Annotated in this window: 52 protein-coding genes and 1 pseudogene (2 of these 53 cut by a window edge); 42 read left to right on the forward strand and 11 right to left on the reverse strand. The window is 39.6% G+C overall.

Going from position 1 to position 57,671, the window contains the following annotated elements; all coding sequences use genetic code 11:
• Nucleotides 1-1,277: the 3' portion of a glucose-6-phosphate isomerase gene (gene pgi, locus J690_RS16995; RefSeq protein WP_032037106.1), read on the forward strand. It extends 394 nt beyond the left edge of the window; the window shows 1,277 of its 1,671 coding nt (coding positions 395-1,671); the start codon falls outside the window, past its left edge; it ends in the stop codon at nt 1,275-1,277.
• Complete coding sequence (gene galE, locus J690_RS17000; RefSeq protein ID WP_032037108.1) at nt 1,270-2,286, forward strand: UDP-glucose 4-epimerase GalE; 1,017 nt, start codon at nt 1,270-1,272, stop codon at nt 2,284-2,286. Before pgi ends, galE begins: the two co-directional genes overlap by 8 nt.
• Before the next feature lie 101 nt (nt 2,287-2,387).
• Here galE and J690_RS17005 read toward each other — a convergent pair whose 3' ends face one another.
• Together J690_RS17005 and J690_RS17010 are read right to left on the reverse strand one after the other, a co-directional pair.
• Nucleotides 2,388-3,542, reverse strand: a complete 1,155-nt coding sequence (locus J690_RS17005; protein WP_032037110.1) for an acyltransferase family protein — start codon at nt 3,540-3,542, stop codon at nt 2,388-2,390.
• Nucleotides 3,543-3,851: 309 nt separating this feature from the next.
• Entirely contained in the window at nt 3,852-5,222 is a 1,371-nt protein-coding gene (locus tag J690_RS17010; RefSeq protein WP_032037112.1) for a phosphohexomutase domain-containing protein, read from the reverse strand.
• Nucleotides 5,223-5,596: 374 nt separating this feature from the next.
• Here J690_RS17010 and lldP point away from each other — a divergent pair, with 374 nt between their 5' ends.
• The 4 genes from lldP to dld all read left to right on the forward strand — a co-directional run bounded on the left by lldP (nt 5,597) and on the right by dld (nt 11,187).
• Nucleotides 5,597-7,264, forward strand: coding sequence for an L-lactate permease (gene lldP, locus J690_RS17015; RefSeq protein ID WP_171073740.1), 1,668 nt, complete (start codon nt 5,597-5,599; stop codon nt 7,262-7,264).
• Between the two features lie 19 nt (nt 7,265-7,283).
• Nucleotides 7,284-8,036 carry a transcriptional regulator LldR gene (lldR, locus tag J690_RS17020; RefSeq protein WP_032037114.1) on the forward strand — a complete coding sequence of 251 codons (753 nt, stop codon included), beginning with the start codon at nt 7,284-7,286 and terminating at the stop codon, nt 8,034-8,036.
• The gene (lldD, locus tag J690_RS17025; RefSeq protein ID WP_017725589.1) at nt 8,033-9,184 is read left to right on the forward strand and encodes an FMN-dependent L-lactate dehydrogenase LldD; all 1,152 of its coding nucleotides are present in this window, start codon (nt 8,033-8,035) and stop codon (nt 9,182-9,184) included. The genes lldR and lldD overlap by 4 nt, the downstream gene beginning before the upstream one ends.
• Before the next feature lie 296 nt (nt 9,185-9,480).
• Nucleotides 9,481-11,187, forward strand: coding sequence for a D-lactate dehydrogenase (gene dld / locus J690_RS17030; RefSeq protein ID WP_032037116.1), 1,707 nt, complete (start codon nt 9,481-9,483; stop codon nt 11,185-11,187).
• A 48-nt stretch (nt 11,188-11,235) separates the two neighbouring features.
• Here dld and J690_RS17035 read toward each other — a convergent pair whose 3' ends face one another.
• Nucleotides 11,236-12,450 (reverse strand): amino acid aminotransferase, encoded by a 1,215-nt coding sequence (locus J690_RS17035; RefSeq protein ID WP_013199242.1) that lies wholly within the window; start codon nt 12,448-12,450, stop codon nt 11,236-11,238.
• 515 nt (nt 12,451-12,965) lie between these two features.
• Here J690_RS17035 and J690_RS17040 point away from each other — a divergent pair.
• From J690_RS17040 to J690_RS17085, 12 genes are all read left to right on the forward strand, one after another.
• Nucleotides 12,966-13,676, forward strand: coding sequence for a GntR family transcriptional regulator (locus J690_RS17040; protein WP_001153627.1), 711 nt, complete (start codon nt 12,966-12,968; stop codon nt 13,674-13,676).
• Nucleotides 13,669-14,553, forward strand: a complete 885-nt coding sequence (gene prpB, locus J690_RS17045) for a methylisocitrate lyase (protein ID WP_005071840.1) — start codon at nt 13,669-13,671, stop codon at nt 14,551-14,553. Before J690_RS17040 ends, prpB begins: the two co-directional genes overlap by 8 nt.
• Nucleotides 14,554-14,812: 259 nt before the next feature.
• Nucleotides 14,813-15,970, forward strand: coding sequence for a bifunctional 2-methylcitrate synthase/citrate synthase (prpC, locus tag J690_RS17050; RefSeq protein ID WP_032037117.1), 1,158 nt, complete (start codon nt 14,813-14,815; stop codon nt 15,968-15,970).
• Entirely contained in the window at nt 15,970-18,576 is a 2,607-nt protein-coding gene (gene acnD / locus J690_RS17055) for a Fe/S-dependent 2-methylisocitrate dehydratase AcnD (RefSeq protein WP_032037119.1), read from the forward strand. Before prpC ends, acnD begins: the two co-directional genes overlap by 1 nt.
• Before the next feature lie 76 nt (nt 18,577-18,652).
• Nucleotides 18,653-18,871 (forward strand): hypothetical protein, encoded by a 219-nt coding sequence (locus J690_RS24615; RefSeq protein ID WP_032037121.1) that lies wholly within the window; start codon nt 18,653-18,655, stop codon nt 18,869-18,871.
• A 79-nt stretch (nt 18,872-18,950) separates the two neighbouring features.
• On the forward strand, nt 18,951-19,409 hold the full coding sequence (locus J690_RS17060) for a hypothetical protein (protein ID WP_032037123.1): 459 nt from the start codon (nt 18,951-18,953) through the stop codon (nt 19,407-19,409).
• A 258-nt stretch (nt 19,410-19,667) separates the two neighbouring features.
• Nucleotides 19,668-20,591 carry an MBL fold metallo-hydrolase gene (locus J690_RS17065; RefSeq protein ID WP_032037124.1) on the forward strand — a complete coding sequence of 308 codons (924 nt, stop codon included), beginning with the start codon at nt 19,668-19,670 and terminating at the stop codon, nt 20,589-20,591.
• Between the two features lie 4 nt (nt 20,592-20,595).
• Nucleotides 20,596-21,345, forward strand: coding sequence for a hypothetical protein (locus J690_RS17070; protein WP_032037125.1), 750 nt, complete (start codon nt 20,596-20,598; stop codon nt 21,343-21,345).
• 377 nt (nt 21,346-21,722) lie between these two features.
• The gene (locus tag J690_RS24475) at nt 21,723-21,857 is read left to right on the forward strand and encodes a zinc ribbon-containing protein (protein WP_001983336.1); all 135 of its coding nucleotides are present in this window, start codon (nt 21,723-21,725) and stop codon (nt 21,855-21,857) included.
• Between the two features lie 123 nt (nt 21,858-21,980).
• Nucleotides 21,981-22,556, forward strand: coding sequence for a DUF4126 domain-containing protein (locus J690_RS17075; protein WP_032037126.1), 576 nt, complete (start codon nt 21,981-21,983; stop codon nt 22,554-22,556).
• 266 nt (nt 22,557-22,822) lie between these two features.
• Nucleotides 22,823-23,323: an NUDIX hydrolase gene (locus J690_RS17080; RefSeq protein WP_032037128.1), complete on the forward strand. Its 501-nt coding sequence runs from the start codon at nt 22,823-22,825 to the stop codon at nt 23,321-23,323.
• A 332-nt stretch (nt 23,324-23,655) separates the two neighbouring features.
• The gene (locus J690_RS17085) at nt 23,656-24,075 is read left to right on the forward strand and encodes an NUDIX hydrolase (protein ID WP_032037129.1); all 420 of its coding nucleotides are present in this window, start codon (nt 23,656-23,658) and stop codon (nt 24,073-24,075) included.
• Nucleotides 24,076-24,179: 104 nt separating this feature from the next.
• Here the strand turns inward: J690_RS17085 and J690_RS24765 are convergent.
• Together J690_RS24765 and J690_RS17090 are read right to left on the reverse strand one after the other, a co-directional pair.
• Nucleotides 24,180-24,272 (reverse strand): annotated as a pseudogene (locus tag J690_RS24765) (hypothetical protein); the annotation flags it as partial.
• 728 nt (nt 24,273-25,000) lie between these two features.
• On the reverse strand, nt 25,001-25,693 hold the full coding sequence (locus J690_RS17090) for a tetratricopeptide repeat protein (RefSeq protein WP_032037132.1): 693 nt from the start codon (nt 25,691-25,693) through the stop codon (nt 25,001-25,003).
• 261 nt (nt 25,694-25,954) lie between these two features.
• On the opposite strand from J690_RS17090, the gene J690_RS17095 reads away from it, so the two are divergent.
• From J690_RS17095 to J690_RS0104570, 6 genes are all read left to right on the forward strand, one after another.
• The gene (locus J690_RS17095; RefSeq protein ID WP_032037133.1) at nt 25,955-28,753 is read left to right on the forward strand and encodes a type VI secretion system Vgr family protein; all 2,799 of its coding nucleotides are present in this window, start codon (nt 25,955-25,957) and stop codon (nt 28,751-28,753) included.
• The gene (locus J690_RS17100) at nt 28,750-30,153 is read left to right on the forward strand and encodes a hypothetical protein (RefSeq protein WP_032037134.1); all 1,404 of its coding nucleotides are present in this window, start codon (nt 28,750-28,752) and stop codon (nt 30,151-30,153) included. Before J690_RS17095 ends, J690_RS17100 begins: the two co-directional genes overlap by 4 nt.
• Nucleotides 30,154-30,671: 518 nt before the next feature.
• Entirely contained in the window at nt 30,672-31,160 is a 489-nt protein-coding gene (locus J690_RS17110) for a hypothetical protein (protein ID WP_032037139.1), read from the forward strand.
• Between the two features lie 79 nt (nt 31,161-31,239).
• Nucleotides 31,240-31,566: a hypothetical protein gene (locus J690_RS24395; protein WP_228133004.1), complete on the forward strand. Its 327-nt coding sequence runs from the start codon at nt 31,240-31,242 to the stop codon at nt 31,564-31,566.
• 55 nt (nt 31,567-31,621) lie between these two features.
• A complete protein-coding gene (locus J690_RS0104565; protein ID WP_081405216.1) occupies nt 31,622-31,936 on the forward strand; it encodes a hypothetical protein in 315 nt (104 codons plus the stop codon).
• 25 nt (nt 31,937-31,961) lie between these two features.
• Entirely contained in the window at nt 31,962-32,420 is a 459-nt protein-coding gene (locus J690_RS0104570) for a hypothetical protein (RefSeq protein WP_032037146.1), read from the forward strand.
• A gap of 86 nt (nt 32,421-32,506) precedes the next feature.
• Here J690_RS0104570 and J690_RS17120 read toward each other — a convergent pair whose 3' ends face one another.
• Nucleotides 32,507-33,208 (reverse strand): SDR family NAD(P)-dependent oxidoreductase, encoded by a 702-nt coding sequence (locus J690_RS17120; RefSeq protein WP_032037148.1) that lies wholly within the window; start codon nt 33,206-33,208, stop codon nt 32,507-32,509.
• 608 nt (nt 33,209-33,816) lie between these two features.
• Between J690_RS17120 and J690_RS17125 the strand changes: the two genes are divergently transcribed.
• From J690_RS17125 to J690_RS17145, 5 genes are all read left to right on the forward strand, one after another.
• Nucleotides 33,817-34,320, forward strand: a complete 504-nt coding sequence (locus tag J690_RS17125; RefSeq protein ID WP_032037150.1) for a DUF2867 domain-containing protein — start codon at nt 33,817-33,819, stop codon at nt 34,318-34,320.
• 80 nt (nt 34,321-34,400) lie between these two features.
• Entirely contained in the window at nt 34,401-35,102 is a 702-nt protein-coding gene (locus tag J690_RS17130) for a DUF1003 domain-containing protein (protein ID WP_032037153.1), read from the forward strand.
• Nucleotides 35,103-35,213: 111 nt separating this feature from the next.
• Nucleotides 35,214-35,879 (forward strand): RluA family pseudouridine synthase, encoded by a 666-nt coding sequence (locus J690_RS17135; protein WP_017402489.1) that lies wholly within the window; start codon nt 35,214-35,216, stop codon nt 35,877-35,879.
• 126 nt (nt 35,880-36,005) lie between these two features.
• Nucleotides 36,006-36,383, forward strand: a complete 378-nt coding sequence (locus J690_RS17140; protein WP_017399750.1) for a ribonuclease E inhibitor RraB — start codon at nt 36,006-36,008, stop codon at nt 36,381-36,383.
• Nucleotides 36,384-36,411: 28 nt separating this feature from the next.
• On the forward strand, nt 36,412-36,789 hold the full coding sequence (locus J690_RS17145) for a nuclear transport factor 2 family protein (protein WP_032037154.1): 378 nt from the start codon (nt 36,412-36,414) through the stop codon (nt 36,787-36,789).
• Between the two features lie 43 nt (nt 36,790-36,832).
• On the opposite strand, the gene J690_RS17150 is transcribed toward J690_RS17145, so the two are convergent.
• The gene (locus tag J690_RS17150; protein ID WP_032037156.1) at nt 36,833-38,923 is read right to left on the reverse strand and encodes a TonB-dependent receptor; all 2,091 of its coding nucleotides are present in this window, start codon (nt 38,921-38,923) and stop codon (nt 36,833-36,835) included.
• A 74-nt stretch (nt 38,924-38,997) separates the two neighbouring features.
• Here J690_RS17150 and J690_RS17155 point away from each other — a divergent pair, with 74 nt between their 5' ends.
• On the forward strand, nt 38,998-40,143 hold the full coding sequence (locus J690_RS17155; RefSeq protein WP_032037159.1) for an acetyltransferase domain-containing protein: 1,146 nt from the start codon (nt 38,998-39,000) through the stop codon (nt 40,141-40,143).
• 41 nt (nt 40,144-40,184) lie between these two features.
• On the opposite strand, the gene J690_RS17160 is transcribed toward J690_RS17155, so the two are convergent.
• Entirely contained in the window at nt 40,185-40,652 is a 468-nt protein-coding gene (locus tag J690_RS17160; RefSeq protein WP_005804788.1) for an Lrp/AsnC ligand binding domain-containing protein, read from the reverse strand.
• A gap of 136 nt (nt 40,653-40,788) precedes the next feature.
• On the opposite strand from J690_RS17160, the gene J690_RS17165 reads away from it, so the two are divergent.
• The 5 genes from J690_RS17165 to J690_RS17185 all read left to right on the forward strand — a co-directional run bounded on the left by J690_RS17165 (nt 40,789) and on the right by J690_RS17185 (nt 46,950).
• Nucleotides 40,789-42,054, forward strand: a complete 1,266-nt coding sequence (locus J690_RS17165; protein ID WP_032037161.1) for a D-amino acid dehydrogenase — start codon at nt 40,789-40,791, stop codon at nt 42,052-42,054.
• Nucleotides 42,055-42,074: 20 nt separating this feature from the next.
• Nucleotides 42,075-43,178: an alanine racemase gene (gene alr / locus J690_RS17170; RefSeq protein ID WP_032037162.1), complete on the forward strand. Its 1,104-nt coding sequence runs from the start codon at nt 42,075-42,077 to the stop codon at nt 43,176-43,178.
• 10 nt (nt 43,179-43,188) lie between these two features.
• Complete coding sequence (locus J690_RS17175) at nt 43,189-43,548, forward strand: RidA family protein (RefSeq protein ID WP_000071347.1); 360 nt, start codon at nt 43,189-43,191, stop codon at nt 43,546-43,548.
• Between the two features lie 161 nt (nt 43,549-43,709).
• Nucleotides 43,710-45,149, forward strand: coding sequence for an amino acid permease (locus tag J690_RS17180; protein WP_002118023.1), 1,440 nt, complete (start codon nt 43,710-43,712; stop codon nt 45,147-45,149).
• Nucleotides 45,150-45,519: 370 nt separating this feature from the next.
• On the forward strand, nt 45,520-46,950 hold the full coding sequence (locus tag J690_RS17185; protein WP_032037163.1) for an amino acid permease: 1,431 nt from the start codon (nt 45,520-45,522) through the stop codon (nt 46,948-46,950).
• A 62-nt stretch (nt 46,951-47,012) separates the two neighbouring features.
• On the opposite strand, the gene J690_RS17190 is transcribed toward J690_RS17185, so the two are convergent.
• Nucleotides 47,013-47,894, reverse strand: coding sequence for a LysR family transcriptional regulator (locus J690_RS17190; RefSeq protein WP_032037165.1), 882 nt, complete (start codon nt 47,892-47,894; stop codon nt 47,013-47,015).
• 165 nt (nt 47,895-48,059) lie between these two features.
• Here J690_RS17190 and J690_RS17195 point away from each other — a divergent pair, with 165 nt between their 5' ends.
• The 7 genes from J690_RS17195 to J690_RS17225 all read left to right on the forward strand — a co-directional run bounded on the left by J690_RS17195 (nt 48,060) and on the right by J690_RS17225 (nt 56,650).
• On the forward strand, nt 48,060-49,577 hold the full coding sequence (locus J690_RS17195) for a CoA-acylating methylmalonate-semialdehyde dehydrogenase (RefSeq protein WP_031947076.1): 1,518 nt from the start codon (nt 48,060-48,062) through the stop codon (nt 49,575-49,577).
• Between the two features lie 11 nt (nt 49,578-49,588).
• Complete coding sequence (mmsB, locus tag J690_RS17200) at nt 49,589-50,479, forward strand: 3-hydroxyisobutyrate dehydrogenase (RefSeq protein WP_032037166.1); 891 nt, start codon at nt 49,589-49,591, stop codon at nt 50,477-50,479.
• A 76-nt stretch (nt 50,480-50,555) separates the two neighbouring features.
• Nucleotides 50,556-52,205 (forward strand): AMP-binding protein, encoded by a 1,650-nt coding sequence (locus J690_RS17205; protein WP_032037168.1) that lies wholly within the window; start codon nt 50,556-50,558, stop codon nt 52,203-52,205.
• 11 nt (nt 52,206-52,216) lie between these two features.
• Nucleotides 52,217-53,344, forward strand: a complete 1,128-nt coding sequence (locus J690_RS17210) for an acyl-CoA dehydrogenase family protein (protein ID WP_032037170.1) — start codon at nt 52,217-52,219, stop codon at nt 53,342-53,344.
• 21 nt (nt 53,345-53,365) lie between these two features.
• Nucleotides 53,366-54,139, forward strand: a complete 774-nt coding sequence (locus J690_RS17215; protein WP_032037171.1) for an enoyl-CoA hydratase — start codon at nt 53,366-53,368, stop codon at nt 54,137-54,139.
• A 12-nt stretch (nt 54,140-54,151) separates the two neighbouring features.
• Nucleotides 54,152-55,177 carry an enoyl-CoA hydratase/isomerase family protein gene (locus J690_RS17220; RefSeq protein WP_032037173.1) on the forward strand — a complete coding sequence of 342 codons (1,026 nt, stop codon included), beginning with the start codon at nt 54,152-54,154 and terminating at the stop codon, nt 55,175-55,177.
• Nucleotides 55,178-55,297: 120 nt separating this feature from the next.
• Nucleotides 55,298-56,650 carry an MFS transporter gene (locus J690_RS17225; RefSeq protein ID WP_032037176.1) on the forward strand — a complete coding sequence of 451 codons (1,353 nt, stop codon included), beginning with the start codon at nt 55,298-55,300 and terminating at the stop codon, nt 56,648-56,650.
• Nucleotides 56,651-56,739: 89 nt separating this feature from the next.
• Here the strand turns inward: J690_RS17225 and abaI are convergent, their stop codons facing one another.
• Together abaI and J690_RS17235 are read right to left on the reverse strand one after the other, a co-directional pair.
• Nucleotides 56,740-57,306, reverse strand: a complete 567-nt coding sequence (gene abaI, locus J690_RS17230; RefSeq protein ID WP_005804777.1) for an acyl-homoserine-lactone synthase AbaI — start codon at nt 57,304-57,306, stop codon at nt 56,740-56,742.
• 63 nt (nt 57,307-57,369) lie between these two features.
• Nucleotides 57,370-57,671, reverse strand: partial view of a DUF4902 domain-containing protein gene (locus J690_RS17235; protein WP_050688058.1) — the 3' portion only. 115 nt of this gene lie beyond the right edge of the window; only the last 302 of its 417 coding nucleotides appear in the window; the start codon falls outside the window, past its right edge; the stop codon is at nt 57,370-57,372.

Raw genomic sequence — 57,671 nt, forward strand, 5'->3', positions numbered from 1 at the left:
AAAAGATTCATGCTGGTCAATATCGCGGTGCAACCGGTGAAGTGATTCAAGATGTTGTGAACATTGGTGTGGGTGGTTCTGATTTAGGGCCACAAATGGTCACGCATGCGTTGTCAGATTTTAAAGTGAAAACGGCTAAACCTTTAAATGTTCACTTTGTATCGACTATGGATGGTAGTCAGTTGTCGGAGTTACTCCACCAACTTCGTCCAGAAACAACACTATTTATTATTTCTTCAAAATCTTTTGGAACGATTGATACTTTATCAAATGCCCAAACCGTACGTCAGTGGCTTGAAAAAACTTTGGGAACACATGCCCGAGTTTTAAAAAGTCATTTTGTTGGAGTATCAACAAAAGCAGATAAAATGACTGAATGGGGGATTGCCCCAGAAAATCAATTACTGCTTTGGGACTGGGTAGGTGGCCGTTACTCATTGTGGTCATGCATTGGTTTACCTATTGCGTTGAGTATCGGGGTTGAAGGTTTTCAGCAACTCTTAGCTGGTGCTCATGCAATAGATGAACATTTTCAAAATACAAGTTATGAGCAAAATATTCCTGTTTTAATGGGATTATTAGGCGTTTGGAACAATAATTTTTTAAATATTCAAACACATGCCGTATTGCCTTATGATGGTCGATTAAAGTATTTCGCTGCTTATTTACAGCAGCTTGAAATGGAATCTAATGGTAAATCGGTACAACGTGACGGTCAAAAAGTCGAACTCGATACGTGCCCAATTGTATGGGGTGAAGTTGGACCAAATGCTCAACATGCCTTCTATCAGTTATTACATCAGGGAACTCAAGCAGTCAGCTGTGACTTTATTGCCCCAGTCCAACGCTATAACGCTGACCATTTTACCTATGTTGAAAATGCAGACGCTTTAGTCGAACAGCATCATCTTGCATTATCGAATTGTTTGGCTCAATCAAGATTATTGGCCTTTGGTAATGACGCTTTAGACTCAACTGAATTAGAAAAACTGCCGATTTACAAGCAATATGAAGGTAACCAACCGAGTTCGACCTTATTATTGAAAGAGTTAAATCCGTATAGTTTGGGAATGTTAATTGCTTTATATGAGCATAAAGTTTTTGTGCAGTCCGTAATTTGGAATATTAACCCGTTTGATCAATGGGGTGTCGAAAAAGGCAAACAGATTGCTGATCAGCTATTACCTATTTTAAATGGGGTTCAAAATGATCTTTCATCATTAGATGCCTCAACACGTGGATTAATTAAAATATTATTAGGAAAAGTAGATGGCTAAAATCCTAGTTGCTGGTGGAGCTGGTTATATTGGTTCACACACCTGTGTAGAGCTTTTAAATGCCGGTCATGAAGTTATTGTTTTTGATAATCTATCAAACAGCTCAGAAGAATCATTAACGAGAGTTCAGGATATCACACAAAAGAGTTTAGCTTTTGTGCAGGGCGATATTCGTAATGCACATGAACTTGATCGTGTATTTCAGGATCATTCAATTGATGCTGTGATTCACTTCGCAGGTTTAAAAGCAGTAGGTGAAAGTCAGGAAAAACCACTGATTTATTTTGATAATAATATTGCTGGTAGTATTCAACTGGTTAAGTCGATGGAAAAGGCAGGTGTCTATACGCTTGTGTTTAGTTCTTCTGCGACAGTATATGATGAGACCAATATATCTCCATTAAATGAAGATATGCCAACAGGTATGCCAAGTAATAACTATGGTTATACTAAACTGATAGTTGAGCAATTATTACAAAAGCTATCAGATTCAAATTCTAAATGGTCGATAGCTTTACTACGCTATTTTAACCCAGTTGGTGCACATAAGAGTGGCCGTATTGGTGAAGACCCACAAGGTATTCCAAATAATTTAATGCCATATGTGACTCAAGTTGCTGTGGGGCGCCGTGAGAAACTATCTATTTATGGTAATGATTACGATACAGTAGATGGTACAGGTGTGCGAGATTATATCCATGTTGTTGACTTGGCGAATGCACATTTATGTGCTTTAAATAACCGATTAGAAGCGACAGGTTGCCGTGCATGGAATATTGGTACAGGTAACGGTTCATCTGTTTTACAAGTTAAAAATACATTTGAACAAGTGAATGGTGTACCTGTTACTTTTGAGTTTGCTCCACGTAGAGCAGGGGATGTTGCGACTTCTTTTGCGGACAATACTCGCGCAGTTGCTGAATTAGGTTGGAAACCTCAATATGGTTTAGAGGATATGCTTAAAGATAGTTGGAATTGGCAAAAGCAGAACCCGAGAGGATTTAATTAAGAATATATTTATTTCGGTTAAGAAAAATTTATTCTTATAATTAGTATCTAATATGAAAGGGTAAATGAGATTGAAATATTAATTTACCCTTTTAAATATATTTATTTTTTTGTAAGATTTTTGCTGTAATTTATAAAAGGCAGTTCAATTCTTCTATAAAAAAATATTGAACATAAACATATAAAAGTCCAAGTGAAAAAACTTAAAATATAATATAAAATTGAATTATTAAATATTTTTAAAGAATAGCATGCTGTATTTAGTAAAAACCAAAATATACCATGTATTAAATAAATACTGTAGCTAGCGTCCCCAAGTAATCGGAACCCATAATTAGTTAATAATCCAAACCAATTTGCTCCTAAGACGATTGAAAAAAATAATAATGCATATAATATAGGTAATAAATACTTTATTTTCAAAATAAAAAAATGATCGGTATTTGAGCCTATCAAGAAACATGCCATTAGTAAAGCTAAAGATATAATATTTAGATTTGTTTTTTTAATTCTAATTTTATTTGATATACGAGCTTTTATAATTTTCTTAGATATAAATCCAATAGTAAAATACCAAGAAAAAAGGATAATTTGGATATAGCTTGGTTTTTTAAAATATATTAAAATATATGTTAGGATTAAAAAAATAATTAAATATATTATTGTATTTTTAATATTATCTTTTTTAAATAAAATAGATAGTAAGGGTAATGAAAAATAAAATAGCCATTCCCATTGTAGTGACCAAGTAACACCCGCATTAATTGAACTGGAGAAATGAAAATTATTAAAGTTAGGTCTAAAATTAAATAAACCTGCATCAAGCCAAAATAATAATTTAATAAAATCAGTAATCCCAAACAATATAATAGAGATAATAATGCAGATTAGAGATGATATATAGGCCATAGGGGCAATTCTAAAAAATCTTTTTATATAAAAGTCTTTCCAATTATTTTTCTTAAAGGGTATTTCTGCAAAAAGATAGCCAGAAATGATAAAAAATACGGCTACTCCAAAACCACCAATATAGTTCTCAAAAGATATAGTATGAGACCATTCACCATATTTAAAAAAATTTATAGATAGGTAACTATGATGGAATGCTACAAAACTTGCTAAGAAATAGCGAAAACCATCTAGGTTATTTTCTCTACTCAGCATTGATTCATTAATTTCAATTGAATTTTTAAAAAAAATATTTATTATAAAACCCATGGAAAGAATACAAAAAAATATCCATATAAATTCAAGCATTTTTTACTCATATATAAAATAGGTTTGATAATCTATTATACTACATTAAATAAATTTTTATTAAAAAACTTGCTGGACTGTGAGCTTTTATTTTTTAAGTGTATTTAATTAATTTGTATATTAAATTAATGTGAAGGTCTATTTTAAGGATTATAAGATTTAATTATTTTATTAATATAATTCGTTCTAATTATAAAATAAATTTATATTTATAAGCTTAAAAATAAATAAGATAGAAATAATGATTTATATATAATTATTCAAAAAGAGATGGAAAAATAATTTTCCATCTCTGGTGTGTAGAAATTATTAAGACTGAATTAATCCAGTCAACTCATCTACATAATGTTGCATTGGCTGAGCTTGGCGATCGGCACGGCTTTCAATGTTGAGACGTAGTAAAGGCTCAGTGTTTGAAGCACGCACATTAAAGCGCCATGCGCCAAAATCGAGGCTTACACCATCGGTACGATCAATTTGTGGATCTTGCTCGGCATAGAAGTCGAAAATCTTTTGAATCGTAGTTTGCGTATCGGCTACTTTAAAGTTGATTTCACCACTACAAGGGAACTTGGCAATCATATTTTCAACGAGTGTTGAGAGAGATTGTCCTGTTTCAGAGAGTAGAGCAATGGTGAGTAACCAGGGAATCATACCACTGTCACAGTAAGCAAAATCACGGAAATAGTGGTGAGCACTCATTTCACCGCCGTATACGGCATTGTGTTCACGCATAACATCTTTAATAAATGCATGCCCCGATTTTGACTGTACAGCAACACCTTTATATTCGTCGACGATATCAAATGTGTTCCACACTAAACGTGGGTCATGCACAATTTTTTCGCCTGACTGTTTGATTAAGAAAGCTTGAGCCAATAGACCAACAATATAGTAGCCCTCAATGAATTGTCCTTTTTCATCGAACAGGAAACAGCGGTCAAAGTCGCCGTCCCATGCAATACCCATATCTGCTTTATGCTCAAGAACAGCATTTCGGGTACTGTCACGGTTTTCAATTAAAATTGGGTTAGGGATCCCATTTGGGAAAGTACCATCTGCTTCATGATGAATTTTAATAAATTCAACCGGTACATTAAGCGCTTTAAATTTTTCTTCCATGGCATCAATCACATGACCAGCTGCACCATTACCTGCGTTTACCACCAATTTAAGGGGGCGGATTTTTGCAGGTTCGATATAGGTAATTAAGTGATCAACGAACTCGGGCAAGATGTTGTAGCTTTGAGTTGTGCCTTTTTGGTTAGCTTCTTCAAAATTATTGCTTTCTGCTAAAGCCTGAATTTCTTTTAAACCTGTATCTGCACTAATTGGACGAGCATTTTCTCGAACCAATTTCATACCGTTATAGTCCATTGGGTTATGACTAGCAGTAACTTCAATTCCACCTTGTACATCTAAATGAAAAGCTGCGAAGTAAACTTCTTCAGTACCCGTCATGCCTAAATCAAGCACATTCACACCCGCATCATTTAAACCACGGATGGTCGCTTGTTTTAAAGCCTCACTGCTTAGACGAATATCACAACCTACAACCACGGTCTTTGGTTTATAGATTTGTCCATATGCGCGGCCAATTTTATAGGCGATTTCTTCATTCAATTCGGTGCCGAGTTTACCTCGGATATCATAAGCTTTAAAACACGTTAAAGTAGTCATTATTCAATTCAATACAAGTGGTTTGAGTTGTGTGCACATTATACATAGATCATTAAATGGTTATGTTTATAGTTTTTATACTGAAATTTTTCACTTCATTTCTATAGACCTGATCTAAATTTATAAAAAAGCTTTTTTACGACTTTAGTCTAATAATTAAATTCAAAAGTTTGAAATGTCTTGATTTTACTTGTTACTATTGGTCTTACCAATTATGGTGATTATTTAATGATTGATCTTGCCAGCATCTGTGTTTATGATGCGGTCTGTGGTTTAAGGAACAACATTTGCACTTAATTTTTAATTGGTCATACCAATTGTGTTAAATGTTTAAGAATTTAAGGTACAAAAATTCGCCCCGGCATTTCAAGGAGATGACAATGCTCAATATGTGGCAACAACTTTATGACCCTTTAAATAATATTTGGCTGTCCAGTGCGGTTGCATTAATCCCGATTATTTTCTTCTTTTTAGCATTAGCAGTTTTTCGTTTAAAAGGCAGTATTGCGGGTACAGGTACAGTCATTATTGCATTATTGATTGCACTATTTTTCTATCAAATGCCGGGTCAAATGGCCTTTGCGTCAATCATTTACGGTTTCTTCTACGGTCTATGGCCAATTTCATGGATCATTATCGGGGCAGTTTTTCTATACAAAATTTCGGTAAAAACAGGCCAGTTTGAGATTATTCGCTCAAGCATTTTGTCGATTACCGAAGACCAACGTCTGCAAATGCTATTGGTTGGTTTTGCATTCGGTACTTTCCTTGAAGGGGCGGCGGGGTTTGGTGCTCCTGTAGCAATTACCGCTGCACTCCTTGTTGGTTTAGGCTTTAAGCCACTTTACGCTGCTGGTTTATGTTTAATTGTAAATACGGCGCCAGTGGCATTTGGTGCAATGGGTATTCCAATTATTGTGGCGGGGCAGGTTTCTGGTGTAGACACCATGGAAATTAGCCAAATGGTGGGTCGTCAGTTGCCGTTTTTAACGCTGATCGTGCTGTTCTGGATTATGGCGATTATGGATGGCTGGCGTGGTGTTAAAGAAACTTGGCCTGCAGTGTTAGTCGGTGGTGGCGCTTTTGCGATTGCTCAATATCTTACATCTAACTTCATTGGTCCAGAGTTACCAGACATTACCGCAGCAATTGCGTCATTAGTGAGCTTAACTTTACTGTTCCGTGTTTGGAAACCAAAACATATTTTCCGTTTTGAACCTGAAGCGGGTCAGAATTTGACTCAGCAACCTACCACGGTTCAACGTTATAGCATTGGCAAAATTGTGAAGGCATGGTCTCCATTTGCCATCTTAACCGTGATGGTCACCATCTGGAGCATTAAGCCATTTAAAGCATTATTTGCAAAAGATAGTGCTCTTGAACACTGGATTTTTAAACTTGAAGTACCGTATTTGCATAAATTGGTCGAAAAAATGCCGCCAATTGTGGCAGAGATAAAGCCATACGAAGCGATTTATAAGTTTGACTGGTTCTCTGCAACAGGTACTGCAATTTTTATTGCCGCAATCATCACTGCTATTTTCTTAAAAATGAAAGCAAGTGAGGCAGTTACAACCTTTGGTGAAACACTCAATGAGCTAAAAACACCGATTTATTCAATTGGTATGGTGTTGGCTTTTGCTTTTATTGCGAACTATTCAGGTTTATCTGCAACTTTAGCTTTGGCTCTATCGCATACGGGGCATGCGTTTACTTTCTTCTCACCATTTTTGGGCTGGCTTGGTGTATTCCTTACGGGTTCAGATACCTCTTCAAACGCTTTGTTCTCGGCTCTACAGGCGACCACAGCTCAGCAAATCGGTATTCCCGAAGTATTGTTGGTGGCTGCTAATACCAGCGGTGGTGTGACAGGTAAAATGATTTCTCCGCAGTCGATTGCGATTGCTTGTGCTGCGGTAGGCTTAGTTGGAAAAGAGTCTGACTTGTTCCGTTTCACGGTAAAACATAGCATCATATTCACTGTCTTTGTTGGCATCATTATTACGGTTCAGGCTTATCTTGTTCCGTGGATGATTCCATAACTCCAGTGAAGGAAACGCGATGAGAATCTCCGATCAAGTGGTCATGAAATTGCAGGCATTAATTGAAGAACGTCACATGAAAAAAGGTGACCGTTTGCCCGCCGAACGCCAGCTTGCAAATAGCTTAGGAGTTTCTCGTCCGTCTTTGCGTGAAGCAATTCAACAGCTCAATAGTCAAGGGGTGCTCAGTAGCCGCCGTGGCGATGGGACTTATATTCAGCAGTTACCTGAACAGTGGCCACAGCAACTCATTGTGAACCCAATTAGTAACCTGATTGAAGAAGATCCGCTGTACCGTTTTGATGTGCAAGAGGCGCGGTTACTACTTGAAGGTGGTACGGCATGGTATGCCGCATTGCGCTCAACGCCTGAAGATCGCGCCAAAATCCATCATTATTTTAATGAAATTAGTCGCCATCAAAATGCAGGTGACTCAGCACAGGCTGCGGTGGCCGATGCTGAATTCCACTTAGCGATTGCTGAAGCATCTCACAATGTGGTGCTGATTCAAATGATGCGTAGCTTGTTTGATTTGTTGCAATACAACGTTTTGTTAGGACGTAAAAAAGTTTATAACGATCCCGTAAATGGTGACTTGCTGAGCGAGCAGCATTTTCAGGTAATGGATGCTATTGATCGTAAAGATCCCGAGGCCGCACGCCAAGCTGTCTGCGGTCATATTGAATTTGTGATTAATCATGTGCGTTCTCTGGATGAAGATGAAGCTCGCCAGAAACGTGCAAACCGTTTAAATAGAGTTGATTCAAAATGATTATTTCTTCTGGTAATGATTATCGTGCTGCGGCACAACGTCGCTTACCCCCATTTTTATTTCACTATATTGATGGTGGAGCGTATGCGGAATATACCTTAAAGCGTAACGTACAAGATTTGTCAGAAATTGCATTGCGTCAGCGTGTGCTGAATGACATGTCCGCGTTGAGTTTAGAGACAAAACTGTTTAATGAAACGCTGTCGATGCCAGTTGCCTTGGCGCCTGTGGGTTTAACAGGTATGTATGCACGCCGTGGTGAAGTACAAGCCGCAATGGCAGCCGATAAAAAGGGTATTCCATTTACGCTTTCAACGGTTTCTGTTTGTCCGATTGAGGAAGTTGCACCTGCAATTAACCGTCCAATGTGGTTTCAGCTTTATGTATTACGTGACCGTGGTTTTATGCGTAATGCTTTGGAACGTGCAAAAGCGGCGGGTTGTTCAACACTGGTATTTACCGTAGATATGCCTGTACCAGGTGCACGTTATCGTGATGCTCATTCGGGTATGAGTGGGCCAAATGCTGCGATGCGTCGTTATATGCAGTCAGTGTTTCATCCGCATTGGTCATGGAATGTGGGTTTAATGGGTCGTCCGCACGACTTGGGAAATATCTCTAAATATTTAGGTAAGCCGACTGGGCTTGAAGACTATATTGGCTGGTTAGGCTCGAACTTTGACCCATCAATTTCATGGAAGGACCTTGAGTGGATTCGTGAGTTTTGGGATGGCCCAATGGTGATTAAAGGTATTTTAGATCCTGAAGATGCCAAAGATGCTGTGCGTTTTGGTGCAGATGGGATTGTAGTGTCGAATCACGGCGGTCGTCAGTTAGATGGCGTGATGTCGTCTGCTCGAGCATTACCTGCAATTGCTGATGCAGTGAAAGGTGATTTGGCGATTTTGGCTGACTCAGGCATTCGTAATGGTTTAGATGTGGTGCGTATGTTAGCGCTCGGTGCCGATACGGTTTTACTTGGCCGTGCGTTTGTGTATGCCTTGGCAGCAGCAGGTGGACAAGGGGTCTCGAACTTACTTGATTTGATCGATAAAGAAATGCGTGTTGCGATGACGCTGACAGGTGCTAAGTCGATTTCGGATATTAATGCGGATTGTTTAGTACAGGCGATGAAGCAAGGTTTTTAAGAAATAATTTTTAAGTGAAGCAGTAAGCACAGCCTCAAAATTTGATGATTTGCTAATGTTTTGCGTATAGGCATTTGTCACTTTTGAAAGGTCAAAAGTAACCAAAAACCTTTTGTTGAGCAAACCGCACTTCCTTGTACAGTTGCTCAACAGGCGGCATCCCTGCCGCCAACCACGATAGTAAATATAGGGCTGATTCCCATTAGAGAATGAGCTAATTAAATTATAAATTACAAACGGTAAGATCCCGTCGTGTTGGTCTAATTTGATAAATGGATGACCAAAAGGAAACCATCATGCAAACATTTTCTCCTCAAGCAGTGATCGAACGCTTACAAAATATTGTAGGGCGTTCTTATGTTTTGACCGATGACCAAAGTACGCGTCAATATCGTCAAGGTCGTCGTTTTGGTGAGGGGAAAGTACTTGCTGTGGTGGTGCCGGGTACCTTGCTAGAGCAATGGCAAGTGTTGCAGGCTGCAATTGATGCAGACTGTATTGTGATTATGCAGGCAGCAAATACAGGACTCACTGGTGGTTCAACGCCATATGGCGATGATTATGATCGTCCTGTGTTGGTCATGAGTACGCGCCGATTAAAGGGCATTCAGGTCATTCATGACGGTAAGCAAGTGATTTGTTTACCGGGTGCGACCTTAGATAATTTAGAGCAAATTTTAAAGGGCTATGACCGTGAACCTCATTCGGTGATTGGTTCATCTTGTATTGGGGCATCAGTACTAGGCGGTGTGTGTAATAACTCGGGCGGTGCATTGGTACGCCGTGGACCTGCGTATACTGAACTGGCGTTATATGCTCAGGTGAACGCTACTGGTCAGTTAGAACTGGTGAACCATTTAGGGGTGAATTTAGGCTCGACTACTGAAGAGATTTTGACTCGTTTAGAGAAACAGCAATACCAAGCCACAGATATTTTAGATGATAGTGAAAAGCAGGCATCTGACCATCGCTATGCGCATGATGTGACGCAAGTTGATGAAGATACGCCTGCTCGGTTTAATGCAGACCCGTCACGTTTGTTTGAAGCATCGGGTTCGGCTGGGAAAGTCTGTGTGTTTGCGGTACGCCTTGATACCTATGAAAAAGTAGAGAGCAATGTTTTTTATATTGGTACTAATGATGCCGATGACTTAACAGCGATTCGTCGTTACTTACTGCCCTCACTGCCAAGCCTGCCGATTGCGGGTGAATATATTCACCGAGATGCTTACCTGATTGGTGAAAAGTATGGAAAAGACACATTCTTATTTATTGAGAAATTTGGCACAGCCAATGTTCCAAAAGCTTTTGCGATGAAAGATAAAGTCGATGGCTTTTTAGAAAGATTCAAAATTAAAGGCTTAACGGATCATATTTTACAAGCGATTACCTTCTTTTTACCGAGCCATTTGCCGAAGCGTATGACCGAATATCGAGATCGTTATGAGCACCATTTAGTGCTGCGTGTTGAAAATAATTCAAAAGCTCAAACCGAGCAGTTTTTAAAAGAATATTTTGCAGTGCATCAGTCAGGTAGCTATTTCGTATGTAGCGAAGAGGAAGGCCGAAAGGCCTTCTTGCACCGCTTTGCGATTGCGGGGGCGGCAATTCGTTATCGTGATACGCACCGTAGTGAAGTTGAAGATATTGTAGCGCTTGATATTGCGTTACGTCGTAATGACCGCGAATGGGTAGAGCAACTACCAGCCGAGATGGAAAACAAAATTCTCCATAAACTCTATTATGGGCATTTCTTTTGTCATGTGTTCCATCAAGACTATATTCTTAAAAAGGGCAATGACCCTTTAGAAATGGAACATCAAATGTGGAAATTACTCGATGCGCGCCGTGCTGAATATCCAGCAGAGCATAATGTTGGGCACCTTTACATTGCCAAGCCTGCCTTAGCGAATTTCTATCAAAAACTCGACCCAACCAACAGCTTTAATGTGGGGATTGGACATACCTCAAAACTGAAATATTGGGGCAAGGCTAAATCGTAATATCGAGACATAAAAAAAGGCGCCGAAGCGCCTTTTTTTATAGATGTATTATGCCGCTTCTGTTGATTTAGCAAGTACTTCTGCAACTGCTTTAGCAACAGTGTAAACATTGTTCATGTTTAAACCTGCTACACAAATACGGCCACTACGTACTAAGTAGATTGCATATTCTTCACGCAAGATATCCACTTGCTCAGCAGTTAAACCTGTGTAACTGAACATACCTTTTTGGTTTACAAGGTAGCTAAAGTCACGGTCTGGTAATGCTTTAGTAAGTTCGTCTTTCAAGATGCTACGCATTTTAATAATACGCTCACGCATCTCTTTCACTTCACCTTGCCATTGTTGGTTAAGTTCAGCGTCATTTAACACTTCATCAACTAACCAAGCACCTGTTGTAGGAGGGCTAGAGTAAATACGGCGTACAGTTGCTTTTAACTGACCGAATGTGCACTGAGCAGCTTCTGCATCGTCACATACGAAAGTTAAGCCGCCAACGCGCTCGCCATATAAAGAGAAGATTTTAGAGAACGAGTTGCTCACAATGAAGTTTAGACCTGCTTGGTCTAAAGCACGGATTGCATACGCATCTTCTTCCATACCGTCACCAAAACCTTGGTAAGCGATGTCTAGGAATGGAATAAGGTTACGGTCTTTTAATACTGCAATCACTTGGTCCCATTGCGCTGGGTTTAAGTCAGCACCCGTTGGGTTATGGCAGCATGGGTGCAACAACACAATGCTTTGCTCAGGCAAAGTTTTAAGTGTTGAAAGCATACCGTCAAAATCTACACCACGCGTTTCGTTATCGAAATATGGGTAGAAATGAGTCTTGATGCCAGCGCCATTGAAAATCGCAACGTGGTTATCCCAAGTTGGTTGGCTTACCCAAACGTCTGAATTTGGGAAATAAGTTTTTAAGAAATCCGCACCAACTTTCAATGCACCTGAACCACCAAGTGTTTGGATGGTTACAGCACGGCCAGCTTTAACTGCTGGACTGTTTGCACCAAATAAAAGTGCTTGAATTGCTTCACGGTAAGGTTTGAAGCCTTCCATTGGCAAATAAAGTTTGGTTTTACCGTTTTTAGGCTCGATACGCTTTTGCGCTTCAATAATGGTCTCTAACTGAGGAACAATGCTGTCTTCGTTATAGTAAAGACCAATACTCAAGTTTACTTTTCCAGAACGAGTATCAGCATTGAACTGTTCCATTAAAGAGAGGATTGGATCGCCTGCGTATGGGGGGATATGTTGAAACATCAAAAAAGTCCTTTCATTCAACAATATGCATAGTGCTGGGTTTTTTCTGTCTCGAAAAATACGCCACAACTATGTCGATGCTCAATAATGTATCAATAAAGCTACCGTGAAGCACCTGATAATTTCACTAATATCGATATTTTCTGGATGAAAATGATAAAAAGATTTAAAAGAAATTACGGTAAATAGATACTAATTTATAACTCATGCTTTCATTCAAACAGATTGTCTACAATCTTGCTGTAATACATTGGTTGTAGACTAAAGTTTGAAACAAAAGATTAGCGGTCGAAAAGCAAGTGAGAAATAGTCATAAAACCATGGATAAAATAACCCTAAACAATTGTTTTATAAATATTAAATAGTAAGTGAGGTAATGCTTTAAATATAAGGTGAAATGTCAGTCCTAACGATAAAAATTGACCTGATGCGTTCTGTAAAGTGTCAACAATCACCTTGATTTTTTTCATTCATACCGCTATAAAACTCATAATTGATTAAAAATTGTCGACAATATGCAAGATTTGACCTTCGCACCAGAGCCATTACAAAGTCAGGGAAGAACACTGACCGAGAATGTATTTAAGCAAATACAGACGGCGATTGTTTTGGGTCAAATTCCGGCAGGCAGCAAGATTTCCGAGCCTGAACTGGCACGCACTTACGGCATTAGTCGTGGGCCTTTGCGTGAAGCAATTCATCGCCTTGAAGGTCAACGTTTGGTTGAGCGCACAGCTCATGTGGGCGCGCGCGTGGTTTCGCTCTCACTGCAACAGTTTAAAGAGCTTTACCAGATTCGTGCATCTTTAGAAGGTTTGGCCTGCAAACTTGCTGCTCAGCATATTGATAAAAAGCAAATTTTGGCGCTGCGTGATGTTTTACGTATGCATGCCGAAGATGAAAACTTTAAAGCAGGTAAGGGATATTACTTGCAAGAAGGGCAGGACGATTTTCACTACTGCATTATCAAAAGTAGTGGCAATAAAACGCTAGAAAAAATGCTATGTGATGAGCTTTATCACCTCATCCGTATGTACCGAATTCAGTTTTCAAACACACCCGATCGACCGAGCAAAGCTTGGGACGAACATATCCGTATTTTAGATGCAATTGCAGAAGGCGATGGTGAACTTGCCGAGCTGCTCATGCATCGACATATCAATGCTTCTTACAAAATTATTGAGCAAACACTGCTACAAGCACAAGGAGAACATAACAATGGCTAAACAATCCGCAGGTCAGCTATTTCGCGATGCAGTAGCCCAAGAAAAGCCATTACAAGTGGTTGGAACCATCAATGCCAATCATGCACTTTTGGCAAAACGTGCAGGTTATAAAGCGATTTACTTATCAGGTGGTGGTGTAGCCGCTGGTTCTTTAGGCTTACCTGATTTGGGAATTAGTAACCTTGATGATGTGTTGACAGACGTACGCCGTATTACTGATGTATGTGATCTTCCATTATTAGTCGATGCCGACACAGGTTTTGGTGCTTCTGCATTTAATATTGCGCGTACTACAAAAGCACTGATCAAGTTTGGTGCTGCGGCAATGCACATTGAAGACCAAGTAGGCGCAAAACGTTGTGGACACCGCCCGAACAAAGCCATTGTGACTCAAGAAGAAATGGTTGACCGTATTAAAGCAGCGGTTGATGCGCGTGGTGATGACAGCTTCGTGATTATGGCACGTACAGATGCATTGGCAGTAGATGGCTTGCAAGCTGCAATTGACCGTGCGGGTGCCTACATTGAAGCGGGTGCAGACATGTTGTTCCCTGAAGCAATTACCGAGCTTGATATGTACAAGCAATTTGCTCAGAAGACTGGCGCACCAATTTTGGCAAACATTACCGAGTTTGGGTCTACACCACTGTTTACCACTGAAGAGTTAGCATCTGCCGATGTAAGCCTTGCGCTTTATCCACTTTCTGCTTTCCGTGCCATGAACAAGGCAGCCGAAACTGTGTATGAAACCTTACGTAAAGAAGGCACGCAAAAGAACGTGATTGATATTATGCAGACGCGTAAAGAGTTATATGAACGCATTAATTACTACGCGTTTGAAGACTACTTAGACAATGCATTTGCTAAAAAGAAATAAACCAACCTTCTTTTAAAAGAAGGGGAAGCGATGGTCTTGGCTATCGTGAGGGCGGCATGGATGCCGCTACGTTGGACTGCGATATAGGGATATATCGTCAGACCAACAAGGATTTTTGCTTACTTTTCATCCGTGAAAAGTAAGGCGAACGGCAGGTTAATCCAAAAATTGGATGAGAACTCGGCAAGACGCTGTCGCGTTTTTACCCAAGTAAAAATTGAACAAACAACAAATTCTGGTTGATATAAAGGATGATTCTATGAGCTCAAATGAAACAACAACAGGCTTCAAACCAAAAAAATCAGTTGCACTTAGCGGACAAGTTGCAGGCAACACAGCACTTTGTACCGTAGGACGTAGCGGTAACGACTTGCACTATCGTGGCTATGACATTCTTGACCTTGCAGCGGGTAGCCAGTTTGAAGAAGTTGCTCACTTGCTCGTACATGGCAAATTACCAAACAAAGCTGAACTCAAAGCCTATAAAGCAAAATTAAAAGCACTTCGTGGCTTACCTGCAGCACTTAAAACTGCACTTGAACAATTACCACCGTCTGCACACCCAATGGATGTGATGCGTACAGGTGTGTCAGTGCTAGGTTGTTTAACACCAGAACATGAAGACCACAACGAAGCTGGCGCAAAAGACATTGCTGACAAATTAATGGCAAGCCTAGGTTCAATGCTGCTTTATTGGTACCACTTCAGCAACAACGGTCGTCGTATTGAAGTTGAAACAGATGACGACTCAATTGCAGCACATTTCTTACATTTACTTCATGGCGAAAAACCATCTGAAGAATGGATTCAAGCAATGCATACCTCTCTTATTTTGTATGCTGAGCACGAGTTTAACGCGTCTACATTTACGTCACGTGTAGTTGCAGGTACAGGTTCTGACATGTACTCAGCAATTACTGGTGGTATTGGTGCGCTTCGTGGACCTAAACATGGTGGTGCAAACGAAGTTGCATTCGTCATTCAACAGCGTTACGACAACGCAGACGAAGCAGAAGCTGACATCCGTAAACGTGTTGAAAATAAAGAAGTCGTAATCGGTTTTGGTCACCCTGTCTATACAGTTTCTGACCCACGTAACGAAGTGATCAAGAAAGTTGCGCACGACTTAGCAGAAACACAAGAGAACACCAAAATGTACCTCATCGCTGAGCGTTTAGAAGCAGTGATGAAAGAAGTGAAAAATATGTTCCCGAACCTCGACTGGTTCAGTGCGGTGAGCTATCACTTAATGGGTGTTCCAACTGCAATGTTCACACCATTGTTCGTGATTGCACGTACAGCAGGCTGGTCAGCACACGTGATCGAACAACGTCAAGACGGCAAAATCATTCGTCCAAGCGCGAACTACACAGGTCCTGAAAACCTCGAATTTAAACCATTGGCGGAGCGTGGTTAATGAACACAAAATACCGTAAACCGCTGGCAGGTACCCAGCTTGAATATTACGACGTGCGTCAAGCCGTTGAAGATATTCAGCCAGGCGCATACGAAAAACTGCCTTACACCTCTAAAGTACTCGCAGAGCAATTGGTACGCCGTGCCGATGCCGAGAACTTAACTGCTTATTTAACGCAGTTGATTGAACGCCGTCAGGACTTGGACTTTCCTTGGTACCCTGCACGCGTGGTGTGTCATGACATCTTGGGTCAAACAGCTTTGGTTGACCTTGCAGGTTTACGTGATGCGATTGCTGACAAAGGCGGTGACCCATCTAAAGTCAACCCAGTTGTGCCGACTCAGCTGATTGTCGACCACTCTTTAGCAGTGGAGTACGGTGGTGCTGACCCAGACGCTTTTGTAAAAAACCGTGCTGTTGAAGACCGTCGTAATGAAGACCGTTTCCACTTTATTGAGTGGACCAAAACTGCATTTAAAAATGTCGATGTGATCCCTGCGGGGAACGGCATTATGCACCAGATTAACCTAGAGAAAATGTCTCCGGTGATTCAGGCGCGTGATGGTGTGGCATTCCCAGACACATGTGTCGGTACAGACTCACATACACCACATACCGATGCGCTTGGCGTAATTTCTGTGGGTGTTGGTGGCTTAGAAGCTGAAAACGTAATGTTGGGCCGCGCATCTTGGATGCGTCTGCCAGACATTATTGGTGTTGAGTTTGTAGGTCAACGTCAAGCAGGCATTACTGCAACAGATATCGTACTTGCTCTAACTGAATTCTTGCGTAAAGAACGCGTTGTTGGTGCATACCTTGAGTTCTTTGGTGAAGGCGCTGACAGCATGTCTGTGGGTGATCGCGCAACCATTTCGAACATGACACCTGAGTATGGCGCTACAGCTGCGATGTTCTACATCGACCAAAACACGATTGACTACTTACGCCTAACAGGCCGTGAAGATGCTCAAGTGGCATTGGTTGAACAGTACGCAAAAGAAATCGGCCTTTGGGCATCTGACATGACCAAAGCAGAGTACCCACGTGTACTTCGTTTTGATCTATCAAAAGTAACCCGTAACATTGCTGGTCCATCAAACCCACATGCACGCGTTTCAACTGCGGACTTAAAAGAAAAAGGCATTGCAGGCGTTGTTGAAAACCGTTCTGACGGCTTAATGCCAGATGGAGCAATCATTATTGCTGCAATTACTTCATGTACTAACACTTCTAACCCACGTAATACCGTGGCGGCAGGCTTGTTGGCACGTAAGGCAAATGAGCTTGGTTTGGTTCGTAAACCTTGGGTGAAATCATCATTTGCACCAGGTTCAAAAGCGGCTGCACTTTACCTTGAAGAAGCAGGTGTTCTAAAAGACTTAGAGAAACTTGGTTTTGGTATTGTGGCTTACGCTTGTACAACGTGTAACGGTATGTCGGGTGCGTTAGATCCAGTCATCCAGCAAGAAATTATTGACCGTGACTTGTACGCAACAGCAGTACTCTCTGGTAACCGTAACTTCGATGGCCGTATCCATCCTTATGCAAAACAAGCATTCTTGGCATCTCCACCGCTTGTCGTGGCGTATGCAATCGCGGGTACGATTCGTTTTGACATCGAAAAAGATGCGTTAGGTCATGACAAAGACGGTAACCCAATTTACCTCAAAGACATTTGGCCATCTGACGCTGAAATTGATGCCTTAGTTAAAGAAGCTGTGAAGCCTGAACAGTTCCGTAAAGTCTACATTCCAATGTTTGACTTAGGTGTAACCGTAGAGGCCGAAAGTCCGCTTTATGACTGGCGTCCACAAAGTACTTACATCCGCCGTCCGCCATATTGGGAAGGGGCGTTGGCTGCACCACGTACTTTAGCGAACATGCGTCCACTTGCGATTTTGGGTGACAACATCACTACCGACCACTTGTCGCCTTCAAATGCGATTTTGATGGACTCGGCTGCGGGTGAATACCTTCACAAAATGGGCGTACCAGAAGAAGACTTTAACTCATACGCAACGCACCGTGGTGACCATTTGACTGCACAACGTGCAACATTTGCCAACCCGAAACTGTATAACGAAATGGTAGTTCGCTCAGACGGCACCATTAAGCAAGGTTCAAAAGCGCGTGTAGAGCCAGAAGGCGAAGTAATGCGTATGTGGGAAGCAATTGAAACCTACATGAACCGTAAACAGCCGTTAATTATTATCGCGGGTGCTGACTACGGTCAGGGTTCAAGCCGTGACTGGGCTGCGAAAGGGGTACGCCTTGCAGGTGTTGAAGCAATTGTGGCAGAAGGTTTTGAGCGTATTCACCGTACCAACTTGGTGGGTATGGGCGTGTTACCGCTTGAGTTTAAACCGGGCGTAAACCGCAAGACTTTAAAACTAGATGGTACAGAGCTTTATAGCGTGATTGGTAATATTGCGCCGCGTTCGACTTTAACTTTAGTGATTGAACGTGCCACATCAGATGGTAAAGAAGAGATTGTTGAAGTGCCTGTGACTTGCCGTTTAGATACAGAAGAAGAAGTTTCTGTATATGAAGCGGGTGGTGTATTACAACGTTTTGCACAAGACTTTTTAGAAGGCCAAGTGGCTTAATACTTTAGTTAAGGATAATTGATATTGTTCAAAAAAAGCCCTATCTTAATGATGGGGTTTTTTATTGAGCGTAATAGTGGAAAGATATTTAGATTTAGACGGTGATTCTGGAATTCACGCATATGAAATTGGTGATACATATATAAGAGTGCAGTTTGATAGGACCTTTAAAATTTATACTTATAGTTATAGAAGTGCAGGCGCGGGCCGAGTTGAAGATATGAAACAACTAGCTAGAAATGGAGATGGTCTAAATTCTTATATTATGAGATACGCTAAAACTCTATATGAATAATTTAATTATTAGAATTCAATAAAAATATTAAGGGTAAGAGTTTTTAATATTAAGTTTAATTTTTTGGCTAAGTACAAATATGTCTGTTGAAAACATTTTTGAAAGAATTGAGTTGCTAAATAAGGCTGTAAGAGATTATTTTGTAAAGTTAAATGAACATAGTATATGGTTATTTCTTTCAATAATGGGTTGGATAGGTATACCTAATGAGCAAAAATCTATAAAGATATTAGCATTAATAGGAATAGTTCTTTTCTTTTTTTACTATCTTTCAACTTCTAAGTTGTGGAAAGAGGCAGCCGAATTATCAGAAGAGGGAGGCGGTAAAACGTTTAAGGATTTGTTTTCATATTATAAAAATGAAGTTGAGCGAACTGATTTATCAGCGGATGATAAAAATAATGCTTTGAACAAATTAGTTGAAATTGAAAATAGATATTTCAATTTCAGAAAAAATGGATTGAAGATTGTTTGTAATAATTATTGTTTCTTTTTTACGATGGTTTTTTTTATTCTAGTGCTTTTTAAACAACTATAGTTTATTTAAAAAAAGTAAAATTATTAATAACCATAAAAAAGCAGAGAGTAGCTAATCCGCTAAATCCATAAAACTGTGTAAGATAAGTCGTACAGAAGAAGTTTTTGTTTATAAAGTGAGCTGTGTATTGCATGGTTTGCTTAAGCAGTTTTATATGAATAATTGGCTTAATACTTTAGTTAAAGATTATTGATATTGTTCAAAAAAAAATCTATATTGAAAGTGGGGTTTTTATTTATATATTTTAAGGGGAAAAGTATGGCTATTGTTAAAAGCTTTGCAGTAGATAACGGTGATACATTTTATATAAGACATGGTAGTGATAACTTTACAATAATTGATTGTAATCTCTCCGATGAAAATAGAGATCAAATAATTGATGAGTTTAAAGCACAAAGTAAAGATAAGGGAATTACTAGATTTATTTCAACTCATCCTGACCAAGATCATTTTGGCGGAATTGAATATTTAGATGAGAAAATGCCTATTATTAATTTTTATGTTGTAAAGAATAAAGCAACTAAAAGTACGGAAACTGAGTCATTTAAACATTATTGTAAATTAAGAGATGGTGATAAAGCTTTCTACTTATATAAAAATTGCAAAAGAAAATGGATGAACCAAAGTGATGACGAGCGTGGTGGGGCTGGAATTTCAATATTATGGCCTAAATTGGACAATGAAAAATTTAAGAATGCTTTAGATGAGTGTGAAAATGGAGGTAGTCCTAATAATATATCAGCTGTAATTAGGTACAGTATAAATGAGAGCGCTAGTTTTTTGTGGATTGGTGATTTAGAAAATGATTTTATGGAGGAAATTGCTGATGAAATAGAGTTAACGAAGACGACAGTTGTATTTGCATCACATCATGGTAGAGAATCAGGAAAGATACCTAATTCATGGTTAGAAAAGCTAGATCCTCAAATCATAGTAATTGGTGAAGCTCCATCCCGTCATCTACATTATTATACGGGGTATGGAAAAATAACACAGAATAAAGCAGAAAATATTACATTTGAATGTGAAGATAAATGGGTACATATCTACTCATCTAAGGAGGGCTATACTCCATCGAACCCTTTATTTGAAAAACTTCAAAATAAGAATAAATCTAAATTTAATTATTATGTAGGGAGTATCGAGGTGGAAACAGAATATACTTTGGAAAATATGGAGTAACTTTATGTTCTCCTTAGATAAGCTTTTTGATAAATATAGTTTTAATGCTCGTGTAAAACCTGCATTGTTTATTATATTACCCGTAGTAGTAACTGCATACATTTTAATTGAACCATTAAGAACCTTATTAGGGAGTTTAGTTGGAATTTTTGTAACGTGCGGAGTTGTAAATTTTTTTGCTAATCAAATGTCATCAGTTGGAAATGAATTGCAAATAAAATTGTTTAAAAAGTGGGGTGGTGCTCCAACAACAATAATTTTGCGATATTCAGATGAAAGCTTAGATAAATATACTAAACAACGTTATAGATCTAAACTAAATAAGCTAATACCTAATTTTAAGAAGATTACAGAAAGTTATGAGATGCAGCATCCTAATGATGCTGATGATTATTACAATTCTGCTTCTAGTTTTATGAGGGAATATACGCGTAATGTTGAAAAGTATTCATTAATTTTTAGTGAAAATATTGCATATGGGTTTAGTAGAAATTTGTTGGCATTTAAGAAAACAGCTATTACTGTAGTTGTTATATCTTTTTTAATTTCTATTACATTTATATTTTTAAATATCTCTATAGGTTTGGGTAGTATTAATGAGTTGAAGAAAATCCCATCATCTTATTATGTATTGCTAGCTATACATATTATTTTTTTATTAATATGGATTTTTATGATAAATGAGAAATGGGTTAAAATCAGAGGAATAGCATATGCAAAACGGTTATATGCTGCTTGTGAAGATATCCAATAAAATATATATATCCATTACTCAATGAGGTTTCCGAAAGCCCCTATTGGGTAAAAACTAAGAATAAAAAAGCCCGACATCCTGTCGGGCTTTTTCGTATTTGGTTGCTAGATATGACTCCTGTCGTATCTCACGATCCTGATGCATGAACCTATTATTGTTGTTTTATGTTCCGGAACGTCCTGTTCCTGTATGAGTTCATATTAGAAAAAAAGCAGAGGGTAGCCAATCCGCTAAATCCCTAAATCTGTGTAAGATAAATCGTACAAATAACATTTTTTGCATTTATGCCATCATCATCGGGCGAAATGGACAATTGACATTCACTTTAAGTGGGTTATATTCCTGTTTAATATATATACGATTATAGGAATGTAATCATGGTAACAGCTGGCGAAAAACCCGGAACAGGCTTCTACTTCTGTGCTCAGTGCGGACATAGAGTGTTTTTAGAAATTAATACCGACCCTTTACCACCTTGCACAAAATGCTATTGCACGCAATTTAAACGTTAAGAATGAAATAATATTTGCGTTCGCATTTAACAAAAAGCCCTGTCACCCGATGGGGCTTTTTGTTAATTTAAAAATAAGACTTACATAACAAGACCCGTGATGGGCATAAAGAAGGAAACCGTTATGGAAACAATATTGGGTTTATGTATTGGCGTGGGGCTGAGCGCTGCCTGCGGTTTTCGCGTGTTTGTGCCGTTGTTGGTCATGAGCATTGCCACCATGATGGGATGGTTTGAACCATCAAAAGGTTTTGAGTGGTTGGCTATGCCATCGGTTTGCTTGGCTTTAGCTGTGGCAACAGTCTGTGAAGTTGCAGCCTATTATATTCCATGGGTCGACAATGCTTTAGATACAGTCGCGACTCCTGCGGCCATGATTGCTGGTACGTTAACGACCATGGCAGTGACTAGTGGTGAGATGTCACAGTTCGCAGGTTGGGCGGCAGCGATTATTGTGGGCGGTGGTACGGCAGGGGTGGTGCAAATGAGTACAGTCGCTGCGCGCGGTGTTTCAACTGCAACCACAGGTGGGTTAGGGAATTTTGTTGTTGCTACAGGGGAGTGGATTGGGGCAATCTTACTTTCAGTTTCAGCTTTGTTAGTTCCTGCGCTTGTTGCGGTAGTGGTGGTTATTGCTGTTATTTTGGCAATACGTTGGATACGTCATAAAAAGCAAGAACAGGCACATAGTCCGCTATAGGTTAGCTTTAATATCATTTTTAAATGACCATAAAAAAAGCCCAACATCCTGTTGGGCTTTTTCGTATTTGGGTACTAGATATGACTCCTGTCGTATCTCACGCTCCTGGTGCTTGAACCTATTATTGTTGTTTTATGTTCCGGAACATCCTGTTCCTGTATGAGTTCATATTAGGAAAAAAGAAGGATGTCGCCAATCCGCAAAATCCCTAAAAGTTTGTAGGTTAAAACGTACATGGCGAAATGATTTAACTTTTCAAAGTGAATATGAATAATAGCTATCTTGTTGCTTCAAGAAAAAATCAAATGCGTATTAGAAAGTCTTCAAGACTATTAGTTATTAATGAAAGTCATCAAATCCTATTATTTCAATTCACTCATACAAATGATGCCTTAGCTGGACAATCCCATTGGGCAACCGTAGGTGGCGGGCTTGAAGAAGGGGAAACCTTCGAGCAAGCAGCTTGCCGAGAGCTTTATGAAGAGTTGGGCGTAGTACGACAAAATGTAGGCACTCATGTTGCAACACGCAATTTTGAAATGATGTTACCAAGTGCAGAAATTGTGATTTCTGATGAAAGACTTTTTATTGTTTTTATTAAAAATGAAGAAGTGAATACAGCAAACTGGACTGAACAAGAAAAACTTGTGATTAGTAAAAGTCGTTGGTGGACATTTGATGAACTAAGTCAAACTGACGAGATTGTTTATCCAAACAACATTCCTAAAATTCTTGCAGAGAGTCTACCTGAGATTTTTAACCCCTAAAATCTCCTAATATTCAGATATAAAAAAAGCCCGACATCCTGTCGAGCTTTTTCGTATTTGGTTGCTAGATATGACTCCTGTCGTATCTCACGCTCCTGGTGCATGAACCTATTATTGTTGTTTTATGTTCCGGAACATCCTGTTCCTGTATGAGTTCATATTAGGAAAAAAGTAGGGGGACGCCAATCCGCAAAATCCCTAAAAGTTTGTAGGTTAAAACGTACAAAGAAGTTAATTGCTTTATGTAAACTTAGGATTTACATCGTCAAGAACGTATTAGAACTCTAACTAAGCTCTATAATATGTAATTAAATTTAAAGAAGAAAGTGATCATGACTTTAATAGAAAAAGTGGTTCCTGTGGTATTTAGGGAAATTAATAATAACTTGGAGATTTTAGTATTTAGACATCCGTTAGCAGGAATTCAAATCGTTAAAGGCACTGTGGAGCATCAAGAACAATTGGAACAAGCAGCTTTGCGCGAGCTTTATGAAGAATCTGGAATAAAGAGTGCTCAAATTCATTCATACCTAGGTAAACATATTCCTTCAGAGGAAGGGCCTGATTGGCATGTTTTTGTGTGTAGTACACACGAGGCTTTAAAAGATAAATGGTCACATTTTTGTGAAGATGATAATGGATTAACTTTCGATTTTTTCTGGCACTCTTTTTTGAGTCCTCCAACAGAAGACTGGCATCCTCTTTTTAAAGAATTATTTGAATTCATTAAATCTAAATATCAGCTCAACTGACCAAACAACTTTAGGCCTCTGTGCCACAACAGACTTTAATCTTTTGCGCTGATTTAAAGTAATAAACCATTGCAGCACAGAGATAAAGGAGCTAAACCTAACACTTAGCCCAGACTACTTTTGTCACACCGCTGCATGACGCTAAAGAAAGTAGGGGCAAAGTCCCGTGGGAGAACAAGACTTTGCAAACTGAAAAACCGTAGCTGCTTAGAACCAAATTTAAAGCCAAAATAGGTTTATAAATTGTCATATTATTCTCATAATGATTTATATCTATGAGTGGTTTGAAATATAATTAGTTTTAAGGATTAAAATAATTTTTAGGTAATAATTAATCCTCCCATGTATATAGGAAAATAAAATAATTAAATTTTTAAAATAAAAGTAATTTGTAAATTTAAAAAATAGACAATAGAAAACCTAAATTTTAAATAAATAAAATAATTAATCTAAAGAGGGAATAAGTTTGAAAAGTGTCATGATCAACTCCTTATAATTTATGGAGTCCTACCACCAGATTACCGCGAATTAATTTATGGTGGTAGAACGAAAGGGGGTTGACAGACTGGGATCCATGGAACCAGCACGCACGGGGCGTCCCCCATCCGTCCTACCGCAAAGAAAAGGGGACGCAAGGGTCTAACGACTTATAGATTGTACTATAACCCGCCGTGGATCAACGGTCTGTCAAAACCGACTGGCAATGTAGGCCAGAAACGAGATAATAATCGGTGATTTTAATTACGTCAATTTAATATTTAAAATATTTTTGATTTAATAATAAAACTAAATGTATTTTTAAAATAATAGGATTAATATTTATATTTAATTAGAAAAAATAAATAATAAAATAAGTTTTGGGTGTAATGTTATTAATAATAGAGATTCATCATCTTATAAATAAAATATTATAGAGGTGGCTACCTTATTCTAAACTTTTAAGCATTTCTTTAGCATCTACATCGCCTGCATCGGCAGCTTGCTGAAACCATTTCTTTGCCAGTTGTAGGTTTTTCGGCGTGCCTTCACCATTTAAATACATCTGGGCCAAGTTGTATTGGGCATCGCTTTCATTGTGCTCAGCCGCTTTGGTGTACCACTTAAGCGCTTGCTCATCACTTTGTGAAACGCCGTGACCTTTTTTATATAGATGAGCTAAATTATATTCTGCGGGTGGGTAGCCTTGCTTGGCAGCACGACTAAACCACTCAAACGCCTGCACATAATTTTGCGCAGTTCCTTCACCTCTGTCGTATAACACCCCTAAGTTATATTGCGCTTTAGCATGGCCCTTGGCCGCAGCTTTGGTGAAATAATCAAAAGCGCGCTTGGGATCTTTTTCGACGCCCGTACCTGTGTAATACAGCATTCCTAAACTATATTTTGCCCCCACGCTTCCATTTTGGTCAGCCGCGGTTAACCATTTAAACGCTTGTTCATAATTTTTAACCACACCTTGTTCGCCGCTTAAAAGCATCATGCCCAGATGATATTGAGCCACAGGTTGCCCTTGTTCTGCACGATATTGAATATCGGCCACACTCGGTTCCGCAAATGCTGAAGAATGAAGTGAAAAAATCACCGTAAATATATAAAAAGCAGACTTTTTTATTTTCATATCTTATCCTGAATTTTATTAATTTAAGTAGTTGCTTCCTTTAATATCTATTTGAATATAAAAGAAAAATATTAAATATGTTTGGGTGATTTATAGCACTTTAAAATGAGTAAATTTTATGGATTAAATACTCATTTAATAAGAAATTAACCTAAAACTGCATATTTAGACTAGTTACATTTTGAAAATGAGTATAGATAGACAGATTAGTCTTTTTTTAATTAAAATGCGGCCTAAATATAAGTTTGATTGATAATAAAAATGCAGATGAGTGTGTCGAGTATATTGGAGCGTTTAGGCCTTGTTTCACAAAATCGCGCTGTTCATATCCAATTCTCAAATCAGTCTTTAAATCAGCAAGTCTTCTTGCAACGCATTGAGGGCGAACATACCCTCAACCAAGGCAGCGTTGCTGAGTTACTGTGTCTGTCGACAAACGCGCATATTGCATTAAAACAATTTATTGGCTGTCAGGTTGCCATAGATCAGGTGACTGACATGGGTCAGTTTTTTAGAACCACGGGCATTATTACCGAAGCTAGCCAAGGGCAAAGCGACGGCTCACTCACCATTTATAACTTAACCTTAAAAGACCCAACTGCACTTTGGCATAAACGCCGTAATAGCCGTGTGTTTATGAATAAAAGCGTGCGCGATATTAGCGAAATTTTGTTTAAAGAATGGCAGGGCAAAAGCCCCTTATTTGCCTCAAGTTTAACGCTCGACACAGCAGGCTTAACGAAAGAATACGATGTGCGTCCATTTGTGATGCAGTCAAACGAAAGTGACTATGACTTTTTAACCCGCTTGTGGCGTAGCGAAGGAATTAACTGGCTGGTTGATGAATCACAGCTTTTTGTCGCTGACCCGAATGCTTCCATTCAGCCACAAGTCTTACGTTTAATTGACGATAACCAAAATTATCAAGCGCTTGAACGTCGTAACCTACGCTACCAACGCAGCAGTGCGACAGAACAGTTCGATACCATTACTCAAGTCAAAGCTGAGCGAAGCTTACAGCCGACTTCGGTTCATGTGCAACGCTGGCAAGCTGATGCCCTTCAACAAGAAGAAGGCAGTGGTAGCGTACAGGGCACACAAAAGCACAGCCAACACTATGATAATGCCAGCTTAAACCTTGAAGATGCATGGCATGTTAGCCCAGCGTGGATGCAAGACCTAAATGGTGAAGACCAAGCTACTGCTTCTGGTAATAGTCAGATTGAACAGCTTAACCAGCACATCAATGCTTACCATCACTTGAGTTCTAAACAGTTTACGGTTTCGGGCAACGTCCGTGATGCACAGGTGGGTTACTGGTTTGAACTCAATGAACACCCAGAACTCGACCAACATGACAGTGCTGATAAAGAATTCTTAATTTTAAGCAAGCACTACTATAACCAGAATAATTTACCGAAAGAATTACAGCAGCAACTTGAGCGTCTGTTGCCAAAAGACAAGCTCAAGGCAGCCGAACTCGACAGCCAAAATCCTGAGCAGCGCCACTATGCTGAACTGAACGTGGTTCGACGTAATATTAAAGCAGTGCCTGAATATAACCCACTAGAGCACCGACCAGCCGCTCATCCGCAGCGCGCTAGAGTGGTGGGGTTAGAGGGCGAAAGCATTCATGTTGACCAGTGGGGACGTATTAAGGTCCGCTTCCTGTTTACCAGAACTGACGACCATAGCCATGATGGGGGAGCAGGCAGTAACGACAATGACACTGACTCGGCTTGGGTGGATGTACTCACTCCGTGGGCAGGTGCAGGTTATGGCGCACGCTTCCTGCCACGTGTTGGTGAAATTGTTGTGATCGACTTCTTTGACGGCAATATTGACCGTCCATTTGTGGTAGGGCGCATTCACGAAGCTGAACGGCATCCAACCCAGTTTGACCAGAAAGGCCAACTACCTGACACTAAAAAGCTCAGTGGTATTCGTTCCGAAGAAGTTGACGGCAAAGGCTTTAACCAACTCCGTTTTGATGACACCACAGGGCAAATCAGTGCCCAACTACAAAGCAGCCATGCCGCAAGCCAATTAAACCTCGGTAACTTAAGCCATCCAAAAGATAAAGCGGAAAGTGATGGCCGTGGTGAAGGTTTTGAACTCAGAACAGACCAATGGGGTGCGGTAAGAGCGGGCAGTGGTTTACTCGTTAGTACTCACAAACAGGATCAAGCTCAAGGCGTACACCTCGACGCAAATGAGGCCAAACAACAAATAGAAGGCGGCCTCAACAATGCCAAGGCACTCAGTGAAGTTGCTAAAAATCAGCAAACTGACCCGTTAGAAAATTTAGAAAACCTAAAATCTTTTATTGAAAAACTTGAGCAGCAAGACAACGCAAAAGCCAAAACCTTTAAAGAGGCGATTATGTTGTTGGCGAGTCCAAATAGCATCGCGCTGAGCAGTAACGAAGACATTCATTTAAGCGCAGATGGGCAGCTAAACCAAACTGCTGGAGACAGTATTAACCTGTCTAGCCAAAAGAATTTAATCGCGCATGCTCAAAACAAGATTAGCTTTTTTGCAGCGCAAGAAGGAGCGAGGCTTTATGCAGGCAAAGGCAAAGTTGAGATACAGGCTCAAGGTGATGGAGCAGATTTAATTGCCCGTAAAGCTGTGCAGGTGATTTCGACTGAAGACAAAATTGAGGCCACAGCAGCCAAAGAAATTGTACTCACCGCAGGCGGCTCTCAAGTCAAAATTACTGGTTCTGGCATTTTTATGACCACAAGCGGTAAGTTTGAGGTGAAGGCTGGACAGCATGTGTTTATGGGGGGCGGGAGTGTAAATAGTTCATTGCCGCAATTACCTGAAACTGATAATCCTTTTGTGCTTCAGTATTTAGTCAAGAATAAAGAAAATCAGGTAATGTCTGGAAAGCCTTATATCTTCTTGGATGAAGAGGGAAATATCCATAGAGGGACAACAGATAAAGATGGGTTCATGAAGTTAAAAACGACATCAACCTCACAGAACATTACTACAAGAGTCATGATGAATGAAATTGAACAGGCAGATGAAGAAGAGGCTGGGACAGAGGAATGAGTGCATATTTCAGTCGTTTAAAGCTTAATGTTCAAGCTCCATTAAAGTTAAAAGATTTAACTTATAAATTTGTTGTAACGACCAATAGTAATAAGAAAAAAATAGTTTTCGATGGCCGTTTTAATGAGCAGGGGTTAACAAGTTGGACTCAAATTAATAATTTAAACACCACTTTAATTTATGAAATTTATCTACGTGGAGAACTTTTGCAGAAAGTTTCTGTGAAAGCGTACCCAGAGAGAAAAGCGCATAGTGTTTATACGATTAAAACAACAACTGAAATTACAAAGAAAGTTAAAGAAAATATTAAAGAAATCTATCTCAATGATGGAGAAGTGGCTTGGTATCTTACTAAAAAAACTGAAACGATGGCTGATTGGTCGAAACGTGTATATAAAAAACCGTTGTCAGCATCTGATTGGGACGTTCTTCGTGCAAATAATCCGCATATTAAAAATATGGCGCCTATTCGTATCTTAACTCCTGGGCAAGTTATTATTTTATCAAATTCTACAACAGCCAAAGAATTGCAAAAATATAAAAAGGAAGCACAAGAGGCCCAAAAGAAATTAGATGAAATGAAAAGGGACAAAAATTTTGATGAGCAATTTTTTGCTCAAAATTATGAGTTTCTTTATGATGCTGTGGCTGATAATCGAACTCAACTTACACATAAAAATATCTTTGAGAATAATGACCATCCTCTGGTTCAAAAATTTGATAAGGATGCTAAGGATAGTGAAAGTGCCTGGGGGGCAATTGCTAAAGGTGGAATTGATGCAACTTTAGCATTCCATGAAGGTACGGTGACTAAAATGAATAAAATTCATGGTGAATTAGCACTAAAAATGGCTGAAGAGAGAGCAAAGGGTTCAGGTTTAGCTAATCCTAAGAACTTTAAAGCGTTTAGAAATAAATATAAAGATTTATACACACAGTTAGATCAGGTGTATGCAAAAGGGGTTTTTAAGTGGGATCAGTCTATTAAAACCAATAATATGCGACGTATTATTAATCAATCCTCATTAGCTAGGGGGACTACTTACAAAGGTGGAATGAAAGAATATGTCGAGAAAATGACTGAATTAGGAAAAATGAGTAAAGTAATAAAAGGTGGAGGATACTTATTTTTAGCTCTAGATATTTATAATGCTGGCGATGCTATTGCGAGTGCAAAACCTGAAGAAAAAACCAAAACAACTGTAGTCGAAACGTCTAAACTTGCTGGAGGGCTGGCTGGTGGTGCACTTGGAGCTTTTATTGTATTAACTGTTGCTAGTGGAGGTACATCTTTGATCGTACTTGGGCTTGCGGCTGGAACATCTGCATTGGTTGGTTGGGCAGGAGGGGAAATTGGGGGCTACATAGGAGAGCAAAGTTATGATTTTATTAGCAAGTAAAAAATTTTATGAATAAATTTTTATTATTTATAGATACTATGCCTTTAGTGTTTATTAGCCTTCTATGTCTAATTTTATTTTTTATACTTTATTTGATTCAATATATTTATATATCTTCTAATTTGAAGAGAATATGTAAAATTATTTTTAATAATGAAAAACATTTTACATTACCATTAGAGCCATTCAATTGCTTTTTTATTAGTGTATTGCCGATAGTCTTTTGGCGAGAAATCTTAAATATAAAATATGGTACATCTTTTAAAAAACTCTATGGTAAGGATTTTTATTATCCTCTTGAAAAAAAACATTTAGAAGAATTGTTAAAGAAATTTACTTTATTTTTTTATATTCAATATGTAATTTATTTGTCGGGATTTTTGTTTATTTTGTTTGGGGGGTTTTCTTATATTTTAGATAAATATTTTTAACTATAATCTTAATTTAATAGATCTTTAAACTATATAATTAATTTAGTCTTTTTAAACAAGAATATTTCACAGATTGATAAGTGATTTATGAGAAATTTTTTAATAATTTTATCGACTTTATCATTGTTAGGCTGTAATCCTTTAGCTAATAATGAGGAAGAAGATTTTAAAGATATAACAGTTAAGGAATTGACTTACTCTCATCTTGAAGGGATGAGTGGTGATATTTTTAAATTTAATTTAGAAACAAATAATGATTTAAATAATATTTATCAAGAAAATAATTATAAATACTCGCATTTTAAGTGCGATAATATTAAAACCTATCTTGTTGTAGGTGCTATCTCAGTTGAGGAAGCGAAGTTGGTAAATGGAAAATATACTTTCTCTGGATACTTTAAAGTCTGCAAAAATGAGTCAATGAATGTATGTATCAATAAGAGCCAGTTAGAAAAAATATTATCTAATGATATGTCGTGTAGAGTAGTTTTTGGTGGCTTTTTAAAAGGAGATAAAGTCATAGCAGATGATATTTTAATATCAAAAGAGACTATAAGAAAATCCATTTTTAAATGAATAAGTTTATTTATATACTGGGCTAATTTTTTTAACTGGATGTAGTGAAAGAATTTCAAATTTCACAATAGATCATATTATGAGAAGCAATGAAAAATTAAATTTTGCTATGAAAATTGAAGGTAAGGAAGTTTTAAATAAAATAAAAAAATCATCATCAAAAAAGTTTATTTGTGAAAATATGATTGATCCTCAGAAAACATTAGATGTGGATATCGATAGATTTGAGAATAACCAAATTGATGTATCTGTAGAATTTTGTTCAAATAATGATAATAGAAGCTGTGAGCCTATAGATATAAGTTCAGTTAAAAAAATTAATTTAGAATGCCAAGCGGTTTTCTCTGCAATGATTAGTAATATCTCTAAATCAGAAAAATTTCCAATTGTATGGGAAGAAAAATAATTTGTTTAAAAATCTGAAACTTGACTTGATAACTTTAGGTATTCCCTTGTTACTTATGGCAGGGTGTGGTCACGAATATACAATTGAGCCTGATAGTCTTCCCGTAGCCTATGTAGGAAAGACGTATAATCAGCAATTGAAAATAACAGGTGGTAAAGTCTCAGAACAACATTTTGGATTAACTTCTAATATTCCAGAAAATCAGGGTTTCCAAATTACTCCAGTAGATGATATAGATGGATACAATCATATAAAAATAGAAGGTATTCCTAAATATAAAGGAAAATACAAAATTATAATTAATACATATTTTTATGGGCGAGGCGATAATAAGCTAACTAAAACCTATGAATTTGTAGTTAAAGAATAAAAGATATTTTTAATAAGAAGTAGATATGAAAAAGAATTTATTAATTACCATACTAATTTTACTTTTCATCGTTCAGTCCTTAATAAACTATTCCTTCTGGAAAAGTACAAAAACACCCGAAATTCATGTTCTAGAAAAACCTTTGCGGATAGCATCGAATTTCGATAACTATGCACCATATACAATTCTTCCTGCAGGAACTGTTTTATATGATGATAGTGACTCTTTGAACAGAAGGGTTATGGTTTATTTCAATTTACAAGGTGTAGATTTTAAATTCGAAGAACAAGACCCAGATATCTTAAAACAACCTAGTGAAGTCAGTGCTATAAGGTCGAAGGACTTGCCTGATTTACTAAAAGAAATTCCTCTGACTAAAAAAGATATTTATTTAATTATTAAACATGATGAACGTATAAAAGACTCTGTGCGTTCAATTTTATTCAAAGAATACAAAATTGATCCTTCAGAGTATGAAAAATAATTAAATATTTCTGAGACATAGAACTATAAATTAAAAAATTTCAGAGAAGCGTAATTTATTACGCTTCTTCTGCCATAAGAAATAGTTTAAGCAGCTTGAATTGCTTCACCACAAAGAGAGACAGTTTCTTGTTTATGTTGATGTAAGTACCAGAACTGTTCCGCAATCGTTTCTGGATGTACCGTGTAGCTTTTATCTTGTGCGCCCGGTGTTCCATCAACAAAGCCATTCACAATGACTTGGCTCACGTAAACATTTGAGTCAGCGAGACTATGAGCAAGTAAGTTGGTGGTTTTATATTGAGCGGCGGCAGCAATTGCTAAAGATGAATATTCTTTGGCAACTAAATCTATTCCCACTGCATTGAAAGCAAAAATTCCGTTTGTCGATAAAATGCTACCGTGATTCTTCTCTAAATCACCTAAGCAAGCTTGCACCGTCGCAATATAGCTCGAAACACGAATATGAAAGCTTTTAGTAAGCTCTAGTGGAGGGGTTTTTAAGATATTGCCTTCAATATCATGGAAAGCGTTCCAATGAATATTTTTAATCTCTCCGAATTGGTCTTTAATACGTTTTACGAGATTTGGTATGTCTTCCAGAACTGCTAAATCACATGTAAAAGCATAAGCTTCTATACCTTGTGTTTTAAGCTCTAGAATGGCCTTCTCGAGTTTTTCAGCATTTCTTGCCACTAACCCGATTTTATAGCCTTCTTTACCAAACTTATGTGCTACGGCTTTGGAAATACCCGTTCCATAACCAAAAATTATAATATTGTTGTTCATTATAAAGTTCCAAAAAACCAATTATTTGGTTAGAAATAGTTTATAATATGTTTTTATAATGTATTCAAGCGCAAAAGTTATCTCTAAGAATAGTACCCAAAGAATAAAAATGCTTAAAAGTGGATATTAGGGAGTCAGCTTTACATGAGTTATTCGGCTAAACATGCGCTGTTGAACGAACTTCCAATTTGGCTTAAAAAATTTCTTGGTAAAATAAACCGGAAAACACAAATAAAGTGGAATTTAAATATAACTAATTATGGGTAAATGGGAATAAATTCTTTTAAATTTGTCTAATGACGTAAAAATTCCCAAAAATAATAAAAATTAGCTTTTCTTAGAAAAACAATCCCGCAGGGTGCTGGCTAAACTATATCTCAAGGGTGTGATAGGGATCGAAAAGAGTAGCATGCACCAAAACGTATAACGTTAGTGTGTACTCACCCAAAAGGTCTCGATTCGGCTTAGGACGCTATAGATCAAAAGTTTATAGGCAAAAGGTTCTAACTTACAAAGTTATAATTGTTGAAGTAAACCATAGATGTTTTCCCTTGACACCCTAAAAAATTCTCTATAATAAAAACGATACTTTACAAGAATATAATTTAATGAATAAGCCTTATCTTTCTGCTTTACCTATCGACAGTCAAATCTCATCTCAATTGAATAATGCTTACTTCCACGATTCGTGGAGCATTGTGCTTGGTCAGCCCGACCTAAATGTATTTCAGCAGCTTATTAAGCTATTCCAGCACACTCCGCAGTGGGTAGAGTGGAGCATGAATATGCGTAATAAAATTACTTCAAAGATTGGGCTTAAAGACTTAGGAAGTTTCAAACAGATTGATTCAAATAAAAAAGAAAATGAGTATGTCGCAGGCGACCGGATTGGAATTTTTACTTTTTTGCAGCGTACCGAAAATGAGTTAGTGATTGGAGATGATGACAAGCACTTAAATGTGACTTTATCTATTTATAAAAATGAAGATACCCAAGTGCTTACCGTAACTACAATAGTGCATATTAAAAATTGGCTTGGGCGATTGTATATGCTACCTGTAATTCCTGCCCATCGAAAAATCGTACCAGCGACTTTACAGATTTTAGGTTAGATTACTATTTTTATTTACGATGTGATCAGCCAAAATTGTTTATATAATAATCTTAATATCATAATAAAGAGCTGAATAATATGGAGAATAAAAATCAGTGTCGGCAGTGCGCCGTTTGTGGGAAAAATTTTCCGTTAAAAGATCTAGTATCTGGTGAAGTCATTCGTAATGTGATTAGTGACGAAATTTTAAAAGACTATCAAGATTGGAATTACTCAAGTTTTTTTTGTCGAGCCGATCTGGCAGATTATCGAATTAAGTACGTTCAATCAATTTTACGTTCCGAAAAGGGTGAACTCTCTAATTTAGAAAATGAAGTGATTGGCAGTATGCAACGCCATGAGCTAATTAGCCGAAATACCGAATCCGACTTTGATCAGAATTGGACATTTGGCGAAAAGTTAGCAGATAAGATCGCGACATTTGGTGGCAGCTGGGCTTTTCTCATTTGCTTTGCTCTATTTTTGACAGGTTGGATTATTCTAAACACGGTTGTAATGGTAGTCCGTCCCGTCGACCCTTATCCCTTTATTTTGCTGAATTTAGTATTGTCATGTTTAGCTGCAATTCAAGCACCTATTATTATGATGAGCCAAAATCGCCAAGAAGCAAAAGACCGCTTACGTTCTCAACATGACTATCAGATTAATTTAAAAGCCGAGCTTGAGATTCGCCATTTGCATGAAAAAATGGATCATCTTTTATCGCATCAATGGGAAAGACTCGCGCATATTCAAGAAATTCAGCTCGATCTTTTGGCTGAAATGAATAAAAAACGATAAAGATTTTCTGAGTTTCACGTGGAACATGAGTAGAGCGTTATAGATTATTTTGCGGTAGAACCGAAATTTCTTTATGATTTGCCGCCATGCTCCATTGCTGCTTCTACAACCATGCCTTTAAACGACAACTTTGTTTACGCTCCACCACAAGATCCACTTTCAATTCTATTTGAAGATGACGATTTAATTGTGGTTGATAAACCTGCAGGCTTGTTGTCGGTAATGGGACGGTTACCTGAGCATCATGACAGTGCTTATTTACGGGTGCTGGAAAAGTTCCCTTTAGCTAAGGTCACGCATCGTTTAGATATGGCAACCTCAGGCTTACTTATGTTTGCCAAGCATCGGGATGCAGAAGTTGCGGTAAGTAAAATGTTTCAGGCCAGAACAGTCAAAAAACATTATATTGCTTTGGTACAAGGCCAAGTCGCACAAGAGGGAAGTGTTGAAGTTCCGCTCATTACCGACTGGGAAAATCGCCCAAGACAAATTGTACATTTTGAATTAGGTAAACACGCCAAAACCTTGTTTCAGCCCTTGGTTTATGATGAAAAAACAGATCAAAGTCGAGTATTGCTTGAACCTGTAACAGGACGTTCGCATCAGTTACGTGTGCACATGATGCATATAGGACATCCGATTATGGGGGATAAGTTATATCACCCTGAGCCTAAACGTTTTCACTTAAACCGCATGGCCTTACATGCCGCATATTTGGCTTTCCAGCATCCATTAAATGGAACGGATGTGGTGATTGAGTCACAAGTGCCTTTTTAAAATTTATATAATTAAAAAATTAATTTGATGCAATTGGGAACGGAATATATACCCAAACTGCAATAAAAGTCGGGTATTCTTGATGTCGAATAATATTAATACTGCGACAACAACAAGGAACACTTTATGACTCGTGACTACGAACAATTTCCAGATGACGATAACGGCAACGTACTTTGGCAAATGGCTGAAGATGGGGATGATTTAACCGAGCTGCATGAAATTGAATTTTCAATTGCTTTTCAAGATCAGAAAAATGCAGAGCAATGTGCACTCTATTTGCTTTACCAAGAACAAAAAGTTTCACTTTTCCAAGATGATTCTGTTGAGCCAAATGAATGGGTAATTACTATCTTCGTTAACATGGAACCTGAGTATTCAGATATTGTTGACTTGGAACAATGGTTTGCCAGCATCGCTGAGAAATTTCAGGGCGAATATGATGGATGGGGCTGTATGGCCTATGTCTTTGAGGAAGACGAAGAAGATGACCTGTTGCAGTAAGGTCTAAAATAAAGAGTAGGAGATAATCATGAACTTATCTCAAAAACAAATCGCAGTACGGTTTTTAGAGCTTGCTGCAGTTGGTGAAGTTGATGAAGCTTACAGCAATTACACTGCGCCGAACTTCAAGCATCACAACCCTTATTATGCGGGTGATGCGACTTCTTTGAAGGAAGGGATGCGTGAAAGTGCAATTGAAACTCCCAACAAAGTCTTTGATGTTCAACATGTCATTGAAGAGGGTGATTTGGTTGCTGTGCATTCAAAACTTGAAATGCAAATGAATGGGTTAACCACCTTGGCTGTGGTCCATATTTGCCGTTTTGAAAAGGGTAAAATTGCTGAGTTTTGGGATATTGGGCAAGTACAGCCCGACCCACTCGTCAATGAAAATGGTATGTTCTAATCAAAAGCCCGAAAGTTTTCGGGCTTTTCTATTTATGGATGAATTAAAACTTCCACTGTGCCGAAATTGAGGCGTTCAGGGGTTCACCTGGTTGAACCCATAAATCGTTATAGCTTGAGACATAGTAGGTTTTATCAAACAGGTTATTTACATTGAGCTGATAACGTAAACGATCAGATGGGGCATAGTAGCCATTTAAATTGACCAGCGTATAACTTGGTAAATTAAAGCCATTGTCTAGGTTATGCCCGCTGCGTTCACCCACATAGGTAAGGTTAGCGCCTACACCTGCTTTTCTTGCGTCGTCTTGGAGAAACTCATAATTGGTGCTTACTGAACCTTGATGTTTTGGAACATTGCTCAGACGAGCGCCTTTTGCCAAGTCTTGGTCTTTTTCAATTTGAGCATCAGTATAACTATAGTTGGCATTGACGAACCAGCGGTCATTGATTTGGCTATTTAAATCAAACTCAATCCCTTTACTACTCACTTCACCTGCTGCGGTTTGAAAGTTACTGTCGATTGGATCTGTCGTCAGTACATTCTGTTTTTTCATTTTAAACAAAGCGAGACTCAGCACACTTTGGTCGTTTATTTTATATTTGGTGCCGACCTCATAACTTTCGCCTTTTTCAGGAGCAAAAGTCTGACCATTTCGATTCATGCCACTATTCATGGCAAATGAGCGGCCATAGTTGCTATAAAACGCCCATTGCTCAGAGGCTTTAAAATTTACTCCGAAACGTGGACTATTCTGGTGAAGAGTTTGATTACTTTCAGTCTGAGTTAGGTGATTTTTAAAGTCTTGTTCGACCTGATCAAAACGGTTGCCGAATAGCACACTCCACTGATCATTGAAAAAGATCTGATCTTGTACATTCAGTGCGAAGTAACGTTGGCGCTCTTTGGTGTTGGTAAACGGAGTGAGGTTCGGTAAATATTTGCCATATTCAGGTTGGTAAATATCAATTGTGTTTGGTGAGCTTGTGCTGTGATTACGACGAAGCTGGTTTTGCTTATAGTCAAGTTGACCAAGTTCGGTTGAAAGTAAAATTTCATGGCGAGCCCAAGACGTATCAAGCTTGCCAAGTAACTCTGTCTGAGCCAGCACATCTTCACTTGTATAATCACGGTAGCGACGTTGACGTTCTAAAGTACGTCCATCGGCTTGCATACGCCGAGGTTCGGTTGCAAAACCGACCATTTTGGCGTCTTTATAGCTGACCGCACTATTTAGTTTCCAGTCAGGATTAAACTCGTGACTCAGACGTAATTGGTAAAAGTAATCTTTTATTTTTAAATCGCCGTCGTCAGGTTCACCTGTAAAGGTTTTTGGGCCCATCACAAACTGGTGATTGACTGTGCTGACCCCACGGTCAAAGGTTCCTTTATGCTCAGTAAATTCACTGTCAAAGTCGAGTTGCGTTTGGTCTGAAATTTTCCATGTAAGCTGTGGTGAAAAGAACCAGCGTTCACTGCTGACATGATCACGGAAGCTTTGATTATCTTCATGAGCCACTGCTACCCGGTAAGCCAGTTCATCATTTATAGGCGCGGTATGTTCCAGACTAATTCGGTATTGTTCTTGGGTATTAGCACGTAAGTTAACTTCACTTTCACTTTCCCATTGTGGTTTTTTACTATTGAGGTTAAGTAAACCTCCTGTTTCGCCGCGGCCATATAGCGCCGCCATTGGACCTTTTAAAAACTCTAAAGATTCAATATTTACTACATCTTTTGGAGCACTAATTCCTCGGTTGACACTCAAGCCGTTGCGGATCATTGAGGCACCTAAATTAGGGTCGGTACTAAAACCGCGGAAAGAGTAATTATCCCAAAAACCACCACCGAAACTATTTTGATGAAAAACCCCACTCACCAAGCTTAATGCGTCATCAATTCGTTGAACGTCTTGTTGTTCCATTATTTGTTTAGAAAGATAAGCACGGTTAAAAGGGACATCTAAAACATCGTGAGTAAATTTAGTTGCCGAGCTATTTTGGCTCACATCTTCTCGGGTGCTTTCGGCCTGAATGCGTATGGTCTCAAGTACCGTTGATGTTTCCTCTCCCCAAGTGAGGGTCGATATAAATGATAGACCTAACGAAGACAACAATCCTAATTTGTGTCGCATAAATGAACAGCCATAAAAGACAAAAGGAATTAAATGTAATAGTATAACGTTACATTATTTTGTTGATTATCGCTATGCCTTTAGAAAAAAATATTGAGCGTTTACAGTCGATTGATGCCTTACGCGGTTTAGTTATCTTGATTATGCTACTTGACCATGTAAGAGAAACTTTCTATCTGCATAAGCAGGTCATAGATCCAATGGATGTGACCGCGACTGAACCCGCCTTATTTGGTAGTCGGTTATTGGCACATATCTGTGCTCCGGTTTTTGTACTTTTAACCGGTATTTCTGCATTTTTATTTCAATCAAAAAAACAAGACTTACAGCAAACTCGAGCTTTTTTATTAAAGCGTGGCTTATTTTTGATTGGGCTTGAGCTCACGCTGGTGAACTTTGCTTGGACAGCTACCTTTCCACCCGAAGTCATTTATTTACAGGTAATTTGGGCAATCGGCATCAGCATGGTGGTTTTGGCTTGCTGTGTAAGTTTGCCTTTGCCTGTTCTTGCGGGTGCAGGTTTGGTTATTGTTTTTGGGCACGATTTATTAGATTCAGTACATTTCTCTCAAGGCATCTTACAGAATATATGGTTCGTTTTACATGACCGTGGTTGGCTTGAGTTTGCAGGCATCAAGCTTCGCACAAGCTATCCTGTTTTACCTTGGATTGGCGTGATTTTATTGGGCTATGCGCTAGGTCAGTTGTTTAGTTCAAAATATTCAGCAAAGCAAAGAAGCCGCACTTTACTTAGCCTTGGTTTAGTAAGTATTGGATTGTTTGTTTCACTGCGTTTTATCAATGTCTATGGCGACCAGCCGTGGCAACATTTTGAGTCATTACAACTTAGCCTTATGAGCTTTTTTAACCTCACTAAGTATCCACCGTCTTTATTATTTATTTTGCTGAATGTTGGAATTGGCTTGATTGTGCTGGTGGCTTTTGAGCGTATACAGCAATATTCATTTCTAAAACCCTTCGTGGTGTTTGGCTCGGTGCCTATGTTCTTTTACTTACTGCATTTATATGTGTTGAAACTCATGTATGTGTTTGCACTCAGTGTGTGGGGAGCTAACTACGGAAACTATTTGTCGGTCAATCATGTGTGGATGCTGTGGCTAATTACGATTGTGCTGTCTTTTGCGCTCTATCCAGCAGTTAAATGGTTCTCGAAGTTCAAACATCAAAATAAACATATTTCGATTTTAAAATATTTCTAATTTTCAAAACTTGAGTAAAGCGAGTTCAATGGAGCTTCGCTTTACTTGCTTACATCTAGATATAGAGTTTCTTTGACTTCTTCCATAACCACATAACTGTGTGAAGACGCCGAAGCAGGAAGTTTCTTTAACAGATCACCTAACAAGCGGCGGTATGCACTCATTTCTTTTAAGCGTGCTTTTACAAGGTAGTCAAATTCACCTGAAATGAGGTGACATTCAAGCACTTCAGGAATCTCAACGAGGTCTCTGGCTACCTGATCAAACACATCGCCAGATTTGGCAGATAACTTAATTTCTAAAAAGACAAGCAGGTTACGGTCCACAAAGGCTGGGTTTAGCCGAGCGTAATAACCCATGATAATGCCATCGCGTTCTAGGCGTTTTACACGCTCTGAACAGGGGGTGGTCGACAGGTTAACTCTCGATGCCAATTCACTAATCGCAATTCGTCCTTCACGCTGCAAAATGTCCAGAATCATGCGATCTATACGATCTAAGGGGCGCATAGATATTTCCTCTTTTTTTTAAATTCTCGCGAGAAAAACATAAATTTACCTAGATTATAGCCTAAAAAACAGTGAAATAAACTATTGAAGCAGAAATATACTAGTTAAATAAACTGGTGTGCGTGAGGGAATGGAAATGCGCGTAATTGTTTTAGGTAGCGGCGTTATTGGAGTGGCAAGTGCCTATTATCTAGCTCAACAAGGAGCTGAGGTTACTGTTCTCGATCGCCAGTCAGGTCCTGCTGAAGAGACAAGTTTTGGTAACGCAGGTCAAATTTCGCCTGGGTATTCGACCCCTTGGGCAGCACCAGGAATCCCTTTTAAAGCTGTGAAGTGGATGTTCCAACATCATGCACCGCTTGCAATTAATTTAGATGGCAGCATGTGGCAGTTACAGTGGATGGCTCAAATGCTAAAAAACTGTAATCCACAAAGTTATGCTGTGAACAAAGAACGTATGATGCGCGTGGCTGAATACAGCCGTGACTGCTTACGTGAACTTAGAAAAGATACAGGCATTAATTACGAAAACCGCGCTAAAGGTACGTTGCAGTTATTCCGCAAAGAAGCACAAATGGAAGCGGTTCAACGTGACATTAGCGTGCTACAAGAATGCGGTGTAAGCTACGAATTATTAAATGGCAACGAACTTGGTCGTGTAGAACCAGCGTTGGCAAATGCGCAAGATAAACTTGTTGGTGGTTTACACTTACCAAATGATGAAACAGGTGACTGTTATTTATTTACCAATGCTTTAGCTCAAATTGCTAAAGAGTTGGGTGTTAACTTCCAGTTTAACCAGAACGTAGAAAAATTGATTGTTGAAGGCGATGCAATTAAGGGCGTTCAGGTCAATGGTAAGGTCTTAACCGCAGATCGATATGTCTTAGCATTTGGTAGCTATTCACGTGATTTCTTGAAACCACTTGATCTACAGTTGCCTGTATATCCTGTGAAAGGTTACTCGTTGACGATTCCAATTGTTGACCCTGCTTTTGCTCCGCAATCTACAGTGCTTGATGAAACCTACAAAATTGCGATTACTCGTTTTGACCAACGTATTCGCGTAGGTGGTATGGCTGAGTTAAGTGGCTTTAACTTAGGCCTGAATGAAGACCGCCGTGCAACATTGCAAATGGTGACTCAGGACTTGTTCCCGGGCGGCGATATGGCACAGGCGTCTTTCTGGACTGGTTTACGTCCAATGACACCAGACAGTACACCAATTATTGGCTCAACTCGCTTTAAAAATCTGTTCTTGAATACAGGTCACGGTACTTTAGGCTGGACCATGGCATGTGGTTCAGGAAAATTAATCAGTGACATCGTATTGAATCATAAGACTGATATCAGTACAGATGGTCTTTCAATTCAGCGTTATTCACACGCGCATGCTGCATAACGGACGTTAGGAAAGTAATCATGCCTCGTCCTATTACCGCAGTCATCCACCGTCAAGCCTTACAAAATAACTTGGCGGTGGTACGCAAGGCTATGCCAAACAGTAAGGTCTTTCCCGTTGTAAAAGCCAATGCTTATGGACACGGAATTGAAAGTGTTTATGAAGCGTTTAAAGCAGCAGATGGCTTTGCCTTACTTGATCTTGATGAAGCAAAACGCATTCGTGCTTTAGGTTGGACAGGTCCAATTTTATTGCTCGAAGGAATTTTCTCTCCTCAAGATTTATTTGATTGTGTGCAATATCAACTCAGTTTCACCATTCATAGTGAAGCGCAAATTGAGTGGGTTGAAAACCATCCTTATCCTGCTCAATTTGATGTTTGCTTAAAAATGAACAGTGGTATGAATCGTCTTGGTTTTAAGCCACAACACTATGTTCAGGCTTGGGAACGTTTAAATAACTTGGCAAATGTCTCCAAGATTACCCACATGATGCATTTTTCAGATGCAGATGGCGAGCGTTTCGGCCAGCAAGGTATTGATTATCAAATCAATGCTTTTGAAGAAATTGTTAAGGATTTACCGGGTGAAAGATCGGTAAGTAATAGTGCGGCAATTCTGCGTTATCAAGACCAGCTCAAATCAGATTATGCCCGTAGCGGCATCATGCTCTATGGCAGCTCGCCAGACTACCCGACGCATAGTATTGCAGACTGGGGCTTACAACCGACCATGAGCTTACGCAGTGAAATTATTTCCGTTCAGCATTTAGAGCCGAATGAAAGTGTAGGGTATGGTTCAAACTTTGTCGCAGAGCAGCCCATGACGATTGGGATTGTCGCTTGTGGCTATGCCGATGGTTATCAACGTATTTCACCAACAGGTACGCCTGTTTTAGTGGACTCTATCCTCACTCGCACAATTGGCCGCGTCAGCATGGATATGTTGGCAGTCGATTTAACAGGTATTGAAAGTGCCAAAGTTGGTAGCGAAGTGGTGCTCTGGGGCCAATCAAGTAAAGGCGTCGTTTTACCTATTGATGATGTCGCAATTTCATCCGGTACGGTGGGCTATGAACTGATGTGTGCCGTCACCGCCCGTGTTCAATTTATTAATCAGGTATAAGGAAATCCGAATGTCTAATTCAGATATACAAAAGATTAACACTAACGAAGTCATGAGCGCCGTGACTGTTTTTAACAAAGTAGTTTATTTGTCAGGTCAGGTACCTAAAAATACCGAGCAAGACGTGGCAGGCCAAACTCGTGAAATTCTTGCAACGATTGATGAACTTTTGGCATTAGCCAATACCGACAAATCTCGCTTGCTCTCTGCACAGCTCTATTTAAAAAATCTTTCTGACTTTTCAACCGTAAATGCAATTTGGGTTGACTGGTTAAAAGGGTGTGTTGCTCCATCGCGTGCCACAATTCAGGCCGATTTGGTCAATCCAGATTGGTTAATTGAAATTGCCGTGACGGCAGCACAAAAGTAATTCGTTTTTACTCCAAAAATGATGATGTATCTAACAGAAGGAAGATAGATACGGTTTAACCAGTCATTTTTGGTGAACAGATTCAGTGACCTATGGCATACGGTTCAATTTTCGCCGTAGGTTGCTGATCTTAACAAAGGAATTCAAAAAGGAATTTTAATATGACAACGGCTCGTCATTCAGATACGGAAAATTCTCCTGATCATCTGCAACGAAAACTGTCTAACCGTCATTTACAACTGATTGCTATTGGCGGTGCAATTGGAACCGGCCTATTTATGGGTTCGGGCAAAACTATCTCCCTCGCAGGTCCTTCAATCCTTTTGATCTATATGATTATTGGAGGAATGTTCTTTTTCTTAATGCGTGCAATGGGTGAGTTGCTCCTTGCAAATCTGCATTACAAATCTTTTGTTGATATGGCTCATGACCTGATTGGTCCTTGGGCTGGTTATTATTTGGGCTGGACGTATTGGTTAGGTTGGGTGCTGGTGGGTATTGCGGACCTTTCAGCAGTCATTAACTATTTAGGTTTCTGGCTACCCGATGGCGCAAGTTTCTCACCAATACAGCAGGCCATGATTAGCGCAGGTTGTGTGTTGTTTGTGATGGGTCTTAACCTCTTAACAGTACGCCTATTTGGTGAAATTGAATTCTGGTTTGCTCTTATTAAGATCTTGGCGATTATTGGTCTGATCGGAGTGGGCGGCTACATGATTTTCAGCCATTTCCAAGCTCCGCAAGGCGCTGTTGCAAGCATCAGTAATGTTTGGTCACATGGTGGTTTATTCCCGAAAGGTACAGAAGGCTTCTTGGCAGGATTCCAGATTGCTGTATTTGCTTTTGTCGGGGTTGAACTTGTAGGTACAACGGCTGCTGAAACCAAAGACCCGCAGAAGAACTTACCGAAAGCGATTAATGCGATTCCGGTACGTATTATTTTGTTCTATGTGTTGGCACTGTTTATTGTGATGTCAGTAACACCGTGGGACCATATTCGTGCAGACAAAAGTCCGTTTGTTGAGTTGTTCTTAAATGCGGGTATCCCTGTTTCAGCCATCATCATGAACTTAGTTGTACTTTCTTCGGTGATGTCTTCAATGAACAGCGGCGTGTTTTCAACTAGCCGTATGTTGTTTGGTTTATCAAAAGACGGTCAGGCACCGGGTGCATTTGGTCGTTTATCAAAACGCGCAGTTCCTTCAAATGGTTTGATTTTCTCTTGTACCTTTATCATGGGCGGAGCGGTGCTTCAGTACTTTGTTCCAAACACGATGGAAGCATTTACTTTGGCAAGTTCACTTTGTGTGATTCTATTCATTAGTGTCTGGAGTCTCATCATGGTGTGCTATTTACGCTACCGTAAATTACGTCCTGAATTACATGAAAAATCAACATTCAAAATGCCAGGTGGCGTTTGGATGAGTTATGTTGTTTTGGCATTCATGCTTTTCACTTTAGTTATTTTGGCATTAGAGCCAGATACATTGAAAGCTCTATATGTCAGTCCAGTATGGCTGGTCATTTTAGGTGTTACCTATCATGTGCTCTATAAACCACGTATGAAAAAACTAGGACGTGAACTCGTCAACGATCATTAAGTTTTATTAAAAAGCCAATCAATCATGATTGGCTTTTTTTATTTTTATTAGATTTTTTATCGGAATAATATTGTTTATTTTTGGATCAATAGAGCAGTTTGGAGAGTATTGAAAAAGTACATATAGCAGGATCACATGCTACACTTCGGCTAATCTGGAAACCCAGATTGATTAATTAAAATTGCCGTGAAGGCAGTACATAAATAATGTGACTTAAAAAAATCAGGACAAACGATTTATCAATTAAGGAAAAAATATACTTGAACATCTTGTCCTGAGGTATAGACTCAGCAACCCACGATATACGGTTCGTTTTTCTCCCTATAGGTTGCTGATTTAAGTTAAGCAAAATATAAAAAGGACTTCTAATATGACAATGGTTCATCATTCTGATGAGGCAAGCTCCCCTGATCATTTACAACGGAAATTAAATAATCGCCATCTACAAATGATTGCAATTGGCGGTGCAATTGGAACCGGCTTATTTATGGGCTCGGGCAAAACCATCTCCCTCGCAGGTCCTTCAATCCTCGTTATCTACATGATAATTGGTGGCATGTTCTTTTTTCTGATGCGTGCATTGGGTGAACTACTGCTTGCCAACTTACATTACAAATCATTTGTCGATATGGCTTATGATTTGATCGGACCATGGGCTGGCTATTATATAGGCTGGACTTATTGGTTAGGCTGGGTACTGGTCGGTATTGCTGATTTGTCTGCGGTCATTAACTATTTAAGTTTCTGGCTGCCCGAAGGTGCCAGTTTCTCACCCATGCAACAAGCCATGATTAGTTCAGGCTGTGTACTATTCATTTTAGGGCTTAACCTTCTTACCGTTAAGCTATTTGGTGAAGTTGAATTTTGGTTCGCACTCATTAAGATTTTAGCCATTATTGGCCTAATCGGAGTAGGTGGCTACATGATTTTTACTCATTTCCAAGCTCCGCATGGTGAGGTTGTGAGTGTAAGTAACGTGTGGTCTCATGGCGGCATATTTCCAAAAGGTGTAAGTGGATTTTTGGCAGGTTTTCAGATTGCCGTGTTTGCCTTCATTGGCGTTGAATTGATTGGTACAACGGCTGCTGAAACGAAAGATCCAGAGAAAAATCTACCGAAGGCAATTAACGCGATTCCTGTACGTATTATTTTATTCTATGTGTTGGCACTCTTTGTGGTGATGTCTGTAACTCCTTGGGATCACATTCGTGCAGATAAGAGCCCGTTTGTTGAGTTGTTCTTAAATGCAGGTATTCCTATTTCAGCCATCATCATGAACTTGGTTGTACTGTCTTCGGTGATGTCTTCAATGAACAGCGGTGTGTTTTCAACCAGTCGTATGCTGTTCGGTTTATCGAAAGATGGTCAGGCGCCAAGTGCATTGGGGCGTTTATCAAAACGTGCCGTACCTTCAAATGGTTTAATCTTCTCATGTATTTTCATTATGGGTGGGGCAGTGCTTCAGTACTTTGTTCCAAACACGATGGAAGCATTTACTTTGGCAAGTTCACTCTGTGTGATTCTCTTTATTAGTGTATGGCTTCTGATCATGGCATGCTATTTACGTTACCGTAAGTTAAGTCCAGAGTTACATGCTAAATCGACCTTTAAAATGCCGGGTGGGGTGTTGATGGCGTATGTTGTCATTGCATTCTTCTTGTTCACTTTAGTGATTTTGGCACTAGAGCCAGATACATTAAAAGCGGTATACGTGAGTCCAGTATGGTTGGTAGTTTTAAGCGTTACGTATTTTGTGTTCTATAAGCCACGTATCAAAAAATTAGACCAAGAACTCGTTTAATGAACTATAAATGATTTCAAAAAAAGCCAATCATAAGTGATTGGCTTTTTTATTTAGGCTTTTTAATCAACCAACAAATGCTGATATTTATCGGCTTGTTTACGCAAATAGTCCCAAACTAACTTAATGCGCGGTTCATGTTGTAAATCAACAAAGGTCAGCATCCAAAACGTATGGGTAAAGCGAACTTGTTGCTCTAGCACCTCTTCAAGTTCCTGTTTATCATCTGCCAAAAACTTGGGCAAAATCGCAAGTCCTGCACCCGCACTTACCGCAATTTGCTGGGCCAAAATACTGCTGCTACGGAAGTTGGCATTCAGCTTCAAAGGTAAACGTTCTAAACAGTACAGCTCAGGGCTATACACCAGATCATCAATATAGTTCACAAAGCGATGTTGGGTTAAATCTTCTAAGGCTCGGATAGGCGGGGTTTGGGCCAGATAGTTTTTGCTACCATAAATTTTTAAACAATAATCTGATAATCGCGTAATGATGTAAGGGCCAGACGTAGGACGATCAATTGACACCACAATATCTGCCTCACGGTGTGAAAGCTTAATCATTTTTGGCACTGGAATTAGGTCGATGGTGAGTAGTGGGTATTGAATCGAGAACTCAGCCAGTAAGCGAGCTAAAAACGCAGTACCAAAACCTTCAGGTGTGCCAATTCGCACACGACCTTGCAAAGGTTGATGTGGTTTTTCAATTTGTAAGAAAGCTTGTTCCATTTGCTCAACTCGAGGAACAAGTGCCATTCCTTCGAGTGTCAGCTCATAACCCGTCGCTTCACGCTTAAACAGCGTTGTACCCAAAGCAAGTTCTAGGGCCTGAATCCGTCTAGCCACCGTACTGTGCTCGACACCAATAATACGTGCAGCATTGGTCAAGGTTTTAGTCCGAGCTAAAACCAGAAAAAAATGTAGATGATCCCAATCCACTTTCATTTTTGTTGTCATCCTTGTGCATATTTGCACAACAATCGTGCATGAATTTCCGTTGGTGGTCAAAGTTTTCTTTGCTAGTCTCAATTGAAACTGGAATAAAGAAAATACATAGATAAGTATTTTCTAATAATTGAACACAATAAAAATATGGCCTACGGAGAGGTTATGAACACAATCCAAAAAATCGAATTGGAAACCGCTAAATTACTCATTAACGGAAATTTTATCGAATCTGAAACACAGGAATGGCAAGACATTGTTAATCCTGCGACTCAGGAAGTGATTGGTCGCGTACCATTTGCAACGGTTAAAGAAGTTGACGCTGCTATTCAAGCTGCACAAGATGCTTTTGCTTCTTGGCGTCAGACTCCAATTCAGGCACGTATGCGCATCATGCTTAAGTTACAAGACTTGATTCGTGCCAACATGAAAGAAATTGCACAAGTACTAACGGCTGAACAAGGCAAAACTTTGGCCGATGCTGAAGGCGATATTCAACGTGGTTTAGAAGTGGTTGAACATGCCTGTTCGGTCGGCACTTTGCAAATGGGTGAATATGTTGAAGGTGTTGCGCGTGGTGTAGACACTTACACATTGCAGCAACCTTTGGGTGTTTGTGCGGGTATTACGCCGTTTAATTTCCCAGCCATGATTCCGCTTTGGATGTTCCCAATGGCAATCGTGTGCGGCAATACATTTGTTTTAAAACCATCAGAACAAGATCCGTTATCAACCATGATGCTGGTTGAACTTGCGATTCAAGCAGGTATTCCGGCAGGTGTGCTGAACGTTGTGCACGGCGGTAAAGAAGTGGTTGACCGTTTGTGTACCCATAAAGATATTAAAGCGATTTCATTTGTAGGTTCAACTGCGGTTGGCACACATGTTTATAACCTTGCAGGACAACATGGTAAACGCGTGCAGTCGATGATGGGTGCAAAAAACCATGTTGTGGTCATGCCTGATGCCAATAAAGAACAAACCTTAAATGCTTTGGTGGGTGCAGCGTTTGGTGCGGCTGGGCAACGTTGTATGGCATTGTCTGTTGCAGTCATGGTTGGCGACAGCAAACAGTGGATTCAAGAGCTAGTCGAAAAAGCGAAGACTTTAAAAGTAAATGCAGGCCATGAGCCAAATACTGACATTGGTCCAGTGATTTCAAAACGTGCTAAAGCGCGAGTGCTAGACTTAATTAATAGCGGTGTTGAGCAAGGTGCAGAGTTGCTACTCGATGGTCGCGATGTTCAAGTTCAAGGCTATGAATCGGGCAACTTCGTGGGTGCAACGATTTTTAGTGGCGTAAATACCGACATGCGTATTTATAAAGAAGAAATCTTTGGTCCTGTCCTTTCAATTATTTGTGTAGACACACTTGATGAAGCGATTGCGCTTATCAACGCCAACCCATTTGGTAACGGTGTAGGTCTATTTACACAAAGCGGTGCGATTGCACGTACTTTCCAAAACTTAATTGATATTGGTCAAGTTGGTATCAATATTCCAATTCCTGTGCCAGTGCCTTTCTTTAGTTTTACCGGTTCAAGAGGTTCGAAACTGGGTGATTTGGGGCCATACGGCAAACAAGCTGTGCAGTTCTATACTCAAACCAAAACCATTACCAGTCGCTGGTTTGAAGATAGCCATGAAGTTGGCGGTGTAAATACAACAATTAGTTTACGTTAAGGGGATCACGGATGAATATCGCCTTTATCGGTCTAGGCAATATGGGCGGCAAAATGGCCCATAACCTACTTAAAGCCGGACTCAATGTTTATGGATATGACCTCAGTGAAGTTGCGATTCAGCACTTCGCCGAGGCAGGTGGGGTGGTGTGTGATAGCCCACAGGATGCAGCTAAACAAGCAGATGTGGTCATTACCATGTTGCCTGCGGCAAAGCATGTTAAAGAAGTTTACTTAGGTGAAAATGGTGTTTTAGAAGTACTAAAAGCAGGTAGCTTATGCATTGATAGCAGTACCATTGACCCACAAACCATTAAAGACATTGCTGCTGCTGCGCATAGTAAAAATATTAAAATCTGTGATGCACCCGTCTCTGGTGGAACCATTGGTGCTCAAGCAGGAACCTTAACCTTTATGGTGGGTGCCGATGATCAAACCTTTAATGAAGTAAAACCTGTACTTAGCCACATGGGTAAAAATATAGTTCATTGTGGTGATGTCGGCGCAGGTCAAATTGCCAAAATCTGCAATAACCTGATTTTAGGTATTTCAATGGCTGCTGTTGCCGAAGGTATGGCGCTGGGTGTGAAGCTAGGTATTGACCCACAAGCATTGGCAGGCGTCATTAATACTTCAAGCGGTCGTTGCTGGAGCTCGGACGTATGTAACCCATGGCCGCATATTAATGAAAATGCGCCAGCATCTCGAGGTTACCAAGACGGCTTTGCAACTCAGCTGATGCTAAAAGATTTAGGACTCGCTGTCGAAGCGGCAGGCCAAGTCAAACAGCCAGTCGTATTAGGTGGCATGGTGCAACAGCTGTATCAGCAAATGTGCATGCGCGGTAATGCCAATCTCGATTTTTCGAGCATTATTCAGCAATCCCTGCCACAAGAGGCATAACGGTAAAGCCATAGGATGGCTTTAAACACATAAACCCTGTCGTGAATAACAACAAATCCGGACTGAGGGAAAAGATATGATGGATTATCAAAATGCTGCACAGACTTTCGATTTGGAAAGCACTGCAAAACAGATGTTATCAGGTTCACTTGATGCCTTAAATGCTTGTTATGAATGCTGTGATCGACACGCAGATGGCGACAAAATTGCACTGTATTGGCAAGGAAAAGATGGACGAAAAGAGCAATATACCTTCCGTGAATTAAAAGAGTGGTCAAGTCAGTTTGCCAACTTTCTAAAATCACAAGGTGTAAAAGCAGGCGACCGTATTTCAGGTCTATTACCAAGAACACCTGAATTGATCGTGACTATTTTTGCAGCTTGGCGAATTGGTGCAGTCTATCAACCACTCTTTACTGCGTTTGGCCCAAAAGCGATTGAGCACCGTATTCAGCTTGCACAAAGTAAGCTGGTGGTGACCGATATGGGCAACCGTAGCAAGCTTGATGAAATTGAAAATTGCCCTGCAATTGTGACTGTCGCCGACGCACAAGGTACTCCCCTTAAAGCAGGCGATTTTAACTTTTGGAATGAAGTAAAACAGCAGTCTGATCAATGTGATTTGGTTATGCGTAGCATCCAAGATCCTTTCTTATTGATGTTTACTTCAGGCACTACAGGGCCAGCTAAACCATTGGAAGTGCCATTAAAAGCACTAATTGCCTTTGGTCGATATATGCAAGATGCCATTGGTTTAACCGAAGAAGATTCGTTTTGGAATATTGCCGATCCGGGTTGGGCGTATGGTCTGTACTATGCGATTACTGGGCCGTTATTCTTGGGTCACGCTACTTTGTTTTATGAAGGTGGTTTCAGCACAGATAGCTTATGCCAAATTGTGAAAGATTATAAAGTTAACAACTTGGCAGGTGCACCAACGGCTTACCGTATGATGATGGCGGCTGATCCAGCACAAATGACGCCGTTAAAAGGGCAGTTCCGTGTAGTGAGCAGTGCAGGCGAACCACTGAATCCAGAAGTAATACGTTGGTTTAAACAAGTGCTTGATGCTCCGATTTATGACCATTACGGACAAACTGAAGTGGGCATGGTGGTGTGTAATCATCATGGTTTAAAACATGAAATTCATGCTGGTTCAGCAGGTTTCCCAAGTCCGGGCTATCGCGTTGCTATTGTCAATGAACAAGGTGAAGAACTTCCGCCAGATACACCGGGAATTTTAGCAGTCGACATTAGCCAGTCTCCAATGATGTGGTTCGGCGGCTATAAAGAAAGTCGCAAATCGCCCTTCATTGGTCACTACTATTTAACTGGCGACACTGCTGAGCTTCATGCCGATGGCAGCATGAGCTTTGTAGGTCGCAGTGATGATGTAATCACTACATCGGGCTATCGGATTGGGCCTTTCGATGTAGAAAGCGCTTTACTCGAACATGATGCAGTGGTTGAGGCCGCAGTGATTGGTGTGCCTGACCCAGACCGTACCGAAGTGGTTAAGGCATTTGTAATTTTAGCTGCGGATGCTCAACCTTCCGATACACTTGCTGAACAACTCAGCCAATTTGTGAAAAAACGACTTTCTGCACATGCTTACCCACGTTTAGTTGAATTTGTGAGTGAATTACCTAAAACTCCAAGTGGTAAAATTCAGCGCTTTTTATTGCGTAATCAAGAAATTGCTAAACAACAAGCTAAAGCAGGGTAAAGGAAATAATAATGCAATTTACCGAAGAACAATTACTCATTCGTGATATGGCGAAAAGTTTCGCCCAAGAACAAATTAAGCCTAATGCCAGCGATTGGGACCGAGATGGAACTTTCCCAAAAGAAACGCTGACTCAAATGGGGCAACTGGGTTTTATGGGTATGCTTGTTTCAGAGCAATGGGGCGGTTCAGATACGGGTAACTTAGCCTATGTATTGGCTCTTGAAGAAGTAGCGGCAGCAGATGGCGCAACCTCAACCATTATGAGCGTACACAACTCGGTTGGCTGTGTGCCTATTTTAAAATTTGGTACCGACGAGCAAAAAGAGCGTTTTTTAAAGCCTTTGGCGCAAGGTGAAATGATCGGTGCTTTTGCTTTAACTGAACCACATACTGGCTCAGATGCGGGAGCCATTAAAACCCGAGCGTTGAAAGATGGCGACGATTATATTTTAAATGGTGCTAAGCAGTTTATTACCTCTGGTAATAATGCTGGTGTCATTATTGTGTTTGCGGTGACCGACCCGAGTGCAGGTAAAAAGGGTATTAGTGCATTTTTAGTCCCACGCGAGTCACCGGGTTACGAAGTGATTCGTGTTGAAGAAAAACTGGGTCTGCATGCGTCGGATACCTGCCAAATTGCGCTGACAGATGTACGCATCCATAAAAGTCTCATGCTGGGTAAAGAAGGTGAAGGTCTGAAAATTGCTCTCGCCAATTTAGAAGGTGGACGTATTGGTATTGCTGCACAAGCAGTCGGTTTAGCACGTGCGGCACTTGAAGAAGCGACCCGTTATGCCAAAGAACGTATTACTTTTGGAAAACCAATTTTTGAGCATCAAACCATCGCGTTTCGCCTTGCTAGCATGGCAACTGAAATTGAAGCAGCGAGACAACTGGTTCACTACGCTGCGCGTTTAAAAGAAGCAGGTCAACCATGTCTCAATGAAGCTTCAATGGCCAAGTTATTTGCTTCAGAAATGACTGAACGTGTGTGCTCGAGTGCGCTACAAGTGTTTGGTGGTTATGGCTATCTCAGAGACTTCCCAATTGAACGTATCTATCGTGATGCACGTATTTGCCAAATTTACGAAGGTACGAGTGATATTCAGCGTTTAGTGATTGCACGTAGTCTATAAAATCAGAACAAGGAATGAATAATGCAGTGGCAAGGTATTTTATTAGAAAAGCGTAATGGGGTTGGACTGATTACATTAAATCGCCCTCAAGCGCTCAATGCTTTAAACAGCGAATTAATTAGTGAAATTAATCAGGCATTAGATCAGCTCGAAAAAGACCGTGAAATTGGTTGCATCGTATTGGCAGGTTCTGAAAAAGCTTTTGCCGCAGGGGCCGACATTAAAGAAATGGCTGATTTGGCATTTCCTGATATTTATTTTGATGACTTTTTTCATCTTGCAGACCGTATTGCACAGCGCCGTAAACCTCTAATTGCAGCGGTGAGTGGCTATGCATTGGGTGGTGGCTGCGAATTAGCACTGATGTGTGACTTTATTTATTGTGCTGACAACGCCAAGTTTGGTTTGCCTGAAGTGACTTTAGGCGTAATTCCGGGCATTGGCGGTACACAGCGTTTAACCCATGCCATTGGTAAAGCCAAAGCAATGGAAATGTGCCTTACCGCTCGTCAAATGGGCGCTGTAGAAGCAGAGCAAAGTGGTTTAGTTGCACGTGTGTTTAGTAAAGAAGAATTACTTGAACAAACCTTGCAAGCCGCTGAAAAAATCGCAGCACGCTCTTTAACTGCAAACATGATGCTTAAAGAAACCATTAACCGCGCTTTTGAGGTGAACCTCACTGAAGGCTTACGTTTTGAAAGACGTATGTTCCATTCAATATTTGCAACATTTGACCAAAAAGAAGGAATGCAGGCGTTCGTTGAAAAACGAAAACCAAATTTTAAAAATCAATAAGAGATCAATAAAATGAATACAGAAAATCACTTAATGATTGAGCAACAAGGTAAGTTGGGCATGATTACCTTAGACCGTGTGACTCATCTCAATGCATTGTCGCTAGATATGATTAAAAGTATTGGTGCCCAATTGGAACTGTGGCGAAATGATGCGGCTGTTCAGGCAGTATTAATTAAGTCAAATAGCCCAAAAGCCTTCTGTGCAGGTGGAGATATCCGCTATCTCTATGACAGTTATAAAAATGGCACGGCCGATTACAAAGGCTACTTTAGTGCCGAATATAAAATGCTAAATATACTGCGTGAATATGAAAAGCCAATCATTGTTGTGCTTGATGGCTATGTATTAGGTGGTGGTTTTGGCTTGGCTCAGGCTTGCCACATTGTGGTGAGCAGTGAAAAGTCCAGATTTGCCATGCCTGAAACAGCGATTGGCTTTTTCCCAGATGTTGGTGCAACTCATTTCCTTTCTCGCCTTGATGATATTGGTGTTTATATGGCCATTACGGGTGAGCAGATCAGCAGTAGTGATGCGCTTTACCTCGATTTAATTGACTACCATGTGCCAAGCGAGCAGTTACAAGCTTTGCAAGATGCTCTCGTTGACGCGCCAAGTTTAAGCAAAGAGGGAATTGAACGCATCATTACCCGATTTATTACTCGCCCTGCCGAAAGTGAACTCAAACAATTGGCGGAAGGTATCCGTAAACACTTCGGATATCAGCATTTAGATGAAATCGAGCAAAGTCTTGAAAATGAACAAGATGAAAGCTTAAAAACTTGGGCAAGTAAGATGTTCAGCATTTTGCAGCAGCGCTCATTTATTGCCAAACAAACCAGTTTAAAACTGCAACATTTAGGTCGAGGGCTCTCTTTACCTCAGTGCATGCAGCTTGAACGTGATTTACAGGATATCTGGTTTGAGCATGGTGACTTTATTGAAGGTGTGCGTGCTCTCATTGTCGATAAAGACAAACAACCACAGTGGCAAGAACGTAATTCGAAATTTGAGCCAATTTTAGAAAAATTGAGCTAAACCGAATTACAAAAATATAAAAAGCTTAAGGAGATAAAGCGAGACCTGAAAATGCTTATGGTCAGGGTTGGTCATAAGCATAAAAAAGATAAAACAAGAAAATCTAAAAAGGATATTACGATGCAATCAATACATGGAAACGGTTCAAATACTAAAAAGTCGTCACATCGATTAGCAGGTATCTCTAGCATGGTCGGCACCACCATTGAATGGTATGACTTTTTTATTTACGGTGCGGCAGCAGCGCTCATTTTTAATAAGCTATTTTTCCCTAACTTAGATGCACTTACCGGCGTGCTTGCTGCATTTGCCACCTATGCCGTTGGATTTATTGGAAGACCATTAGGCGGCTTAGTCTTTGGTCACTTTGGTGACAAGATTGGCCGTAAATCGATGTTGCTACTGACCTTGATGCTCATGGGGATCCCAACCGTACTGATTGGCTTATTACCGACTTATGAATCAATTGGATATTGGGCTGCGATTGGCTTGGTTGTCTTGCGATTCATTCAAGGTATGGCAATGGGCGGTGAATGGGGCGGTGCTGTACTGATGGCCGTTGAACATGCACCCGAAGGCGGTAAAGGGTTTTGGGGAAGCTTGCCTCAAGCTAGTACAGGTGGTGGCTTAATGCTAGCCTCAATCGCGTTGGGTCTGGTGTCGTTATTACCTGAAGAAGCGCTGTTTAGCTGGGGTTGGCGTTTACCATTTCTTGCCAGTATTATTTTACTGGCAGTAGGTTGGTATATTCGTGTAAAAGTGCCAGAGTCACCAGATTTCGAAAAAGTAAAACAACAGTCTGAAGAAGTCAAAGTTCCTGCTTTACAGGTTTTTAAAAACCATCCAAAGCAACTCATCACTATTATTTTGGCTCGCGCTGCCGAAAATGCATGGGTCTATATTGCTTCAACATTTACATTGGCTTATACCACTGCACAACTTGGAATTCCACGCCAAGACATTTTATTTGCCACCATTTGCGGCGCAGCCGTGATTTTATTTATGACGCCGTTATGTGGACATTTGTCAGATAAAGTCGGCCAACGCAATATGTTTATGTTTGGCCTATGCATACTGGCGCTTTACTGCTATCCATTTTTTACCATGCTCAATACAAAAGATCCGGTATTAGTGTGGACAGCAATTGTTTTAGCAATTGGCGTTGTGTTCCCAATTATGTACGCACCACAAGCTCAGCTTTTTGCCCGTCAATTTCCGGCAGAAATTCGATATAGCGGAATCTCGATTTCGGTACAGTTGGCTGGTGTATTAGGTGGTGGTTTGGCACCGATGATTGCTACTAAATTGTTGAGTGTCGGGCAGGGTAATCCATATCTAATTATGCTTTATATTGGAAGTATGGCTGTAGTCGCAATTATATCGACGTCATTTATGCCGCGCGATTGGAGTGCTAAAACGGATGAAACTTATTATAAAAAGTCGAATTTAAATTTAAAAACCAAAATTGATTAATAGGTATTAATGTTTCTTAATCGTATTGCTACCTAACTATATAAAAATTGAGACTCATGCCAAAAATAGTATGAGTCCCAAATAAGAAATTAAACATCAATCAAGCATGCAAACATCGCATATCCATCAATAACCATGGGAGGGCCTGCACGATGAGCACGAAAACCCGCAGCACGTAATAACCGTTCTACCCCCAGAGGAGAGGTGGTAATGAGTTGTTTTGCACCTTGTTCTCTTGCAAAGTTGATAGATTCTTGCAGAATTGCAATAGAGACGGGTGATGACACAGCTTGACTAGCTGAAGATGGCGGATTCGAGAAATCTACGGCTGAGAATCTTGATAACTCCCAAATTTCTGGTGAGCAAGGAATAGGCATTCCATTAAGTAATTGAGGAAATATCTCACCAAGTAAATAAGGTTGAGTAGTCGGTAGTAATCTGGCACAACCAATAATATTAGATTCTCTATCTTGAGCGACGACATAGGCGGTATCGACTTTGTCAAACTGATCTAGTTCTTCATTATTAGGACAGTTCAACTCCCAACCTAAATATTCAACAAATACCCTATAGCGGTAATTTTTAAATTTAGTATATAGGCCTTCTGAAAAATTATTTTGAAATCCAGCAATAACATTCATTACAAGTGCTTCCACTTATTTTTCAAGTGACTTTACTTAACAGGTGGGGAAGCGGTAACTGTAAGAATTTACAGGTTTCTAAGAGAAATATGGGGTTAATTTAGCCTTTGTCTGAGTTGTATTGATGTGGGCATAAATGAACTGTTCCCAGAACAAAGTATCGATTTTCTTTTCAATTAGTGTTTCAGTAACTTCAAATCCAATATCTGTACCAGATACATCAACAAGCATAATATTGCTTCGAGGCAGTCCAATTCTTTTTATACTCCTGATGCCATTGTACTCAATAAATTCCCAATCCCATCCCGTACTTAAAGCTGGGGTCAGTGATGTTGCCCATTCAGTAAAACCATAATAGAGAATTTGAGAATCTTCAATTT

Source organism: Acinetobacter sp. 742879 (assembly GCF_000588535.1).
Classification (GTDB): Bacteria; Pseudomonadota; Gammaproteobacteria; order Pseudomonadales; family Moraxellaceae; genus Acinetobacter; species Acinetobacter pittii.

What these genes read in the sequence shown, in the direction of transcription:
- J690_RS0104565 (WP_081405216.1), top strand. Translation starts at nt 31,622, where the DNA reads ATGGCAGGGTGTGGTCACGAATATACAATTGAGCCTGATAGTCTTCCC.
- J690_RS17215 (WP_032037171.1), top strand. Translation starts at nt 53,366, where the DNA reads ATGCAGTGGCAAGGTATTTTATTAGAAAAGCGTAATGGGGTTGGACTG.
- J690_RS17145 (WP_032037154.1), top strand. Translation starts at nt 36,412, where the DNA reads ATGAACTTATCTCAAAAACAAATCGCAGTACGGTTTTTAGAGCTTGCT.
- J690_RS17175 (WP_000071347.1), top strand. Translation starts at nt 43,189, where the DNA reads ATGTCTAATTCAGATATACAAAAGATTAACACTAACGAAGTCATGAGC.
- J690_RS17080 (WP_032037128.1), top strand. Translation starts at nt 22,823, where the DNA reads ATGAATAATAGCTATCTTGTTGCTTCAAGAAAAAATCAAATGCGTATT.
- J690_RS17100 (WP_032037134.1), top strand. Translation starts at nt 28,750, where the DNA reads ATGAGTGCATATTTCAGTCGTTTAAAGCTTAATGTTCAAGCTCCATTA.
- J690_RS17185 (WP_032037163.1), top strand. Translation starts at nt 45,520, where the DNA reads ATGACAATGGTTCATCATTCTGATGAGGCAAGCTCCCCTGATCATTTA.
- J690_RS17070 (WP_032037125.1), top strand. Translation starts at nt 20,596, where the DNA reads ATGTTCTCCTTAGATAAGCTTTTTGATAAATATAGTTTTAATGCTCGT.
- J690_RS17220 (WP_032037173.1), top strand. Translation starts at nt 54,152, where the DNA reads ATGAATACAGAAAATCACTTAATGATTGAGCAACAAGGTAAGTTGGGC.
- J690_RS17085 (WP_032037129.1), top strand. Translation starts at nt 23,656, where the DNA reads ATGACTTTAATAGAAAAAGTGGTTCCTGTGGTATTTAGGGAAATTAAT.
- J690_RS17160 (WP_005804788.1), bottom strand. Translation starts at nt 40,652, where the DNA reads ATGCGCCCCTTAGATCGTATAGATCGCATGATTCTGGACATTTTGCAG.
- prpC (WP_032037117.1), top strand. Translation starts at nt 14,813, where the DNA reads ATGAGCTCAAATGAAACAACAACAGGCTTCAAACCAAAAAAATCAGTT.
- J690_RS17065 (WP_032037124.1), top strand. Translation starts at nt 19,668, where the DNA reads ATGGCTATTGTTAAAAGCTTTGCAGTAGATAACGGTGATACATTTTAT.
- galE (WP_032037108.1), top strand. Translation starts at nt 1,270, where the DNA reads ATGGCTAAAATCCTAGTTGCTGGTGGAGCTGGTTATATTGGTTCACAC.
- J690_RS17130 (WP_032037153.1), top strand. Translation starts at nt 34,401, where the DNA reads ATGGAGAATAAAAATCAGTGTCGGCAGTGCGCCGTTTGTGGGAAAAAT.
- lldR (WP_032037114.1), top strand. Translation starts at nt 7,284, where the DNA reads ATGAGAATCTCCGATCAAGTGGTCATGAAATTGCAGGCATTAATTGAA.
- acnD (WP_032037119.1), top strand. Translation starts at nt 15,970, where the DNA reads ATGAACACAAAATACCGTAAACCGCTGGCAGGTACCCAGCTTGAATAT.
- J690_RS17095 (WP_032037133.1), top strand. Translation starts at nt 25,955, where the DNA reads ATGCAGATGAGTGTGTCGAGTATATTGGAGCGTTTAGGCCTTGTTTCA.
- dld (WP_032037116.1), top strand. Translation starts at nt 9,481, where the DNA reads ATGCAAACATTTTCTCCTCAAGCAGTGATCGAACGCTTACAAAATATT.
- J690_RS17110 (WP_032037139.1), top strand. Translation starts at nt 30,672, where the DNA reads ATGAGAAATTTTTTAATAATTTTATCGACTTTATCATTGTTAGGCTGT.
- J690_RS17155 (WP_032037159.1), top strand. Translation starts at nt 38,998, where the DNA reads ATGCCTTTAGAAAAAAATATTGAGCGTTTACAGTCGATTGATGCCTTA.
- J690_RS17090 (WP_032037132.1), bottom strand. Translation starts at nt 25,693, where the DNA reads ATGAAAATAAAAAAGTCTGCTTTTTATATATTTACGGTGATTTTTTCA.
- J690_RS17010 (WP_032037112.1), bottom strand. Translation starts at nt 5,222, where the DNA reads ATGACTACTTTAACGTGTTTTAAAGCTTATGATATCCGAGGTAAACTC.
- J690_RS24475 (WP_001983336.1), top strand. Translation starts at nt 21,723, where the DNA reads ATGGTAACAGCTGGCGAAAAACCCGGAACAGGCTTCTACTTCTGTGCT.
- J690_RS17035 (WP_013199242.1), bottom strand. Translation starts at nt 12,450, where the DNA reads ATGTTTCAACATATCCCCCCATACGCAGGCGATCCAATCCTCTCTTTA.
- mmsB (WP_032037166.1), top strand. Translation starts at nt 49,589, where the DNA reads ATGAATATCGCCTTTATCGGTCTAGGCAATATGGGCGGCAAAATGGCC.
- J690_RS24395 (WP_228133004.1), top strand. Translation starts at nt 31,240, where the DNA reads ATGAGAAGCAATGAAAAATTAAATTTTGCTATGAAAATTGAAGGTAAG.
- J690_RS17150 (WP_032037156.1), bottom strand. Translation starts at nt 38,923, where the DNA reads ATGCGACACAAATTAGGATTGTTGTCTTCGTTAGGTCTATCATTTATA.
- lldD (WP_017725589.1), top strand. Translation starts at nt 8,033, where the DNA reads ATGATTATTTCTTCTGGTAATGATTATCGTGCTGCGGCACAACGTCGC.
- J690_RS17225 (WP_032037176.1), top strand. Translation starts at nt 55,298, where the DNA reads ATGCAATCAATACATGGAAACGGTTCAAATACTAAAAAGTCGTCACAT.
- J690_RS17125 (WP_032037150.1), top strand. Translation starts at nt 33,817, where the DNA reads ATGAATAAGCCTTATCTTTCTGCTTTACCTATCGACAGTCAAATCTCA.
- alr (WP_032037162.1), top strand. Translation starts at nt 42,075, where the DNA reads ATGCCTCGTCCTATTACCGCAGTCATCCACCGTCAAGCCTTACAAAAT.
- J690_RS17190 (WP_032037165.1), bottom strand. Translation starts at nt 47,894, where the DNA reads ATGAAAGTGGATTGGGATCATCTACATTTTTTTCTGGTTTTAGCTCGG.
- lldP (WP_171073740.1), top strand. Translation starts at nt 5,597, where the DNA reads ATGACAATGCTCAATATGTGGCAACAACTTTATGACCCTTTAAATAAT.
- J690_RS17075 (WP_032037126.1), top strand. Translation starts at nt 21,981, where the DNA reads ATGGAAACAATATTGGGTTTATGTATTGGCGTGGGGCTGAGCGCTGCC.
- J690_RS17040 (WP_001153627.1), top strand. Translation starts at nt 12,966, where the DNA reads ATGCAAGATTTGACCTTCGCACCAGAGCCATTACAAAGTCAGGGAAGA.
- J690_RS17205 (WP_032037168.1), top strand. Translation starts at nt 50,556, where the DNA reads ATGATGGATTATCAAAATGCTGCACAGACTTTCGATTTGGAAAGCACT.
- J690_RS17005 (WP_032037110.1), bottom strand. Translation starts at nt 3,542, where the DNA reads ATGCTTGAATTTATATGGATATTTTTTTGTATTCTTTCCATGGGTTTT.
- J690_RS17135 (WP_017402489.1), top strand. Translation starts at nt 35,214, where the DNA reads ATGCCTTTAAACGACAACTTTGTTTACGCTCCACCACAAGATCCACTT.
- J690_RS0104570 (WP_032037146.1), top strand. Translation starts at nt 31,962, where the DNA reads ATGAAAAAGAATTTATTAATTACCATACTAATTTTACTTTTCATCGTT.
- J690_RS17165 (WP_032037161.1), top strand. Translation starts at nt 40,789, where the DNA reads ATGCGCGTAATTGTTTTAGGTAGCGGCGTTATTGGAGTGGCAAGTGCC.
- J690_RS17210 (WP_032037170.1), top strand. Translation starts at nt 52,217, where the DNA reads ATGCAATTTACCGAAGAACAATTACTCATTCGTGATATGGCGAAAAGT.
- J690_RS17120 (WP_032037148.1), bottom strand. Translation starts at nt 33,208, where the DNA reads ATGAACAACAATATTATAATTTTTGGTTATGGAACGGGTATTTCCAAA.
- J690_RS17195 (WP_031947076.1), top strand. Translation starts at nt 48,060, where the DNA reads ATGAACACAATCCAAAAAATCGAATTGGAAACCGCTAAATTACTCATT.
- J690_RS17180 (WP_002118023.1), top strand. Translation starts at nt 43,710, where the DNA reads ATGACAACGGCTCGTCATTCAGATACGGAAAATTCTCCTGATCATCTG.
- J690_RS17140 (WP_017399750.1), top strand. Translation starts at nt 36,006, where the DNA reads ATGACTCGTGACTACGAACAATTTCCAGATGACGATAACGGCAACGTA.
- J690_RS17060 (WP_032037123.1), top strand. Translation starts at nt 18,951, where the DNA reads ATGTCTGTTGAAAACATTTTTGAAAGAATTGAGTTGCTAAATAAGGCT.
- prpB (WP_005071840.1), top strand. Translation starts at nt 13,669, where the DNA reads ATGGCTAAACAATCCGCAGGTCAGCTATTTCGCGATGCAGTAGCCCAA.